This window comes from Leucobacter sp. cx-42 (assembly GCF_014529985.1).
Taxonomy (GTDB): domain Bacteria; phylum Actinomycetota; class Actinomycetes; order Actinomycetales; family Microbacteriaceae; genus Leucobacter.
Genome location: NZ_JACVMU010000008.1, coordinates 1 through 57,671, shown reverse-complemented (window position 1 = coordinate 57,671; position 57,671 = coordinate 1). Strand labels below are relative to the sequence as shown.

Here is a 57,671-nt window from a genome sequence, read left to right as displayed (position 1 = left end):
TCGTTGCAGCGCTCGAGGCGTACGCTGACGCGAACCTCGAAGGCACGGACCCCGATCGCCTCGGCGTCGACTGGGCAACCGGCATCGGTGGCGTGTGGTCGCTGCTCAATGCGTGGGACACCCTCCGCGAAAAAGGCCCCCGCCGCGTCATGCCGCTCTCGGTACCGATGCTCATGCCCAATGCTCCCGCTGCCGCTGTTTCGATGCACCTGAACGCACGTGCGTACGCTCGTACCGTTGCTTCGGCGTGCGCGTCGAGCACCGAGTCGCTGGTCAATGCATATGAGCACCTCCAGGCCGGCCTTGCGGACGTCGTCATTGCTGGCGGATCCGAAGCTGCGATCCACCCCATCACCATCGCGTCTTTCGCATCGATGCAGGCACTCTCGCGCCGCAATGACGATCCTGCGACCGCTTCGCGCCCCTACTCGACCGATCGTGACGGCTTCGTCATGGGCGAGGGTGCTGCTGCACTCGTCCTCGAGACCGAGGAGCGCGCACTCGCTCGCGGTGCGAAGATCTACGCTGAGATCGCCGGCGGCGGCGTCACAAGCGATTCCTACCACATCACCGCTCCCGAGCCCGAGGGCCAGGGTGCGAGCCGTGCGGTGTACCTCGCACTCGAGGCTGCTGGCGCAAAGCCCGAAGACGTCACCCACGTCAACGCTCACGCAACATCGACCCCGACCGGCGACGGCGCAGAGTACAACGCACTCCGCGTAGTGTTTGGTGATCGCACCGACGAAATCCCTGTCTCGGCCACCAAGTCAGCAACCGGCCACCTCCTCGGTGGTACCGGCGCACTCGAGGCGATGTTCACGGTGCTCGCCGTGCAGAACCGCGTCGCTCCCCCGACGATCAACGTCACCGAGCAGGATCCCGAGATCCCGCTCTCGATCTCAGCTGAGCCCGTCGCCCTTGGCGAAGGTCCTCAGCTCGCGATCTCGAACTCGTTCGGCTTCGGTGGCCACAATGCCGTTGTCGCTATCCGCTCGTACGACGCTTAGTCTTACGACAGCAAACGAAGGAGGGGTTCGCACCATTGTGGTGCGAACCCCTCCTTCGTTTGCCCGCTCACGAGTTCGTCAGCGCAATGGAAACCATAGCGAGCACACGTCGAGAGACGCCAGAAACACGTCAGCGCCACTCGTACATTTCACGAGTGGCGCTGACCTGTTTCACTGATCTAGTAGGGCTGGCGGGGCTTGAACCCGCGACCGAACGATTATGAGTCGTGTGCTCTAACCGACTGAGCTACAGCCCCAAGTGACCTGTCTACCCTACCGCAGTACAGAACATATCGGTGATCTCGCCACCGCAGTGTCCTCCAGCATTTCGTACCTGACGAGAACTGTCGTCTTCGTGAGCAAATTTGGCGGAATTGATTTCGGGTTCAAGCACTTCGCAACTTAGGATTTTAATCTCAGTTCCCTGGGAGTCTCAGTGCCTTTCGCGATTTGTGGTTAGCCTGTAAATGGTCACTTCTGTGTGAAGCGGGATCGAACATCAGCTAGCGAAGGAAGCAAAGAGTTTTATGTTCCACCACCAGCATGGCGGTCAGACGCACACACGTGCGCTGCCGTCTGCCCGACTCGTACTAGCGTTCTGCCTGACAATTCTCGTCACATTCACGGCTCTCCAATTTACGGCACCCGCTGCACACGCTGCGGTAGAAGAACACACGATAGATGGCGTCATCTATCAGGTTGACCCCACCAATGTTGCGGCAGGTGCGGTGGTAAAGTCCTGTCTTCCTCGAAACGAGATGCCGAGTACTGAACTACATTTCGCCTATGGTTTTCAAACCCCAGACAGCAATGTATATGCGATTCGCTCAATCGCCCCTTCAGCGTGCTCAGGTCGTGGGCTCACAGCCCTGACCTTACCGTCGGGTCTGCAATCTCTTGGTAGTCGCGCGTTCGAAAACAACTCCATCACAACGGTTGAAATACCGAGGTCGGTCGAGACGATTCCCGAGTATGCCTTTGCCCAAAACACCATCAAGTCGATCGATTTTGGAGAGTTCTCTCGTCTGAAGGCCATCGAAAGAAACGCTTTTTACTTCAATGACCTGACCGGAACGCTAAAGCTTCCAGCGCCACTCAGGAACATTGGTGTCTCGGCCTTCGAGAAAAATGCTTTGCAGGGAGTGGAGTTTCCAGACAACATCGACACCATTGAGCGAAGCGCCTTCGGCAGCAACTGGATTGCCAGCGTTGACCTCCCCCAGAACGTCAAGCGGGTCGAAGCTGGCGCCTTTGACGACAACCGATATCTCACCCGTGTGCAGCTAGAGGGCGCTCCCCCTGCAGCCGTCACCAACACCACGTTCGGGCCACCGGCGAACGTCCTTGTAAATATTCATCGCGAGCGAGGCTACCCCGAGTCTCCCGCCCTGTGGAACGGATATACCACCCGATACCTCGAGAACTACGTGAGTTTCAGTTCCCAGGGTGGCAGTAGCGTTGATCGGCAGACTGTAAACTACGGCGCCCAGGCAAGTGTTCCGCCCAACCCTTCGCGAGACCACTACTCATTCACGGGTTGGTACACCGATGCAGACGCGAAGACAACATACGTCTTCAGTACACCGGTGGTCGATAACCTCACGTTGTACGCGGGCTGGAAAATTGCGGAGTACGCCGTTGACTTCGACAGCCAGGGTGGTTCGGCGGTAACTTCTCAATCCGTCGAGTTTGACAACACAGCCTCGGAGCCGACGCAGCCCACGCGTGCGAACCACACTTTCACCGGCTGGTACACCGACACAGATCTCAAGACAAAGTACAAGTTCGACACCCCAGTCACCGGCGCACTCACGCTCTACGCAGGTTGGAAGGTCGACACCTACAACGTCACCTTTGACAGTCAAGGCGGATCAACTGTCGCAACAGCAACCATCGACCACGGCAAGCCCGTCACCGAACCCGCAGCCCCAACCCGCGAAGGACACACCTTCACCGGCTGGTACACCGACACAGATCTCAAGACGAAGTACAAGTTCGACACCCCCGTCACCAGCGCACTCACGCTCTACGCTGGATGGTCACTGAACGCGTACGCCGTCACCTTTGACAGCCAAGGCGGGTCAGCCGTCGCAGCAGCAACCATCGACCACGGCAAGCCCGTCACCGAACCCGCTGCCCCGACCCTCGAAGGCCACACCTTCACCGGCTGGTACACCGACACAGACACCAAGACGAAGTACAAGTTCGACACCCCAGTCACCAGCGCACTCACGCTCTACGCAGGTTGGAAGGTCGACACCTACAACGTCACTTTTGACAGCCAAGGCGGATCAGGCGTCGCAGCAGCAACCATCGACCACGGCAAGCCCGTCACCGAACCCGCAGCCCCAACCCGCGAAGGCCACACCTTCACCGGCTGGTACACCGACAAAGATCTCAAGACAAAGTACAAGTTCGACACCCCAGTCACCAGCACACTCACGCTCTACGCAGGATGGAAGGTCGATACCTACAACGTCACATTTGACAGCCAAGGCGGATCAGCCGTCGCAGCAGCAACCATCGACCACGGCAAACCCGTCACCGAACCCGCAGCCCCAACCCGCGAAGGCCACACCTTCACCGACTGGTACACCGACAAAGATCTCAAGACAAAGTACAAGTTCGACACCCCAGTCACCAGCGCGCTCACGCTCTATGCTGGTTGGACGGCAGAAACGTACGAGGTGACCTTCTCCACTGACGGCGGCTCAGCGCTGCCTCCGATGACGGTTACTTACGGAGAATTGATTCCGGCGCCAGAGCCACCGATCCGCGAACACTACAGCTTTACGGGTTGGCACACTGATTCGGACGCTACAGCACTCTATGACTTTGACCAGCCTGTTACCGGGCCGATACATCTCTACGCAGGGTGGAAAATCGACGCATTCACGATCACCTTTAACACAGGGCAAGGCTCTTCAGTTGAGCCGGCTTCGGTGGACTACGGTGACCGCCTCCCCATTCCCATGCTGCCGCATCGCAATGGTTACTCATTCGTGGGCTGGTTCACTGATGAGAAGGCAAGCACGAAATATGACTTCACCTCGTCCGTGACCCAAGCGTTTACTTTGTACGCAGGGTGGAAAGCGAACGAACCTTCTGTTGACGTAAACGGCGGCAATGCCGGAGCGACCGGAGGCACGACTGGCGCCCACCCCACAGCACCTGGTGGACTCACGCACACCGGCGGTGCAGGTGTTCCGATTGGCGTCTGGATTGGCGTTGGCGCACTCGTGCTCGTTGGCGGAGGATTGGCATTCGTTGGCCTTCGCAAGCGTAAGAATGCGCAAGAAAAAACGCAGCCAACAGAGGACTAGCACTGACGAATAATGCCCCTTGGGTACTCGGCGTTGAAACCGAGTACCCAAGGGGCATTATTGTCATGTAACAAGCCATACGTTATACAGCACGTGCACGATCGATGGGCCAGTGCTCACATCGGTGGGCTACACGGATTGGCTACTTGCCTGGGGATGGTACTTCGCGAGCCCGAGCACACCCAGCATGCTGACCAAGCCAGTCACGGCAAAACCGACGTAGGCCCAAATGGAAGCTCCGGCAGCCTCATGCAAAATGACGATACCGATCATGACAGCCACCATCGGGTCAATGACGGTGAGTCCGGCAACGACCAAATCAGGTGGTCCTGATGAATACGCGTTCTGTACGAACAGCATGCCTGCGAGACCACCGATGGCGAGTGCCGCGACGCAGATCCAGGTCAACGCCTCGAACTGTTCCTGCTGGAAACGACTAATCAGCACCTTGGCGAACGTCGCAACGAAGCCGTAAAGGATACCTGCGCTCACGATGTGCAGCAGCGCAATTGCGCTGTGCCGTGTCACGGCATACATCACAAGTGACGCCACCAAGATGACACCGAAGGTGATGAGAATGACAATGAGCATCTTGTCAGTCACTACCCGATCAAAGGTCGTGAATGACGCGATGGTGACAAAGGCAGTAATCCCCACGACTGCCAATGCGATAGACGCGCGCACGCGCTTACCCAGGCGCACTTTTGCGATCCGCGAATTCAGCACGGAGGTCACGACCAGGCCAACCACGCCGATCGGTTGCACGATGGTGATTGGTGAGAGCGAAAGAGACCCAATTTGAAAGACAACGGCCAGGCCGAGAAGCAGCGTGCCTACCACCCATGACGGGCGGCGAAGCATGCTCACGAGGTGCTTAAAGGACAGGCCTCCAGCGCTCTTACCGAGCGTATTTTCAATCTTCGTGACGCCACGCGACTGGTACTGCGCACCAAAGGCCAAGAGCACTGCTCCGATGAGCGCCAGCGGGATGCCCAGGAATTTTGATGCGCCATCGTGACCAGCGAGTTCGGCAGCGGAGAAAACCGCGCCGAGTAGTGGCGATACAGTCTCCGCTGCCGCAAACATCATGCGGTGAATTCCTCGCCGCGCATCAGCTCGTAGAGCCGAGCAGCAGCCTTGGGCACTTCATCGTTCACAATGATCTCGTCAAACTCGTCAGCCGCAGCGAGCTCAGTCTTTGCTGTCTCGAGACGACGCGCGCGTTCTTCCTCATCTTCGGTGCCGCGGCCCACCAGACGATTCACGAGTTCGTCCCAGCTCGGCGGAGCCAAGAACACGAGCTTTGCATCAGGCATCGACTTGCGCACCTGACGTGCACCTTGGAGGTCAATTTCCAAGAGCACGAGCTCACCGCGATCACTCGCCTCGGCGATCGGGCCACGAGGCGTGCCGTAACGGTGCTTGTTGTGCACCATAGCCCACTCGAGTAGTTCGTCGCCCGCCAGCATGCGGTCGAAGCCTTCCTGATCGACGAAGAAGTAGTGCTCGCCGTCTACCTCGCCGGGGCGGGGATCACGTGTCGTCGCAGACACCGACAGCTTGATGTTCGGGTAGTGCTCGCGCAAATGCTGCACGACAGTGCCCTTACCAACTGCAGTCGGGCCAGCCAGTACGGTGAGCGGCGGCTTCTCCCCCGTCGGGAGCGCGCCAGAGCGCTCCCGAACGAACGACTCAAGGCGCGCACGCTGCAGATCACCAAGCCCACCGAGACGCTTTCGCTCGGAGATCTTCAGATCGTCGCGGATCCGCTCCGCCTTCACCGCACCAATTCCCGGGAATGAGAGCAGGTAGTCCGTAATGCGAAGCGTGGATGCGGCGTGCCCGGGCACGCGAGCAAACTCAAGCGCTTTGAGCGGTGAAAGCTCGCCGCTCCGAAGTCGCTGCTTGAGGGCTGCACGGGCGCGCCGTGCCGCTACTGCCGCTTCGGTCGCCGCACGACGGTCAACCGCCGGCATTTCTCCCGCTGCGGGCTGGGCATTGCTGTTCATTGATCTCCTTGAATCAGCTATAGGTCTTACGCGAGTGCCTGCGCAATGGCATCCGCTCGATCACGTACACGCGTAGCGAGCGTGGCGCTTCCTCCTACGAGGATACTGCGTGATTCGTTCGCAAGGAGCGCCTTCCCCAGATTGCCGAAGATCTGGCCAGCGTCCTCAATGCGGCCGCCCTGGTGACCGAAGCCAGGCGCGAGCACGGGAAGCGCGGCGCCATCTCGTTCAGCATGAATATCGATACCGAAATCAGCAAGCGTCAGCGTCGCCCCGAGAACCACGCCGACAGAGTTCACAGCGGTGTCAGCAGGCGCACCATGCGCAATCGCTTCATCGATCATGACGTTGGCAAGGGTGCGACCGTCAGCCTGCTTCGCGGTTTGCAGCTCTCGAGCCTCAGGGTTTGAGGTCGCCGCAAGCACAAACAGGCCCTTGCCGTGCGAGTTCACGTAATCAAACGCGCCGGACAATGCTCCGAAGCCAAGGTAGGGGCTCACCGTCAATGCGTCAGACTCGAGGGGTGACCCCTCAGCGAGCCACGTGTCGGCATACGCCGCGAACGTCGAACCGATGTCGCCACGCTTCGCGTCGGTAACGATGAGCACGCCAGCCTCACGAGCATCTGCGTACACGCGCTCAAGCGCAACGAAGCCAGCTGAGCCGAAGCGTTCGAAGAACGCGATCTGCGGCTTGACGCATGCGGCGACGCCAGCGGCGGCCGCGACAACGTCGCGGCCCATCCGCTCGGCGCTTGCAGCGTCATTGGCAAGACCCCAGTCTGCAAGCAGGCCCGCGTGGGGATCAATACCGGCGCACAGGTGCCGGCCCGCTGCGAATTCCGCAGCGAGCCGATCACCGAAGGTCACCTGGCTCAAGCCGATGCCTTGCGTGCAGCAACACGATCGAGTTCGTACTCCTGAAGCGACTTCACGTCGAAGCCGGTCTTCTGAGCCGAGATCGCACCAACCGCTGCCGAGAGCTCCGACACCGTGGTGAAGATGGGCTTGCCCGCAGCGACAGCAGCCGCGCGGATTTCGTACCCGTCAGCACGCGCCGAGCTACCCGAGGGTGTGTTGATGATCATGTCGACAGCGTTGTTGTTGATGAGGTCGACGATGGTCTCGCCCTCAGCCGAAGCCGAGTTCTTACGTACGACCTCCGAGGTGATGCCGTTGCGCGCGAGGACCACCGAGGTGCCCTGGGTTGCGAGGATTCGGTAGCCGAGCTCCTGCAGACGCAGTGCGGGGAGGACGATGGAGCGCTTATCGCGATCCGCCACCGACAGGAAGACCGTACCCGAGGTAGCGAGTTCGCTCCCCGCAGCCGACTGGCTCTTTGCGAACGCGGTCGGGAAGTCACGGTCCATACCCATGACCTCACCGGTCGAACGCATCTCCGGGCCGAGGAGCGAGTCAACGACGAGGCCCTCGTTGGTGCGGAAACGCTTGAAGGGAAGCACTGCTTCCTTCACAGCGATCGGTGCATCGATCGGGGTGCGCGAGCCATCACGCTCAGGCAGCAGGCCCGAGTCGATGAGCGACTGAATCGACTCGCCAGCCATGACGCGTGACGCAGCCTTTGCGAGCGAGATTCCGAGGGCCTTCGACACGAAGGGAACCGTACGCGATGCGCGGGGGTTTGCCTCGAGCACGTACAGCACACCCTGGCCGATTGCGAACTGCACGTTCAGCAGGCCACGGACGCCGATACCCTCAGCGATGCCGCGGGTTGCCTCACGCACGCGAGCGATCTGGTCGTGACCGAGCGTGATGGGAGGCAGGGTGCAGCTCGAGTCGCCCGAGTGAACTCCGGCCTCCTCGATGTGCTCCATGATGCCGCCAACGTACATCTGCTCGCCGTCGAAGATCGCGTCAACGTCGATCTCAATTGCGTCATCCAGGAAGCGGTCGACGAGGAGCGGGTGGCCGGGGCCGACCAGCGCATGGCCTTCGATGCGCTCGAAGTAGCCGTGCAGCGACTCGGTGTCGTACACGATCTCCATGCCGCGGCCGCCAAGCACGAACGACGGGCGAACGAGAACCGGGTAACCGATTTCTTCTGCGACGCGGATCGCGCCTTCCTTGTCAATAGCGGTGCCGTTGCGGGGTGCAAGCAGGCCAGCCTTGTCGAGGATGTTCGAGAATGCGCCACGCTCTTCGGCGAGGTCGATCGCCTCAGGGGTGGTGCCGAGAATCGGGATGCCAGCATCCTTCAGCGGCTGCGCGAGACCGAGAGCGGTCTGGCCACCGAGCTGCACGACGACGCCAACGAGTTCGCCCGATGCCTGCTCCGCGTGGATAACCTCGAGCACGTCCTCAAGGGTGAGCGGCTCGAAGTACAGGCGATCAGAGGTGTCGTAGTCCGTCGAAACGGTCTCAGGGTTGCAGTTGATCATGACGGTCTCGTAGCCGGCCTCAGCCAGCGCGAACGACGCATGTACGCACGAGTAGTCGAATTCGACACCCTGACCGATACGGTTCGGACCCGAGCCGAGGATGATGACCTTCTTGCGGTCCGAGGGCTGCGCCTCGTTCTCGAAGTCGTACGACGAGTACAGGTACGGGACGGTGGTCGAGTACTCAGCCGAGCAGGTGTCGACTGCCTTGTACACGGGGCGCAGGCCAAGGCCGTGGCGGAGGCCGCGAACCTCAGACTCGCTCGATCCGCGCAGCTGCGCGATCTGCACGTCCGAGAAACCGTGATCCTTTGCCTCGCTGAGCACATCAGCGGAGAGCTGCGCTGCAGCTGCGACACGGTCAGCAACCTCGTTGATGAGAACGATCTGGTCGACGAACCAGGGGTCGATGTCGGTCGCAGCGTTGATCTGCTCGATCGTTGCGCCCTTGCGGAGCGCCTGCTGGATGTCGACGATACGGCCGTCAGTCGGACGAGCCATACCCTCGAGGAGCGACTCGAGCGAACGGTTGTCTTCGCCCCAGTGGAACGAAGTACCGCGCTTCTCGAGCGAACGGAGCGCCTTCTGCAGTGCGGTCGAGAAGTTACGGCCGATAGCCATTGCCTCGCCGACCGACTTCATGGTCGTGGTGAGGGTGTCATCAGCAGCGGGGAACTTCTCGAACGCGAAGCGCGGAACCTTCACGACGACGTAGTCAACAGCGGGGTCTACGTTTGCGTTGGTCACACCGGTAATGTCGTTATCGATCTCGGGCAGGTGGTAGCCGAGTGCGAGCTTCGCGGTGATCTTCGCAATCGGGTAACCGGTTGCCTTCGATGCGAGTGCCGACGAACGCGAGACACGGGGGTTCATCTCGATCACGATGATACGGCCGGTCTTCGGGTCCTGCGCGAGCTGGATGTTGCAGCCACCGGTCTCGACGCCAACCTTGCGGATGATCTGCTTCGAGATGTCGACCATCTTCTCGTACTCAGGCGCGGTCAGCGTGAGCGCGGGCGCAAGCGTGATCGCGTCACCGGTGTGCACGCCAACCGGATCGAAGTTCTCGATCGAGCAGACGACGACGATATTGTCGCTGGGGTCACGGACGAGCTCGAACTCGAACTCCTTCCAGCCGAGGATCGACTCTTCGAGGAGCACCTCGCTGGTGGGGCTGTAGTGCAGACCGTCGCCGGCAATACGGACGAGATCTTCTTCGGTGTACGCGAAGCCCGAGCCCAGGCCACCCATGGTGAACGAAGGACGAACGACAAGCGGGTAGCCGAGGTCCTTCGCGAATTCCTTCGCCTCGTCGAGGGTGTGCGCGATGTGCGAACGTGCAACGTCAGCGCCACACTCGAGGACGAGTTCCTTGAAGATCTGGCGATCCTCACCACGCTCGATTGCATCGATGTTCACGCCGATGAGCTCAACGTTGTGCTTCTCGAGGATGCCCTTTGCGTCGAGCTCCATTGCCGCGTTCAGTGCGGTCTGGCCACCGAGCGTTGCGAGGATCGCGTCAGGCTTTTCCTTGATGATGATCGACTCGATGACCTCAGAGGTGATCGGCTCGACGTAGGTCGCATCAGCGAAGTCAGGGTCGGTCATGATCGTCGCGGGGTTCGAGTTCACGAGGATAACGCGAACGCCCTCCTCACGAAGCACGCGGCATGCCTGGGTGCCCGAGTAGTCAAACTCACATGCCTGACCGATAACGATCGGGCCGGAGCCGATGACGAGAACTGAGTTAATGTCTTGGCGCTTGGGCATTAGTTCGCCTCTCCAGTGGTTGCGCCGGTCACGAGTGCCAGCTGTTCGTCATTCGAAAGTTCGAGCGAGGCGCCCGAGAAGATACCGCAGCGGATCTCCTTGCCGCCCTGCACCAGGCGGCTAAGTGCACGGGTGTCAACGCCAGCGATACCGACGGTGCCGTTGTTCACGAGCTCTTCGTCGAGGGTGCGGGTTGCGCGGTAGTTCGAAGCGCGGCGCGAGGGATCGCGAACGATGAGACCCGAGGCGAGAATCGTCTCTGCCTGTGCGTCTTCCGAGTTCGCGCCGGTGATACCTGCGTGGGGTGCTGCGAAGAGCACGATCTTGTCTGCGTTTGCCGCGTCGGTCAGGATCTCCTGGTAGCCGACGATTGCCGAGGTGTAGGCCATTGCGCCGAGCGCCTGACCAGTCGCGCCGTATGCGCGCCCTTCGAAACGGGCGCCATCCTCAAGCACGAGTACCGCCGCACCCTCGGTGCGGGCTGATGCCGGTGGCACCGATACTTCGTTATTTGTCGCGGTCACGCGTCCTCCTGTTTCGTGGGTGTATTAGATGCTGTGGGTGTCTGCAGCGGCGTCGTCAGTGATGTCAACGAGTCGCGTAATCGCTGACTCAAATCGATCACGAATATGTACGCCGGCAAACCGGAAAGTAGTTTCGAGGAGCTGCTCGTCTGCGTGTGGTGAACGCCACACCAGCAGCGACAGGCCGCCAGATTCGACAGCCTTTCCCGCGCGTGCTGCAGCTTCTGCGAAGCCCTGCACACGGTCTCCCGGAATGGTGAAGGTCGGTTCACCAGTGACGGTGATCCGCACACCATCGGTGCGAATCTCCAGGTCGGCCTTGCCGCGATAGGTGAGTCCCTTCAGCGCAATACGCTCGAACGGTGCACCCACTGCGGTGGTGGAGACGTAGCTCACGTCTTCGAGGTGGTCGATGAGTTCGCCCGAGAGCTCCTCAACGTCTGTCACGAGATCACGGTTCTGACGGAAGCGGGCGCGCCAACCAAGCAGCATCGCGCCAACTGCGACCACCGCGATCGCTGCCATTACCAGGACGTACTGCAAAGGACTCATGCGGTCTGTGCCTCCGCGTTGCGTGCCGCAGCGTTGACGGTTTCGATGTCAACGAGCTCGCCGTTTGCGAGAGTTTCGTACCCGCGGCGAATGGTGGTGTGTACGCGGCCGGGAAGCTCCATGCCCAAGAAGGGCGAGTTCACGCTCAAGCCCTCAAGGCGTCCGGTGTCGAAGGTGCTGACACCGGACGGATCGACCAGGGTGATGTCTGCCGGCTGGCCAGCCTCGAGCGACTCAGGGTGGCCCTCGAGTCGGCCGATGCGTGCCGGACGCTGCGAAAGCAGCTCCTGCACTTCAGCCCAGCTTGCGTTGCCGTCGTTGATGAGCGTGTGGAGCACGATCGGGAATGCCGACTCGAGACCGACCATGCCGAACGCGGCCTGGTCCCACTCGCAGTCCTTCATCTCAACCGGGTGCGGAGCATGGTCGGTTGCGACGATGTCGATGAGGCCCTCTGCCACTGCCTTGCGCAGCGCGAGTACGTCGCTGTCGCGGCGAAGCGGCGGGTTGACCTTGTAGCGTGCGTCGAAGGTGCGCGCGGTCTCTTCCGTGAGGATGAGGTGGTGCGGGGTGACCTCTGCGGTAACTGCGATGCCGCGAGCCTTCGCCCAGCGGATCACCTCGACCGAGCCAGCGGTCGAAAGGTGGCAGATGTGCAGACGGGCACCGATGTGCTCAGCGAGCAGCACGTCACGCGCAATGATTGATTCTTCTGCGACAGCGGGCCAGCCCTTGAGGCCGAGCTCGCTCGAGAGCACGCCCTCGTTCATCTGCGAACCCTCGGTCAGGCGCGGATCCTGAGCGTGCTGTGCAATCACACCGTCGAACGTCTTCACGTATTCGAGGGCGCGGCGCATGAGCAGCGGATCGTGGACGCACTTGCCATCGTCCGAGAAGACGCGCACCTCGGCGCGCGACGTTGCCATCGCACCGATCTCGCTCAGACGCTCGCCGGCGAGATCTTCCGTCACGGCACCGATCGGGCGGACGGTTGCGTAGCCAGCCGAGTCGCCGAGTGCCTGCACCTGCTCGACCACGCCTGCGGTGTCCTGTACCGGCATCGTGTTCGCCATCGCAAAGATGCTCGTGAAGCCGCCAGCTGCGGCAGCACGCGAGCCGGTGAGTACCGTCTCCGATTGCTCGAAGCCAGGCTCGCGAAGGTGCGTGTGCAGATCAACGAAACCGGTGAACGCCACGAGGCCGTCAGCCTCAATGACGTGCTCCCCTGCGCGAGCTTCAAGGCCGCCCTCAGCCTGCGCGGCACGCTCGACAATGCGGCCACCCGAGACGCGAAGGTCGACGGGCGCGGCTGCGGTCACGTCTGCGCCGCGCTCGGTGAGCTCGGCCGCAAGGCGCGCACCGCGGATCAGAATGTCAGGGTTCTCGGTCATTAGGCATCTCCTCGTTCGCCTGAAAGCAGCAGGTACAGCGCCGCCATGCGAACCGATACGCCGTTGGCGACCTGTTCGAGCACGGTGGAGCGGGGTGAGTCGGCGGCTGCCGAAGAAATTTCCAGGCCGCGGTTCATGGGGCCAGGGTGCATGATGATTGCCTCATCGGTGAGGAGCTGCAGCCGGCGGTCGTCGAGACCCCAGTTGCGTGCGTATTCACGCTCGTTCGGGAAGAACGCTGCGTGCATACGCTCAGTCTGAATGCGGAGCATCATGACGACGTCGGGGCGCTCCACGCGAAGCGCTTCGTCGAGATCGTGATAGATACTGACGGGCCAGGTGCGTGCGCCGAACGGAATAAGTGTTTCGGGAGCGACGAAGCTCACCTTCGCACCAAGAATGTTCAGCAGCCACAGGTTCGAGCGAGCAACGCGCGAGTGTGAGATATCGCCAACGATGACAACACTGACGCCGTCGAGGTCGCGACCGCGGCTCGCATCACCATGAATACGGCGGCGCATCGTGAACGCGTCCAGCAGCGCCTGCGTGGGATGCGCGTGCGTACCGTCGCCTGCGTTCAGTACGCCTGCGTTGATCCACCCACTGTTCGCGAGCTTGTTCGGAGCGCCAGACGCCGGGTGGCGGATCACCACACCATCAGCACCAATCGCCTGGAGGGTCTGTGCAGTGTCTTTGAGTGACTCACCCTTCGAGACCGAGGAACCCTTGGCACTGAAGTTGATGACGTCGGCACTCAGCCGCTTGGCAGCAGCCTCAAAGCTAATGCGGGTGCGGGTCGAGTCTTCGAAGAAGAGGTTGACCACGGTCTTGCCGCGCAACGTCGGGAGCTTCTTCACCTCACGCTGCTGCGTCGCCGCCATGTCTTCGGCCGTATCGAGGATGAGGAGCACCTCATCACGGGTCAACGTCTTCGTATCGAGGAGGTGTCTCATGCGGTTACTTCCTGAGGTCCTTCAGTCTCGCCAGAAGAGATCGTGACTTCATCAACGCCATCGAGCTCTTCGAGCCGTACGGAAATTCGTTCGTGCTTCGCGCTCGGCAGATTCTTACCGATGTAGTCGGCGCGAATCGGCAGCTCACGGTGACCCCGGTCAATAAGGGCCGCAAGGCGGACCGCCCGCGGACGACCGTGATCGTTCAGCGCATCAAGCGCAGCGCGAACCGTGCGACCTGAATAGAGCACGTCATCAACGAGCACCACGGTCACGCCATCAATGCCTTCTGCGGGCATGGTTGTCGGCTGAGGTGTGCGCGTTGGGTGGTTTGCAAGATCATCGCGGTACATCGTGACGTCAAGGATGCCGACCTCAATCGGCGTGCCTTCGATCTGTTCGATGCGAGCAGCAATGCGGCGGGCGAGGGTTGAACCACGCGTGGGGATACCAACAATGACGAGGTTATCGACGCCACGGTTGGCTTCGATGATCTCGTGCGAGATACGGGTGAGCGCCCGCGAAATCTCAGCACTTTCCAGTACCGTAATCGCTCCCACGCTTCGCCCCCCTTCTCCGCCTCACTGGACGGGTTTAAAGAAGTGCTGTAAACGCCTGCAAGCTTACCGCACTTTTCGTGTTGCATGCACTTTGCCACCAAGAGTGGAGTGTCTCACCAAACCTGTGGAGACACAAGAACCCCGCACCTCTCAGAGAGAAGTACGGGGTTCACTGCTGGCGCCGGCTTATGAGTCGGCGTGATCCGCGATCTTGCCAAGGACGCCGTTCACGAAGCGACTCGAGTCGTCAGTCGAGTAGTTCTTCGCAAGCTCGATTGCCTCATCAATTGCCACTGCGGTCGGAACCTCAGGGTTGTGCAGGATTTCCCACGCAGCAAGACGCAGTACCGCACGGTCCACGTTCGGCATGCGCTCAATCGTCCATCCCTGCGCATACGTCGAGATCAGATCGTCGATCTGGTCACGGTGGTCCGTGACGCCATCGATGATCTCTCGTGCGTATACCCACGATGCCGCACGGTCAGGCTCGCCTGCCGCACGACGGGCTTCGGCAGTGAGCACCTCGGTAAGGGGCACGCCAAGCACATCGGCCTGGAACAACATGTCAAGCGCGCGCTTGCGCGCCTTAGTACGGGCTGACAACGGCGCTTAGTCGTTGACGCGACCGAGGTAGTCACCCGTGCGGGTATCAACCTTGACGCGGGTGCCGGTCTCGAGGAACAGGGGAACCTGAATCTCAGCGCCGGTCTCAACGGTTGCAGGCTTGGTGCCACCGGTCGAGCGGTCGCCCTGGAGGCCTGGCTCGGTGTAGGTGATCTCGAGCACTACCGAAGCGGGGAGCTCAACGTAGAGGGGCTCACCCTCGTGGAGTGCAATCTGCGCATCCTGGTTTTCGAGCATGTACTTCGAAGCGTCGCCGACAACGGTAGCCGGAACGGTGATCTGATCGTAATCGCTCTTGTCCATGAAGACGAAGTCAGCGCCATCCTGGTAGAGGTACTGGAAATCGCGGCGATCAACGCTTGCAGTTTCGATCTTCGCACCAGCGTTGTAGGTCTTGTCGATGATCTTGCCCGACACAACGTTCTTCTGCTTGGTGCGGACGAATGCGCCACCCTTGCCCGGCTTCACGTGCTGGAACTCAACCACGCTCCACAGCTGGCCGTTCTCCTTGATGACGGTGCCGTTCTTGATGTCGTTCGAGGTTGCCATACCAGTTATTCTCCGGATTCTATAAAGTACGAGCGCAAATTTGCGACGATTCAGTCTACACGCGCAACAAGGTTTTTGCCTGAAAACTTCTTTCGGCGAGTGTCACTACCCGATGGGCGGGCGGGCACCAAGGTGCGGGCCCTGATTTCCTACTTCGCGGCTTGTGACCCGCACATTCCGTTCACCGGCGTCGAACACATGCCGCGCGGCGAACCTGCCATCGCTCAACACACCATTCAGCCAGGTGAACGAGCGCGCATCGAGCGGATCCGCGCCACGCGTCATACGCATAAGCTGCAGCATGAGCATTTCCGCGATCGTGGCGTGCGGTCCGTGCAGGTGGCTCAATCCGAGCACGGCCGGCGTCGCGCCCGCAGGGATGAGCCGCAGCGTCCAGCGAACCTCCGCACCGGCGCCCCCTGAGCCTTCACCAGCAACGACAGCGGGAACACCTTCGGGGACGTCGTCGAGCGTCGCAAACGACTGTGCGATCTCCTCCGCGAGAACGAGTGGCTCAGCAAGCGACAGCGGGCTTCCCGGTTGACGCGCTGCACCTCGATACAGGCTTCGCCAGCCACTTGCCCCAATCCCGTGCGGCGCAGGGACGATCGCAAGATCAGCATCGCCGGAAAGCGCAGAGGCGAGCTTTACGGCGTCAACCCCCGCAGCAAGGAAGGCCTCTGGCTCGGGAACTGATCCGCCGATCCACGTCATGATGCGACGAACCTCGTCAAATGCGGTCGCCACCACCGCATCAGTGCCACTATGGTGGCCAGGCACCTCAAACGCATCGAAGCCAGCATGGCCGAGCGAAGAAGATTTCAGTTGTTGTACGGCGTGAGCGAGCGTGGCCTCCGCCTGGGTCGGCCCGTCTGCTCCGTCACCGTTCGTTTCGAACGCGGCCTGCACATCTCGCACGAGATCAGGGAACAGCAGTTGCGCCAGCTTCAGCTCGTCGCCCACACGTGCACCCATTGGCCGCTCCCCCTTTTGTTTCCTTTGACACTACCGCCATACGTCACTATTGCGTGAGTCCTGCAGCTTCGACAAGTGCTTCGAGTGCGGGTGCGAGATCTTCAAGTCTCCGCACGGTGTGCCCGTCTGGAGCGTACCGAAGCGCAAGATCCGCCGATCCAATGCCCACGCCGAGCACCGTGACACCGAGTGAACGGAGGTGACGAACCTCATTGGCCGCAGCTCCGGCATCGTTCGTGCCGCCATCGCCGATCACCATGACGATGCGCTTGCGAGCAATGCCGCCTGCTGACGCCTCACCGAGCCGCAATTCATCTGCCGCAGCACGAAGGGCAGCTGCGTCGTTCGTGGAACCACGCGGGCTGCGAATCTCAGCGAACATTCGCTGCCGCATCCCCTCATCCAACGCACCAGCCAACGGCTTGACCACCACGGGTTCCGCATCGAACAGTAGGAGTGACGTACGAATACTCAACTCAAGATCGATGCCCAGCTGCGCTTCTGTGTGCGCGATGTCTCGTTCAACGCCCGCGAGCGCTTCAAGCACAATGATCGCTGCGTCGGCCGCCGCCTCCGCGGTGGCTCCCTGCATCGACGCCGACCGATCAATCAGCAGCACATAATCGGTGCTTCCCGTCCGAGAGGCTCTGCGCGGTCGTGTCTCTGGCGAGCGAAACGCGCGCGGCCTGCGAACCCCTGACAGCGCCTCAGTCACCGCACTCACGAGTGAGTTCTGATCGAGCAGGTCGCCCTCCGCCTCCGCCCGCCTGGAAAGCGAACGGTGCATGCCAACTCGCTCAGCAATGATCCGCTCCCACACCCGTCGCACTCGCTCCACGGCGTCCCGCTGCGCACTCAGCCGGTCGCGATAGTTTGCGCGCGAAATCTCCAGCCGAGCGGCCGGCCCGGCCCCGCCTGGGGCCTCACTCGCCGACGGTTCCGCGTGCTGGGCACGCTCAATCTCAGGCGTCTCGACGCCGTCAATCCACGCACCATTCGCCGGCAGCGGTGTGGCCAGCACCGTCCGCACAAAGCCAGCCTGCTCAGCTTCAAACAGGTCAGACCCCTCCGCGTCTTCGGGCCGATCCCCGGCGCGCGCTGGTTCACTGTCTCCCGCAGTTCCGGTTGCGCTATCCGTTTCCCGCTCGGCTTCGCCCTGCCCATCGCTCGCGCCAGATTCCAGACCCGACTCTCCCCCGTCTTCGGTGGGTGGCGGCGACGGAGCGTCACCCGCTTGGCCGAGCCCGCGATCCGCGACATCACGCGTGAGCAACCGGTCGTACAGGGGAAGGGTGATCGCAAGCGCCCGCTCAAGCCGCTCAATCTCGCCAGCCATTGGGTCCACGGCAAGGCGCAACAGATCCTGCTGTGCTGCGTTCGTAACCGCGGCAAGGGCGTCAGCCACCTCTGGAGCGAACGGCAGGAAATCAGCCCCAGCGATGTGCTGCACGCACGCGGCAACAAATTGGAGGTGACGTGGCAGTTCGAGTGGTTGCGCCGGCGCGAGGATGGTGACTGCGCGCGCGAGCTGGCTCCGGAACGCTGGGAACGCCGCGGTGAGTTCCGCAATGGCAAGTGCGCGGATCAGCCCAGCCAGCAGCGGCGAAAGCTCGACTCTCCGAGCAGCCAATGACTGTGTTCGGTGCCAGCGCGAACGTGCGCACCGAGCCTCTCGCACTGACTCCCAGATGAGGAGTAGCGCGAGTGGGACTGCCTGCTCCTGTGGGATCCCGCGCTGTGTAAACCAGGCCGTTCCTACGTACACGCGACCATCGACGACCGCCCAGGTTTCGCCGTCGGTCACATCCACAGGAATGCCGGTGAGCGCCGCCGCAGCGGTGAGACGCGCGCGAAACTGCGCTTCTGGTTCCGCTGCAGTCGTCGACATAGCTCCACCCTAGCGAGCCTGGCTACAAGTCGCAGCGGAGTGATAGCGTGACGATATGCTCACCCCTGCTGCCCACCCCGTCCTGCTCGAGGCCTTCGAGATTCGTGACGAGCGCCGAGAGGTGCTTCGAGCACTTCGCGCAGCATCTGACACGCCGGTCGGACTTGCATCATTGTTGCAGACGGCGCTCGCAGCCCTCGATGCCCGGTGGGAAGAACTCTACGCCGACCCAGACAATCGGGATCGCATCGATGCCGAGTTCGATGCCCGCGCACGGGCACTCCGGGTCGCGGTCAACGCCCACGCCGAGGAACACTCGAACGAGCTACAGCGCGCACGAGCTACCGAGATTTCAACGGCAGCTGCCCGTGCGAACCGCGGGCTCATAGGTGCAGAGGAGGCGATCCGCGACGAACTCATCGCCCGGACAACCGGCACCCCCGTCTGGCACGCGGAGGTGCGCGATGCTGCCACGCGAGACCGCGTCGCTGCCGCGCTCACCACACTTCGCGTGCGCAAGGCGAAACGCGAGCTCGACGCGGGGCTCCTCCTCACGGCACAGATGCGCAACATCATTGAGGAGTCAACCCCTGCACTCCTGCGCGGCGAGCCACTGCTCCTCATCGGCGAAACCGGCGGTGCAAAGACGGCGCTCGCAGAGTATCTTTCACGTACCGAGCTTGGGAATGAACCTGAACTCATTTCCGGCTACGGTGACATCACCAGCGCGCAGCTCATTGGCGCGCACGAGCTGCTCGCAGACCAGGGTGCGACGGTCAGCCGATTCGTGCCCGGTCCGTTGCTCCGCGCGATGGAGGCCGGCCATCCACTCATCCTCGATGAGGTCAACGCGATGCCACCCGAGTTCCTCAAACGACTGAACCGCATCCTCCAGCTGCGACCCGGTGACCAGTTTGCAGTGCAGGAAGACGGTGGCCGTCCGGTGACAATCGCGACGGGGTTCGCAATCCTCGCGACGGCAAACGAGCAAACCCCGCACCGCTATCGCGGCATCGATCGGCTCAGCGCCGAGCTCGTGAACCGGTTCGGCGCCAACACCTATCGTGTGCACTATCCAGATACGGGAAACCGGTTCGTCGATCCGCCCACTGAAAATGCGCTGCTTGCCGCCGCGGCAACCGCCGACCGGTTCGGCGCCGTCCCGTTCACTGCCGATGAACTCGACCGGGTCTGCCGCGTCGCATTCATCAGCCAGCAGGTGTTCTCAGGCATCACGGGCGATGGGTTCAGCGATTTCGTCTCCACTGAGCGAGAAATCGACGGACGGCCAGGCCTTGAGGAAGCGGTGCTCGCTCCGCGCACGCTCGTCGCGATCCTGCGCAAGGCCGCTGGCAGCGGCGGGCGAGTGTCGCTCCCCCACGCGCTCTACCGATTCGTTGAGGGTGTAATGCACACCGGCGACCGACACGTACTCACCCTCATACTGCAGAGCCAGGGATTCACGCGACCATAGCCGCCGATCCCTGCCTGCGTAAATACGCGGAAGGCCCGCACCCCCAAGTCGGGGTGCGGGCCTTCCGCGTATTTCGCTCGGGTTAATTCGCGATCTCCTGGTACGCGAACTGCAGCATCGACGCATCGGTGCCTGCGAGCACGCGCGGCTTTCCGATCTCGTCGAGCACAATAAAGCGCAGCATGCCAGCACGCGCCTTCTTATCGCGCTGCATCGCCTCGAGCAGGCCAGGCCAGCGGCCAGCCGGGTACGAGAGCGGCAGCGAGAGCAGCGAAAGCACCCGCTTGTGGCGCTCAACATCAGCGTCCGAGAGCGCACCAGCCATGCGGCCGAGCTCTGCGGCGTACATCATGCCGATTGAGATCGCGACACCGTGCCGCCACTGGTAGCGCTCTGCGTGCTCAATGGCGTGACCGAGGGTGTGTCCGTAATTCAAGATCTCTCGCAGGCCCGATTCCTTGAAGTCCTGTGAGACGACGCTTGCCTTCACACCAATTGCGAGCTCAACAACACGCTGGAACTCAGGCGTCGTCGGAGTCGTCGCCTTCGCGGTGTCTGCCTCAATGATGTCGAGGATCTCAGGCTCAGCGATGAAACCACACTTCGCGATCTCAGCGAAGCCAGCGAGAATTTCGTTCTGCGGCAGGGTATCGAGCAGTGCGAGGTCGCAGATGACGGCCTGCGGCGCGTAGAACGCACCAACAAGGTTCTTGCCCTCTGCGGTATTGATGCCGGTCTTGCCGCCGACAGAAGCGTCAACCATGCCGAGCACGGTCGTGGGGATCTGCACGAGCGGTACACCGCGCAGCCAGGTCGCGGCAACGAAGCCAGCGAGGTCAGTGACCGCGCCGCCCCCGAGACCAATGATGGCGTCGGTGCGGGTAAAGTCCGCCTGGCCAAGGATGCCCCAGATGAACGCAGCAACCTCTACACGCTTTGCCGACTCAGCGTCGGGCACCTCTGCGAGAAGCACCTGTTCGTACTGCTCGGCAAGGTCGTTCCGCAGGTTCTCAGCGAGACGCCCCACAGTTGCGGTGTGCACGATGAGCACCTTCGCCACGCGATCGCCGAGCGCGGCTGGCACACGATCGAGCACTCCACGCCCGACAGTGACCTCGTACGAAGTTTCTCCCGTGACCTGGATGATGGTCGGCTCGGCGGTCATGCTTCACTCCTTGGCTGTGAATTCTTTGCGGCGTTGTTTCGTGCCGCGCGACGTCGTGCTGCTGCTCGCGATCCGCCACTTCGGGCGCTCGCATTCTTGGCTGCCGCACGCTGTGCGTGTGTGAGGGGCGCCTGAGCTTCTGGCGTGCGCACCGGCGAGGTCTCCCCCGTGTCTCCAGCGGCAGCCTGCTGCTTCCGGGCGTATCCGCGCACCCACTGAGTGACACGGCGCGAAAGCTGCTCTTTGGTGGCGCGGTCTGTGCGGAATGTCACCTGAGCGACCTCTAGGTACAGCGGCTTGCGCGCCTCAAGAATACGTCCCCATGCATTGGGATCGTCACGCAGAAGGGGACGGCGTGACAGATTGGCGGTACGGAGTACCGCTTCCTGCGTCGTCATGAGCAAGATCGTGGGATGTTCCGCTAGCAATGCACGCGTCGAATCAGTAAGCACCGCGCCGCCACCGAGCGCCAACACCTTGGTGCCCTGCTCAGCAAGTTCGGCCGCGATAATTTCCGCCTCGATGCGACGGAACTCCGCCTCTCCGTGCTCAGCAAAGAACTCGGTAATGACGCCGTGCTGCCGGACAAAGACGGCATCGCTATCGACGAAGGGGATACCGAGGTCACGCGCAACGCGTTTTCCGAGGCTGGTCTTTCCAGCAGCCATCGGACCAACGAAGACAATGGCACGGTCTGGCAACCGCTTCCCGCCACCACGTCGCCGACGTCGGCGTGGGTTTGGCTTTCCACCCTGCTGCTGAGCGGCCGCACCGTTCGATGCAGCCGCGTCAGGCGTCGCAGTGCCGAGATTTTCAGACGCGGCCGTTGCCGATTGCACTACCTTGCGCGTAGGCACGACGATCGGAGCCGTCATCGCCCGTGGTACGGGCGGTGCCGGCTTCGGCCGTTCTTCGGCAACTGCGCTGGGCGGACCGGCAGGTCGTGCAGCGCGCCGCGACTTACTCACGACTCGATCGCTGTGTTTAGCTGCTCGGGAATCGCAGCGAGGTACGCCTGCAGATTGCGCTTGGTCTCAGCAACACTGTCGCCACCGAACTTCTCAACAACCGCATCTGCGATGACGAGCGCGGTCATTGCTTCAGCAACAACGCCAGCTGCGGGGACCGCGGTCACATCACTGCGCTGGTGATGAGCTTTTGCCTCTTCGCCAGTCGCGGTGTCAATTGTGGGAAGCGCGTGCGGAACCGTTGCGATCGGCTTCATGCCAGCGCGCACACGGAGCACCTGACCGGTGGTCATGCCGCCCTCGATACCGCCTGCGCGGCCCGTGTGGCGAATGATCTGGCCGTCTGCAAGGTGCAGCTCATCGTGCGCGACCGAGCCACGGCGACGCGTGGTTTCGAAGCCGTCGCCAACCTCAACGCCCTTGATCGCCTGGATACCCATGAGCGCACCAGCGAGACGCGAATCGAGACGACGGTCCCAGTGCACGTACGAACCAAGGCCGGCGGGGAGACCGTACACGAGCACCTCAACGATGCCGCCAAGCGTATCGCCCGACTTCTTCGTGTCGTCTACCTCTTCGACCATGCGCGCGCTGGTTTCCGCGTGGAAGCAGCGCAGCGGATCAGCATCAAGTGCGGCAACATCGGTTGGTCGCGGCAACGGCGAACCGGCAGGAACTTCGACGTCACCCATTGAAATGGTATGGCTGACGAGCGTAATTCCGAGTTCACCAAGGAACGAACGAGCAACCGCACCCAGCGCGACACGAGCAGCAGTCTCACGAGCGCTTGCACGCTCGAGCACGGGACGCGACTCGTCAAAGCCGTACTTCTGCATGCCGACGAGGTCAGCATGGCCCGGGCGGGGTCGTGTGAGCGGTGCACCGCGGCCACGCGACTTCTCCGAGAGCTCGGTCTTTTCGGCCGACATTACTTCGGTCCACTTGGGCCATTCAGTATTGCCGACGCGGATCGCGATCGGCCCACCAATGGTGACGCCCTGTACGACGCCGCCCGAGATGTTCAGCTCATCCTGTTCGAACTTCATGCGCGAGCCGCGGCCATAGCCGAGTTTGCGACGCGCGAGATCCTCGCGGATCGCGTCGAGTGAAATGGGGACACCAGCGGGCATCCCTTCGATCATTGCGATGAGTTCAGGGCCGTGAGATTCCCCTGCAGTAAGCCAGCGAAGCATAAGCCCTATCTTTCCACATTCTGTACGTCAGTTGCGCTCAAGCCACCGGCCTGGCGCATTGCCGCGTACACGCGATCCTCCCCATCGACGGGGAAGTTCGGATCACCATTGACGAAAATTCGCACCTGCAACAGTGCCTGCTCTACGAGCATTGCCACACCGGGGTGGGCGATGCCGCCAGCCGCGGTCCAGGCCGTCGCCAGTCCGGACGGCCACGGGTCATACGCGACGTCGAACAGCGGTACCTGCGCGAGATTCGCGGGGACCTCGAGCTCGGCAGCTGCACCCGCCGGAAGCGTTGAAATCACAAGCGACACATCAGCGATGCCGGCATCTGCCTCGGTCGCTGCGGTCAGTGATAGGGCGCCAGAAGCGGACTCCCCAGCAGCGGCTGCGACCACACGAACCGGTGCCGCGGCGCCAGGCTCCACAGTGCCATCAAAGCGACCAACAAGACTCTCCACAGCGCTCGCATTTCGAGCAAGTACGCGCACGGTTTTCGCCCCAAGCTTTCGTGCAGCAAGCACCGCAGAAACCGCCGTCGCGCCGGAACCAAGCACGAGAACGTCTGAGGCATCAAGCCCGGCGTGTTCAACCGCTGCAGCAAGCCCAGGAACGTCAGTGTTAAAGCCAGCCCACGGCTGTTTCTCACTATCGAGACGCAGCAGGGTATTGACCACGCCGCTCTCCTCGGCGACTGGGTCGCGAAGCGAGGCCAGACGGAACGCCTCTTCCTTCAGCGGCATCGTCAATGAAAGCCCACGCCAGTTTGTCAATCGCTCCGAGAGATACCCCGCGAGATCTGGAGCCTGCAGTTCATCACGGCCATATCGCCAGGCGAGGCCGAGCTCAGCGTACGCAGCAGCGTGAATATCAGGCGACTTCGAGTGCGCAATTGGCGAGCCAACAACGCCGAGAAACTCAGTTGCCGCGTCAGCAGCAGTGATCTTATCTGCGTTACTCACTTAGCACCCACTGTCTGGCGTGGTGTTGCACCACTCACGGAACTCATCGACCGACTTCTCATGCGCGTCGAGCGTCGAGTTAAACGACAATGCACCGTCGTTGCCAGGGGCATTCACAAAGTAAATCCAATCACCTGGCGTCGGATTCAGTGCAGCATTGATTGCGTCACGGCCTGCGTTCGCGATCGGACCGACTGGCAGCCCGGTGTGCGCGTACGTGTTCCAGGCGTTTTCATCTGCGCGGGCCTCATCAGAGGTCCACACGTCGCCGTCTTCGTGTGCGCCGAAGCCGTAGTGAGCGGTCGAGTCCATCTCGAGCTTCATGTCTTTTTCCAGACGGTTCGCGATAACGCGAGACACCTTACCGAAATCGTCAACCTGGCCTGCTTCGCGCTGCACGATTGAGGCGATGGTCAGCACTCGCTCACGATCTGCCTCAGCAACACCAAACTCGTCAAGGACATCAAGCTGCGTATCGAAGAGCAGGTGCACTGCTTCCTCACCCGTCGTATCGATCTCGAACTCGTAGGTCGCCGGGAAGAGCCAGCCCTCAAGGCTGTCAACACCGTCGGGCAGTGCGAATGCGCTCAGGTCAGCAACCGCGGCCTGCATGTCTTCCAGCGGCACCGTCGACTGCTCCGAAATAATCCGAATCGTCTGTTCGACCGTCTTCCCCTCTGGAATCGTAACGCGCAGGTCGAGTTCGTTCTCAGGGTCGAGCAATGCATCAAGGGCGGCCTGCGCACTCATCTGCAGGCGGAGCTTAAACGCGCCAGGATGGAACATCGGCTCCTCATCCTGCGCAACAAGCGTTGCAATGAAGGCCTCAGGAGTCTTCACCACGTCGAGTTCTGCAAGCTGGTTTGCGAGGTCAGTACCGTCATCACCGGATCGGATCACGACGGTGGCCTCCCCCGAGCCCTCGCCTTCGTAATCGTTGGTGGTCCAGCCAAGCGCAAGTGAAATGCGATCACCGTACTGGCTCCACGCAATTCCGCCGCCGATGCCAAGCAACACGACAACAGCAGCAACGATCGACCAAACGATCGCTTTTCGCTTCTTGCGTGCTTGAGTCTTTGCTCGTCGATTCACGTCGGGCTCCCTACTCTCAGTCTTCCGCAGTCACAGGAGTGCCAGGCTCACGGCCCTGTGCACGCTCGGAGTCGAGCGCCTGTTGCAAAATAATTACCGCAGCAGCCTGATCAATCACCGAGCGGCTCTTCTTTGTGTTCCGACCGGTCTGATGCAGCTGGGCTTGCGCCGTCACCGTCGAAAGACGCTCGTCAACGAGGCGCACACTACGCTCAGGATGCAACCGCGCAAGCGATTCCGCAAACTCGCGTGCGTCCTCGGTGGAGGGGGTGGCCTTTCCCTGCATATTCAGGGGAAGACCAACCACAAACTCCATGACGTCGTATTCATCGGCGATCGCACCAATACGCGCGAGATCGGCAGTGCCGTCGTGATCACGCGCCACGGTCTCGACCGGGGTCGCGAGCATGCCATGCGGATCGCAGCGCGCAACACCGATGCGCGCCTTGCCGACATCGATGCCGAGTCTCGTTCCAGTTCGCACGCGCTTACGCGCCAATCAGTGCGCGGATCTCGGCGAGAGCCGCCGGAACCTGCGCCACGTCAGTGCCGCCGCCCTGCGCCATATCGGGCTTGCCGCCGCCGCCGCCGCCGAGGACCTGCGAACCGCGCTTCACGAGGTCGCCTGCCTTCACACCGCGTTCACGCGCAGCAGCGTTGGTTGCCGCGACGAGAACGGGCTTGCCACCTGCCTCACCAGCAAGCACCACAACTGCAGCATCGCTGCCAAGGCGCTCGCGGATATCGATTGCGAGGGTACGCAGGTCATCGCCGCCAGCTGCCGAGCCGAGCGACACGAGTACCGCGTGAACACCATTAATGTCTTCAGCGCCCGCGATGAGCTCGGGAACGCGCTGCTGGAGCTGTGCTGCTTCCATCGATGCGATCTTCTTCTCTGCCGTCTTCAGCTGTGCGCCAAGCTCCTGTACGCGTACGATGAGCTCGGTACGCGGAACCTTCAGGCCACTGCTGAGCTGCTGCACAATTGCACGCTCTGCCGCAAAGTTCTGGAATGCCTCGAAGCCGACGAGCGACTCGATACGGCGATTGGTCGAGCCAACCGAGCTCTCACTCACGAGGCTGATCATGCCGACCTCTGCCGAGCTCCCCACGTGGGTGCCTGCGCAGAGCTCGCGCGACCACGCACCTCCGATGTCGACCACGCGCACGCGATCACCATACTTCTCGCCGAAGAGAGCCATTGCGCCAAGCGCTTTAGCTTCGTCGAGCCCCATCTCGCGGGTAACGACCTCGTAGTTCGAACGGATCGCCAGGTTCGAGATCTCCTCGATCTCGCTCTTTGTCTCGTTCGAGAGCGCCTCCGACTGGGTGAAGTCGAGTCGCATGTAGCCGGCCTTGTTGTACGAGCCAGCCTGGTGCGCGTTGGGGCCAAGCACGTCGCGCAGAGCAGCATGCACAATGTGCGTTGCCGAGTGTGCCTGCGTTGCACCGCGGCGGTAATCTGCGTCGACACGGCTTTCAGCGCGTGCGTCGAGACCGAGCACGCCGAGTTTCACGCGAACGGTGTGCACGATGAGACCGGGAACCGGCTTCTGCACGTCGAGTACCTCTGCCTCGAAGCCGTCTCCGACGATGAGGCCCTGATCGGAATCCTGACCACCGGACTCAGCCCAGAGCGCGGTCTCGCCGAGGACAACCTCTGCGATCTCGCCCTCGAGAGCCTCCTGGCGCGATTCGCCGTCAACGACAATGCCGAGGACACGGCTCTCGTGCTGCAGCTCGTCGTAACCGACGAACTTAGTCTCGCCCAGACCGCGCAGCTCCTTGTAAACGGAGAGGTCAGCACGCTGGCCCTTCTTCGCCTTTGCGTCAGCCTTCGCGCGCTCACGCTGCTCAGTCATCAGCGTGGTGAAGACCTCGCGGTCGACAGAGACGCCAGCCTCTTCAGCAAGTTCGAGCGTGAGCTCGATGGGGAAACCCTTGGTGTCGTGCAGCAGGAACGCAGCGTCGCCGGTGACGACGCCGCCGGTCTGCTGTGCCGACGAGATTGCCTCGTCAAGTACCTCGATACCCGATGCGAGGGTACGCAGGAAGGTCTTCTCCTCAGCGAGCGCAGCACGCGAGATGAAGTCATAGTTCTCTGCGATCTCTGGATACGAGCTTGCCATTGCGTTGCGCGACACCTCGAACAGCTCTGCGAAGCAGGTGCCGTTCACGCCGAGCAGACGCATGGAGAGAATCACACGGCGCAGCAGGCGGCGCAGAATGTAGCCACGGCCTTCGTTCGACGGCGTAACACCATCACCGATGAGCATGAGCGACGAACGAACATGGTCGGCGATGATGCGCAGGCGGATGTCATCAGCCTGGTTCTCGCCGTAGGTCTTGCCCGTGAGTTCGGCTGCACGGTCAAGAACGGGACGAACCTCGTCGATCTCGTACATGTTCTCGACACCCTGCTTGATGAACGCGACGCGCTCAAGCCCCATGCCGGTGTCAATGTTTTTCTTGGGGAGTTCACCCTCGATGGTGAAGTCAATCTTCGACTTCACATCGGTGACCTGGTACTCCATGAAGACGAGGTTCCAGATTTCGACGTAGCGGTCGTCGTCGGTCGCGGGGCCGCCGTCGATGCCGTACTCGGGACCCATGTCGAAGAAGATCTCCGAGCAGGGGCCAGCGGGGCCAGGCTGACCGGTCGACCAGTAGTTCGTTTCCTTACCGAGACGCTGGATGCGCTCTGCGGGAAGGGTTGAGTGCTGCGACCAGAGATCGAATGCCTCATCATCTTCTTCGTAGACAGTGACCCACAAGTCATCTGCCGAGAACCCCAGACCGCCATCAGCTTCGGAGGTCGTGAGGAACTCCCAGGCGTAACGAATTGCGCCGCCCTTGAAGTAATCACCGAATGAGAAGTTGCCACACATCTGGAAGAAGGTGCCGTGGCGAGGGGTCTTGCCGACCTCCTCGATGTCGTTCGTACGGATGCACTTCTGCACGCTCGTCGCACGGTCGTAGGGAGCAGGCACCATACCTGAGAGGTACGGCACGAACGGGACCATACCCGCAACCGTGAACATCAGGCTCGGGTCGTCAGTTACCAGTGAGGCCGACGGGACTACCGTGTGCTCGCGCTGTGCGAAAAAGTCAAGCCAACGGCGTCGGATCTCTGCGGTCTGCATGCGGGTGCTGCTCCTCTTAAAATCTAAAAATTAGTGCTGTTCGGTCTGGCCGTCGAGCGCCTGCTCGGAATCAGCCGGACGCCCTGCAGCTTCAGCGTCGTGGTAGCCGGTCGAGAACGCGCGACTAAACTCTTCCATTCCGCGGTTCACACGGCCGAAGAAACGGCGGCCACCCTCGGTGGAGTTCACGAAGTGGGCGGCGACAAAGCCAATCACAACGCCACTTACCAGCCAGTTCAGTTTGCGCATCGATTCGCCTCTCGTCGCGTTTGCATCTTGCACGATGTCGTTTGACACCTGCACATCGTCCCAGTCTATCCGGTTGCGCATACGCACTCGGGTGATGATGCAAAAAGGCGGGTGTCGGAAAACCGACACCCGCCTGAATGTAAGCGGAAGCTTAGCGACCCGAGTAGTACTCGACGACGAGCTGAACTTCACAGGTCACGGGGACCTCAGCGCGCTTCGGGCGGCGAACCAGGCGAGCCTGGAGCTTCTCGAGCTCAACCTCGAGGTAACCCGGAACTGCGGGAAGAACCTCAGCGTGGCCACCTGCAGCAGCGATCTGGAAGGGCTCAGTTGCCTCCGAGCGCTCCTTGACGTGGATGAGCTGACCGGGCTTGACGCGGAACGACGGGCGGTCAACGATCTTGCCGTCAACGAGGATGTGGCGGTGCACAACCATCTGACGAGCCTGAGCGGTGGTGCGTGCGAAGCCTGCGCGGAGCACGAGTGCGTCGAGGCGCATCTCGAGGAGCTCGACCAGGTTCTCACCGGTCAGGCCGTCAAGACGACGAGCTTCCTTGAACGCAATGGTGAGCTGCTTCTCACGGATGCCGTACTGAGCGCGAAGACGCTGCTTCTCGCGAAGGCGAACCGCGTAGTCGCTGTCGCTCTTACGCTTGGTGCGGCCGTGCTGGCCGGGACCGTAGGGGCGCTTCTCGAGGTAACGAGCAGCCTTGGGGGTCAGAGCAATGCCGAGCGAGCGGCTCAGGCGAGTCTGTGAACGGGTACGCGACGTGGTCGACACGTGGATCCTTTCGGTTTCTGATTACATCGCAGCTTCGGTGAAGCCACGCGTTCTCCCGGCTATGCTGCGCCCGCGCCAACAAGTGACGCACGCGACGCAGCGAACCGATTTCTCGGTGAGGGAACGACCATTGCAGAAACCCAACGAGGGGCCCACTGCCACCGTTCAGCCCAAGATAAAATCTCTGGCGCGGTGTTGGCCAGCGTCTATCGTATCACGAGCCCCGCGTAATACGACGAATCTTCTCGAGTCGCTCGGACACGTCACGCTCATTTCCGTGCGTGGTTGGCGAGTAATAGACCCGATCTTTCAGCTCATCTGGAAGATACTGCTGCGTCGACACTCCGCGCGGGTCGTTGTGCGGGTACAGGTACCCCTTGCCATGCCCGAGGCGTTTCGCGCCGGGGTAGTGGGCATCACGCAGGTGCTTCGGAACAAGCCCGAAGCGGCCTGCCTTTACGTCAGCGATTGCCGAGTCAATGGCAGCGATGACCGCGCCAGACTTGGGCGCCGTCGCAATGTAGATCGTTGCTTCTGCAAGCGGGATCCGCGCCTCTGGCAACCCAATCATCTGGGTCGCCTCGGCTGCTGCGACCGCGATAGGAAGCGCCTGGGGATCCGCCATTCCAACGTCTTCTGCCGCGTGCACCATCAGGCGCCTGGCGATGAAGCGCGGATCCTCCCCCGCTTCAAGCATGCGAGCGAGGTAGTGAATGGCGGCATCGGGATCAGAGCCACGCATTGACTTAATGAAGGCACTTACCACGTCGTAGTGCTGATCACCGTTCCGGTCATAGCGCAGGAGTGCGCGGTCAACCGACGCTTCGACAATCTCAAAGGTAATTTTCGGCAGGGACCCTGGCGCGTCGGTATCAGCATCGCCGGCGGGCGACTCCGCGTCATCGTCAGGTTCGCCATCTGCATCGTCATCAATCTCTGGGAGATCAACCGGGGTCATCGCAGATGCTGCGGCAGCCTCCAGCGCAGTGAGCGCGCGGCGCGCATCACCAGATGCGAGCTGCACGAGCGCATCGAGCGCCTCAGGGGAAAGCTCGACCGCACCACGAAGACCACGCGGGTCCGCGACTGCGCGCGTCAGCAGTTCGCGAAGATCGTCATCAGTCAGTGGTTCGAGTGTGAGCAACAGTGAGCGCGAGAGCAGCGGACTGATCACGGAGAACGACGGGTTCTCCGTTGTCGCGGCCACAAGAGTCACCCAGCCGTTTTCTACGCCGGGAAGTAACGCGTCTTGCTGCGCCTTGGTGAAACGGTGAATCTCATCGAGGAACAGTACCGTCGCAATGTCGTACAAGTCCCGATCGTTGAGGGCCCGTTCCATGACCGTACGGACATCCTTGATTCCCGCCGTCACCGCCGAAAGCTCGACGAATCGTCTGCCACTCGAATGCGCAATCGCCTGCGCGATCGTCGTCTTCCCCGTTCCGGGCGGCCCCCAAAGAATCAGTGAAACCGCCGAGCCGGTGCTATCACTCGCAAGCTGTCGCAACGGAGAGCCGGGCCTGAGCAACTTTCGTTGGCCGACCACTTCATCGAGCGAACGCGGCCGCATTCGCACCGCAAGCGGGGCGGTTGCTGAGAAGGGCGCGGATCCAGACACGCTGCCATCGTATCTTCGGATTCACTGAAGCGTCGAACTCCCCCGCTTTTATCGCCACACTATGGCTATAGTGGATACCGTCTATTCCACGGTCGGCGGACAACGTCGATCCCGCACGGCAGGTGAGCAACACGGTGAGCGAAGCTACGAACGAAACCCCTTGGGGACGAGTCGATGAGGACCGCACGGTTTACGTGCGCGAGGGTGACGCCGAGCGCGTCGTAGGCTCTTTCCCTGACGGCACCCCTGAAGAGGCCCTGGCCTACTTCGAGCGCAAGTACAACGACCTCGCAGGGCAGATTACGCTCCTCGAGGCACGCGTCGCGCGCGGCACGACTGACGGTTCAGCCGCAGAGGCAGTAACTAAGCTGCGCGAGCAGCTCGTTGAGCCCGCAGCTGTCGGCGACATTGCTGCACTCCGCGCACGTGTTGAGAAGCTTGACGGCCGCGCCGCAGAGCTCACTGAGAAGCAGCAGCAGGAACGCGAAGAAGCGAAGAAGGCTGCACTCGCTGAGCGCGAGGCGATCGTTATCGAGGCTGAGCGCCTGGCAGCACAGCTAGAGGCATCGATCCGCTGGAAGGACACGAGCCTCGCTTTCGAGAAGCTCTTCACCGACTGGCAGACCGCGCAGCGCACTGGCCTGCACATCGCGAAGCCCGTGGCCGACGGCCTGTGGAAGCGCTTCCGCAACGCACGCCAGTCGTTCGACACGGCTCGTCGCGCGCACTTCTCGCAGCTCGATGCGAACAACAAAGAGGTCAAGCACCGCAAGGAGCGCCTCATCACCCAGGCTGAGGCACTCGCAAACCGCGGCATTGACGGCATCCCCGCATACCGCGACCTCCTCGACGAGTGGAAGGCCTCGGGCCGCGCAAGCCGCAAGCTTGATGATCAGCTCTGGGCACGCTTCAAGGCCGCAGGCGACGTTCTGTACCAGGCAAAGGCCGAGGCCGCTGCACAGACCAACGAGGAGTACACCGCAAACCTTGAGGCTAAGGAAGCAATCCTTGCCGACGGCGTTTCGATCCTCGAGATCACCGATCACGCTGCAGCACGCAAGCAGGTCACCGCGCTTCAGCTTCGCTGGGATGAGGTCGGCCGCGTACCGCGCGAATCGCTCCGCGACATCGAGGGCCGTCTGCGTCGTATCGAAGACCACGTGAAGCAGCTCGAAGAGGACCACTGGTCACGCACCAACCCCGAGACTCAGGCTCGCACCACCGGCCTCCGCGCGCAGCTCGAAGCATCGATCGCTGAGATCGAGACTGAGATCACCGCCGCAAAGGCAGCGGGCAACGCAAAGCAGGTAGCAGAAGCCGAGGCGAAGCTCGCGACCCAGAAGTCGTGGCTCGATGCAATCGGTGACTAAGAGTCACTGACTTATACACAGGGCGGGCGTCACCGGGTGGCGCCCGCCCTTCGTGTTGCCACATGATGGTGCGCATGTATCCCACGCCACCACCTCGAAAACACACGCCCACGCCCCCGCGCATTGCTGATTGGCCGCTCGCCCAGCAGTACGCTGAGCGCTTGCGAGGCACGGTCGTCGCATGCGGGCCAGGTTTTCGCCTCGCATCTTGGCCCGACGTGCCCGTCACACGAGCAACCGCGCTTTCCAGATGGCTGGCATCGCCGCGCTACGTTGCGGTACAGATGACCGCTGCTTGGGTGTGGGGAGCTTGCTACCAGCCGGGAGAGCCAACGGTGCTCACGCGTGGTGGGCGGATCAGTGCCTCCCGAGAACAGTCAGGCGCAACGTATCTCATTGGCCGCATCGCAGATGACGAAGTCACAACGGTCGCCGGGTACTCGGTGAGTTCACCGTTGCGCACAGCATACGACCTACTCCGATCTGAGCGCGTGTTTGATGAGCGCGAACGCGCAGCAGTTCGGCTCCTTGCGTTCGGGCGCCGAGAGGAACTCATCGCACGCGCGAATCGGTGTTCACCCGGAGAAAGCAGGCTGATCCGCACACGGCTCGAAGCCCTGTACGGTACAGCCAGCCGCTCGCCTAGTTCGTGACGCGATAGACGTCGTACACACCCTCAATTCGTCGCACAGCGTTCAATACGTGGTCGAGGTGGTTCGTACCTGCCATCTCAAACACGAAGCGGCTTACGGCCAGTCGAGCACTCGACGTGTTCACCGAGGCTGAAAGGATGTTGACGTGGTGCTCTGAGAGCGCCTTCGTGACGTCCGAGAGCAAACCTGAGCGGTCAAGCGCCTCTACCTGAATCTGCACGAGGAACATACTCTTCGAGTTTGGCGCCCATTCGACGTCAACGAGTCGCTCAACCTGTGTCGAGAGCGAAATGAAGTTTGGACAGTCAATTCGGTGCACCGAGACGCCCTGGCCCTTGGTCACAAAGCCGCGCACCTCATCGCCAGGAACCGGGGTACAGCACTTTGCGAGCTTTGCAAGCACGTCTGTCGCGCCCTTGACGATTACACCACTTGCCGAGGTGGTGTGGCGACGAGGCTTTGGCGCATCGATTCCCTGCACCGCAATGCTCTCCGCATCAACCGTCCCGCGATCTGCCGCAGTGAGCGCAGTTGCGCGATCAATGACGTTGGCGGCCGAAATGCGCCCCTCACCGATCGCAGCGTAGAGCGTCGTCACATCTGCGAAGTTGTTCTGTGCAGCAACCTGCAACAGCACCTCAGAGTTCAGCAGGCGATGCAGCGGGAGACTCTGCTTCCGCAGGGCCTTGGTCAGCTCGAGCTTGCCCGCCTCAGCAGCCTCATCTCGCCGTTCCTTGGAGAACCACTGGCGAATCTTGTTCTGTGCACGCTTGCTCTTCACAAACGTGAGCCAGGAGCGGTTCGGGCCTGCATCTGGATCCTTCGAGGTGAAGACCTCGACAACGTCACCGTTTTGCAGGGTGGTCTCGAGCGGCACCAGCCGGCCGTTCACTCGGGCGCCCATGGTACGGTGGCCAACTTCGGTGTGGACTGCATACGCAAAGTCCACGGTGGTACCGCCTTCTGGCAGGCCGATTACTCGACCCTTCGGCGTGAATACGTAGACCTCTTTCGCGCCGATCTCGAAACGGAGCGCGTCAAGGAATTCGCTTGGGTCTTCGGTCTCTGCCTGCCAATCGGAAATATGCGCAAGCCAAGCCATGTCGTTCGACGTGGTCTCTTCGGGGCGCTGCTGACGCTGCTTGTACTTCCAGTGAGCTGCAACACCATACTCCGCACGCTGATGCATCTCATACGTACGAATTTGAATCTCGACCGCTCGCCCGTCAGGTCCTACGACCGTCGTATGCAACGACTGGTACAGATTGAACTTGGGCGTCGCAATGTAGTCCTTGAAGCGACCGGGAATCGGCGTCCAGCGCGCGTGTACGGCGCCAAGCACCGCATAACAGTCACGGATCGAGTTCACGAGTACACGAACACCAACGAGGTCGTAGATATCGTCAAAGTCGCGCCCGCGCACGATCATCTTCTGATAGATCGAGTACAGCTCTTTCGGCCGTCCCGTAACTTCACCGCGGATCTTCGAATCGCGGAGGTCCGATTCGATCGCGCCAATAACGCTGCCAACCACCTCATCACGCTGCGGGTTGCGCTGCTGCACGAGATTGTCGATCTCGGCATACAGCTTTGGCTTGAGTACCGCGAACGACAGGTCTTCGAGTTCAGTCTTCATCGACTGAATTCCGAGCCGGTGCGCGAGCGGCGCGAAGATTTCGAGTGTTTCCTGGGCTTTCCGCTTTGCCGAGTCGCTCGGCACGAAGCCCCAGGTGCGCGCGTTGTGGAGGCGATCCGCCAGTTTAATGACGAGCACCCGGATGTCCTTCGACATCGCGACCACCATCTTGCGGACGGTCTCAGCCTGCGCCGAGTCACCGTACTTGACCTTGTCAAGCTTGGTCACACCGTCGACGAGCATCGCAATCTCAGACCCGAAGTCTGCCGTGAGCTGCTCGAGCGTATAGTCAGTGTCTTCCACGGTGTCGTGCAGGAGGGCCGCAGCAATAGCGACGGGGGCGACGCCAAGGTCAGCCAAGATCTGTGCGACAGCGATGGGGTGAGTGATGTATGGTTCACCGCTCCGGCGCTTTTGGCCACGGTGAGCTTTTTCAGCCACCGTATAGGCCCGCTCGATCAGGCCAACGTCACCACGTGGATGGTTGGCCTTCACTGTGCGGATCAAATCGTCTACCGCACCGTGTCCGGAGCCGCGGGAAAAAATCCGCGGAACAAGGCGGCGGAGGGCAGTCGATCCCCCGGGTGTAGCGTCAGTCGCGTTCATGGCACTCTCCCTCGAACTGATTGAACGCTACACCACGGGGGATCGATTTAACGAACCCGCGTGTGCGCGAGTTTTAAATAGCCGCTATTCGGTGGCCTCCGCAGCAACGAGATCTTCCTCACGTTCACGCTGACGGAGCACCTTCTTGTCGTGCTCAACGATGACCTTGTCCTTCTCGCGAAGCTGCGAGTAGACCGGCGCCGCGATGAAGATGGTCGAGTACGCACCGACGAGGATACCGATAAACAGCGCGAGCGAAATATCGCGAAGCGTACCTGCACCAAGCACGAATGCGCCGATGAAGAGGATCGAACCAACAGGCAACAGTGCTACGACCGAGGTATTGATCGAACGAACAAGCGTCTGATTCACGGCAAGGTTGACCGACTCAGCGAACGTGCGAGATTCATTGAGCTCGCCCGGGGTGGTGTTCTCACGGATCTTGTCGAAGACCACGACGGTGTCGTAGAGCGAGTAACCGAGAATCGTCAGGAAGCCGATCATCGCAGCCGGAGTGATCTCGAAGCCGGCGAGGCCGTAGATACCCGCGGTAATGATGAGGTCATGCAGCAGCGCAGTCAGTGCCGCGATCGACATCTTCCAGGTTCGGAAGTAAATCGCCATCACGAGCGCTGCGAGCAGGATGAACACGATGAGGGCGATAATCGCCTGCTTCGTGATGTCCTGACCCCATGCCGGACCAACGTACGAGTAGGTCACCTTTTCAGACTTCACGTCGTACGCGGTCGCGAGCGCATTCGTCACTGCAACGTTTTCGGATTCCTGCAGTGCCTCGGTCTGAACGCGAATATCGGTCGGGCCGAGCTTCGTGATCTTCGGGACGGTGTTCGGAAGCACTTCAGCAACCGCCTGCTCAGCGAGCTTTGGATCCTGCTGTGCAGATTCACTCAGGTGCACCTGGAATTGGCTACCACCGGTGAACTCAATGCCGAAACTGAAGCCACCGCGTGCAATCGGACCGATGACCGCGAGAGCGATCAGGACGATCGAGAGGATGTACCAAATCTTGCGCTTGCCGATGAAGTTGATCGACTTCTCACCGGTGTAGAGCGCATTACCAAACTCAGAGAATGAACGAGCCATGGTTAGCCCTCCTTACCAGCAGCTGCAAGATCAGCAGCCTTGCGTTCTGCGATCGTCTGACGACGTTCTGCTTCGTTACGGCTCTTCGCGACCTTCTTGCCCGCGCCCTTCGTTGCGACCACGGGCTCACGGAACTGCGCGCGACCACGGTAGACAGCGCCGAGCTGCTGCGGGTTCAGGCCAGATGCGGGGTGACCCGACTGGTAGAACTTCGTGCGCGACAGCAGGACGAGCATCGGATGGGTGAACAGCGCGATCACGAGCACGTCGACGACCGTGGTCAAGCCAAGCGTGAACGCAAAGCCCTTGACGTTACCAACTGCAAGAATGAACAGAATAACCGCAGCAAGCAGGTTGATGCCGTCAGATGCAAGCACCGTACGGATCGCGCGCTTCCAGCCATTTTCAACTGCGCGTTCAATTGGGTGACCGTCACGCAGCGCATCGCGGATTCGCTCGAAGTACACAATGAACGAGTCAGCGGTGAAGCCGACCGCGACCACGATACCCACGACTCCCGCAAGCGAAAGACGGTAGCCCTGGCGCCACGAGAAGAAGGTGAGCAGCAGATAGGTCAGCACAGCCGCGATTGCAAGCGAAGCAATCGTCACAGTACCGAGCAGTCGGTACTGGAACAGGGAGTACACAACGACGAGGAGTAGACCAATGAGGCCTGCGAGCAGGCCTGCCTGCAGCTGGTTCGATCCGAGCGTTGCCGAAATATCTTCCTGGCTCTGCACGGTGAAGCCAATGGGCAACGCGCCAAACTTCAGCTGATCCGCGAGCGTCGCCGCGTCTTCCTGCGTGAAGTCGCCTGAGATCGACGGACGACCGTCAAGAATCTGCGCCTGCATCGCGGGCGCTGAAAGCACACGGCCATCAAGCACGAACGCAAACTGGTTCATCGGCGCCGTCTGGCCGAACAACCGGGTGCTGATCTCGCCAAAGACCTTCGCACCCTTCTTGTTCATGGTCATCTGCACAACCCACTGGCCGTTTGAAGCACCGGTGTTGGTGGTGCCCATCTGTGCCGTCGCATCGGTAATGACATCACCATTGAGCTCAACAGGACCCAGAATGTACTTCTGAAGACCGTTCGAATCACAGGTAATCAGCGGGCGGTCCTTCGGCATCTCTGCCGCGTTCAGCACCGAGTCGTCCATACAGGTGAACTCGAGGAAATCGGCCTGGAGCTGCTCGGTAAGCCAGGCAGTATCGCCAGCACTTTCCGGAATCTTCTCCGGATCGCGGGCAGCGATCTTCTCTTCGGTAGTCTGCTTCGGCTTGTCAGCTTCAGCGTCTTCACCGTCTACCGCAGCGTTCGCTTCTGCGTCAGCAGGTTCAGTCGTCTGGTCAGTCTGCAACTCTGCAAGCTGATCCTGAGTCAGACCTGCTGCTACTGCGAGAACCGGACGGAACTCGAGGTTTGCTGATGCTTCAATACGTTTGAGCGTTGCTTCATCAGCCTTACCAGGAATAGCAACCGAAATATGGTTACTTCCCTGCGTGGTAATTTCGGCTTCCGAAACACCCGAGGCATCGACGCGCTGGCGGATGATCGAGACAGCCTGGCTCAGCTGCTCACCGCTGACCGCTTGGCCATCGGTCTGGTTTGCAGCGAGCAAAATCTGAGTGCCACCCTGGAGATCGAGGGCAAGCTTCGGGGTCCATGTCGCGTCACTCCGGAAGACTCCGAGCGTGATCAGGCCAGACAGACCAACAATAAGTACGAGAAGGAAGACGAGCGAACGCCTCGCCTTCTTGACGGCAGGGGATGACGCCATGAGTGCGCTTTCGCTTTCAATAGGTGATGCCGGGCCGAAGCCCGGCATCAAGAGTTACTTCGCCTGATCGGCGCTGTCGTCGTTACCTGAGGTCGTATCGTCGTTCTCAGGCTGAGCTGCTTCAGAGTTCTCGATACGTTCACCGAACGCGGGATCATCGTCAGGAGCGAGTTCGCCCTCTGCCGACTCCGCCGGAGCTGCTTCAGTGGGGGTAACGATCTGGCTTACCGCCTGACGGTGAACAACGAGCGTGGTCGTACCACTCGTGACCGTAACCCGGTTGTTCTCTTCATCAATCGAATCGATGGTTGCGTAGATGCCGCTCGAAAGCATTACCTCAGCGCCGGGGCGCATGTCGTTCTGCATCTGCGCTGCTGCTGCCTGACGCTTCTTCCCGTTACGGAACATGAAGAAGATGAGCACGGCAATGAGGCCGAACATCACGATTGAAATGGGATCCACCCTGAAGGTCCTTCCGAGAAAAGAATTCCGCGCAAACGCACGGTCTATTTCAGTCTATCGAGAAAGGGGCTGTGAGAGGCTACAGATTTCACCCCTCACAGCCGACACGAAAATGTGACTATCTCTAGTGCGCTGCCGCGTTCCAGTTGGGGCCGGTTCCGACCTGCACTTCAAGCGGCACCGAGAGGTTTGCCGCGTCAGCCATCGCGGTACGCACGAGCGCTTCGAGCTGCGCTTCCTCCCCCGGCGCAACTTCAAACATCAACTCATCGTGAATCTGCAGGAGCATCCGCGATTGCAGACCGGCCTCAGCGATCGCCTGCTCTACGCGAATCATCGCGATCTTAATAATGTCTGCTGCCGAGCCTTGAATTGGTGCGTTCAGCGCCGCTCGCTCTGCGTTCTCACGCAAAATACGATTCGGGCTCGCCAGGTCAGGGAACGGACGTCGACGACCAAAAATGGTTTCGGTATAGGTGTCGGCCTTTGCCTGCTCCACCACCGAACGAAGATAGTCGCGCACACCACCAAAACGCTCGAAGTAGTCTGTCATCAACTGCTTTGCCTCACCAGCGGTGATCCCAAGCTGCTTGGAGAGACCAAACGCAGAGAGGCCATACGCGAGGCCATACGACATCGCCTTGACCTTCGAACGCATTTCATTCGTAACCTCGGCGGGTTCGACACCAAAAATGCGTGAACCGACGAAGCGGTGCAGGTCTTCACCAGCATTAAAGGCTTCAATGAGGCCTTCATCGCCAGACAGGTGCGCCATGATTCGCATTTCGATCTGCGAATAGTCAGCGGTCATGAGCGTGCTGTACTGCGGCTCATGGATGAATCCCTCGCGAATCCGGCGACCTTCTGCGGTGCGCACCGGGATGTTCTGCAGGTTCGGGTCAGTGGAAGCGAGACGGCCCGTGCTCGCGCCCACCTGCACCAACGTGGTGTGGATACGGGAGTCATCGTCGACAGCCTTCATGAGTGTCTCAACGATTTGACGAAGCTTGTTCGCGTCTCGGTGCTCAAGGAGCGCATCGAGGAACGGGTGCGGCTGTCGCTGCTGCAGATCTTGGAGCGCCGCAGCATCTGTCGTGTAGCCAGTGCGCGTCTTTCGCGTCTTGGGCATGTCCAGTTCTTCAAACAGCACCTGCTGCAACTGCTTGGGGGAAGAAAGATTGACCTCGTGGCCAATTGCGGTGAACGCACGCTGTTCGAGCTCAGCAACTCGCGCACGAAGCTCGGTGTCATGCGCCTCAAAGAGTGGCAGATCAACGGCGACGCCTCGAGTCTCAAGCGACACGAGAATCGGGAGCAGCGGAAGCTCGATGTCGTTGTACACCGTAGCGGTGCCCTCCGAGAATCGGCCGATGATTGCCTGGTGCACGCGAGCGACGTACCACGCACGCGCGTCAACACCGGAATTTTCGTCCTCATCAGGCACCAGCTGGTTCGGATCAGGCGTGGGAATCTCTTCCCCAAGGTAGCGGAACACCGCTTCAGCGAGCGTCTTCTCAGCTGCCGATGGTCGGAACAACCACGCTGCGAGGAGCGCATCGCCGGCGATGCCTGACAGCTGGACACCAACATTGGCGGCAATGCGTACGTGTGCTTTTGCGTCAAAGAAGAGCTTTGGCGCGTCTGATGACAGCCACTCTTCAAACTGGCGGTAGTCGCGCCCGCCAGGCTGCCAGGTGAACTTTACCGTTGCCTCAGACGTGGCAAGACCCACCTCAACCACGCTATCGAGCAGCGCGAATTCAACTGCCGGAGTATCGGCCTTTGCAAGCCAGTCCCCCAGCTCTTCATCGATGAGCAGTTTCGCTTCGGGGAGCTTGGGTGCAAGCTCAATCGTGACTGCTGCAGCTCCAACCGGCACCTCTGTGCCTGCAAGCTTTGCTACTCGCTGGAGCAGGGTTCGGAATTCGAGCTTCGCAAACACAGGCTGCACCTGCGCGATGTCGAGTTCGCCGCGGTCAAGCTCTGGAAGTGTGACCGGCAGCTCAACGTCGCGAACAAGTCGGTTCAGACGGCGGTTGCGCTCAGCCAAGTGCGCATTCTCGCGAAGGCTCTCGCCAACCTTGCCGGTGACTTCATCTTGCCGGCGCAAGATCTCTTCAAGCGAACCAAATTGGTTAATCCACTTCACTGCGGTCTTCTCACCCACACGAGGAATACCGGGCAGGTTATCGCTGGTCTCGCCGACGAGTGCAGCGATCTCAGGGTACTGCTCAGGACGGACTCCGTAACGCTCCATGACCTTTTCTGCGTCATATCGGGTCAACTCAGTGACACCCTGCTTTGACGGGTACAGCAGCGTGACGTTGTCGTCTACGAGCTGAATAGTGTCACGGTCACCACTCACCACGAGCACACGGTACCCGGCGGCGGAGGCCGTCGTTGCGAGCGTCGCGAGGATATCGTCGGCCTCGTAGCCTTCCTTCTCGATGGTCACGATGCCCATCGAATGCAGGGCCTCCTGCAATAGAGGGATCTGACCCTTGAACTCGGGTGGCGTTTCTCCACGCGTGCCCTTGTACTCGGGGTATTCCTCCGTGCGGAAGGAGTGACGTGAGATGTCAAACGCGACCGCAACCGCGTCAGGCTTCTCGTTGGTCAACAGGTTGATAAACATCGCGATGAAGCCGTGCACTGCGTTCGTGTGCTGACCCGTCTGCGTCTGGAAACGATCGACGGGAAGCGCGTAGAACGCACGGAAGGCCAGCGAGTGACCATCTACGACCATGAGGGTAGGCTGAGTTTTCGACACGAATACAGCCTACAAGTCACCGCCGACATTCGAAACGGTGACGCGACGCAACGCCGAGAGGAAGCCTTTGAGCGAGCAGAACAACCTCATTCCAGAACCAGAGGGCGCAGGAGAGAACTTCATCGCCTGGCGCGGCCTCGGTGCCCTCGCGGACAAGATGGGCATCAAGGTCACCGAGTTCACGCGAGACCGCGCAGTCGCAACGATGCCGGTCGAAGGCAATACACAGCCGATCAACCTCATGCACGGTGGCGCCTACGTGGTCATCGGCGAGACGCTCGGATCCATGCACGCAAACTACGTAGCACCAGCAGGCAAGGTTGCAGTTGGCGTTGATATCAACGCAACGCATACCGGGTCGGCGGTCACCGGTCTCGTCACAGCGGTCTGTACGCCGATCCGCCTCGGGCGCACACTCACCGTCCATGAGATTGTGGTGACAGATGAGCGCGGACGTCGCTGTTCAACCGTGCGCATCACCAACGTCTATAAAGAACTGTAGAAACGAAAAAAGCCCCGCAAACGAGCGGGGCTTTTTTCATGTCAGGGATTAGTCCTTCTTGGCACCAAGCTGATCGATGATGGTCTTCGCGACGTCCTGCATCGTCAGGCGGCGATCCATAGATGCCTTCTGGATCCAGCGGAATGCCTCAGGCTCCGAAAGCCCCATCTTGTCGTTCAGGATGCCCTTAGCGCGGTCAACGAGCTTACGGGTCTCAAATCGCTCAGCAAGATCAGCGACCTCGTTTTCGAGGGTGACAATCTGCTGGAAGCGCGAAAGCGCGATCTCGATAGCGGGGATCAAGTCAGCAGGAGTGAAGGGCTTCACAACGTACGCAAGTGCGCCCGCCTCAGTTGCACGCTCTACCAGCTCGCGCTGGCTGAATGCGGTGAGCAGAACAACAGGAGCGATGTTCTCCTTGTTGATCTGCTCTGCAGCCGAGATGCCATCAAGCTGCGGCATCTTCACATCCATAACCACGAGGTCCGGACGAAGCTCCTTGACGAGTTGCACCGCGGTTTCACCGTCACCGGCTTCGCCGACAACGTCATAGCCGTTGTCGCGCAGCGTCTCGACGATATCCAGGCGAATCAGTGATTCATCTTCCGCGACGACAACGCGTCGCGGAGTGCTGCTCAGTTCAGTCATGCCCACAATCTTACTCCCTCAGTCTGCACAAATCCGGTGCGACGATGCGATACAGTATTTTCCATAGGCCGGATTGGTGGAATTGGTAGACACGACGCACTCAAAATGCGTTGCCGAAAGGTGTAAGGGTTCGAGTCCCTTATCCGGTACCACAAACGCAGGGCTCCTGTACTTAACTCAGTGTTAAGCACAGGAGCCCTGCGTCGTATCTGTGCATTTTCTCTCCACTGGGTCCCGGGCAATGCCCGGGAAACCTTCACGAGGTGAGTTTCGTGTCGCCCCCGCAACGGGGGCGACACGCTGAGAGTGCACTAATCACGAAATTCTTTTTTCACCTCGTTCTTCATGCGAACCGCATCCCGGTGCGCCTCAGCTTTCTTCACCGCAGCTTCGGCTTTGAGCTCTTCAAGCTTGTCCTTCGCGCGGTCAGTACCTTCTTCGAGCGCCTTACCAACCTTGTCGGTAGCGTCTTCAACTGCGTCCTTTGCGTCTTCCAGAAACCCCATTGTTGCCTTCCTTCCGTTACACCAGTCACTCAATCTGTCTTACCTGGGGGTCAATCGGCTTTCTTGCGGCCGGCAATAAGCCCCCAGAGCAGCAGGACGATGATGGCACCACCAATGGCCAATGCCCATGTTTGCAGCGACCAAAACTCTTCGAGCGGCGCGTTGAACAGGAACGAGCCAAGCACTCCCCCGAGCATCGCGCCAACCACGCCGAGCAGCAGTGTCGCAAACCAGCCGCCACCTTGATTTCCAGGGAGAATCGCCTTAGCAATTGCACCGGCGATCAATCCCAGTATGAGAAATGCGAAAAATCCCATTTTCAACTCCTTTCGGGTGCCCACCATTACACGCCTCGAATCCGGCTTCGTCAACCCCTCCGTCCAGATTCTTGAGGAAAACGCAAGAAGGGGTCGCACACAGTGTGTGCGACCCCAAGCGAGTCTCTCGCTCAGTTGCTTGCTATTCTCCGCGACCAATCACGTGCTTCCGAGGACGCGCCTCAGGAAGTACACCGGTTGACTCACCCATACGGTGAATACGAAGAGTGTTGGTGCTGCCAATGATTCCGGGAGGGGAACCGGCAACGATGACGACCTTGTCGCCAACGTTCAAGCGTTCAACTTCCAGGAGCACCTCGTCTACCTGCTCGAACATGCGGTCGGTGCTGTCTACGCGGGGCACCTCGTAGCTCCGAGCGCCCCAGGTCAGCTCCATGCGGCGACGGACATCTGCACTCGGCGTGAACCCGAAGATGGGTACCGGGAGACGCAGACGCGAGATTCGACGTACGGTGTCACCGGACTCCGTGAAGACGCAGATTGCACGAGCTTCGATTCCACGAGCGACATCGCCTGCCGCCTTCGCGAGCACGCCACCCTGAGTGTGCGGCTGAGTTCCGAGCGGCTCGATGCGATCAAGCGCATGATCTTCCGTAGCGCTGATGATGCGGTCCATCGTAGCGACTGCCTCGACTGGGTACGCGCCAACGCTCGTCTCGCCAGAAAGCATGACCGCGTCAGCACCATCAAGGACGGCGTTTGCGCAGTCCGAAGCTTCCGCACGGGTCGGGCGCGGGTTCTCGATCATCGACTCGAATACCTGAGTTGCCACAATAACAGGCTTCGCGCTGCGACGTGCCATTGCGATGGCCTCGGTCTGCACGAGCGGAACCTGTTCAAGAGGAAGCTCAACACCGAGATCGCCACGAGCGACCATGACGCCGTCAAACGCGTCAACGATCTCCTGCAGGTTTTCAACCGCCTGCGGCTTCTCGATCTTTGCGATCACGGGAAGTCGGTAGCCTTCTTCGTCCATGATCTCGTGTACGCGGGTGATGTCAGCTGCGTCACGAACGAACGAGAGCGCGATGTAGTCAGCGCCGAGCTTCATAGCCCAACGTAGGTCTTCCTCGTCCTTATCGGAGAGTGCGGGTACGTTCACAGCAACACCGGGAAGGTTGATTCCCTTGTTGTTGGAGACAGCGCCAGGAATCTCAACGACCGTGTACACGGTGTCTTCAGTGACCTTGGTCGCACGCAACAGTACCTTGCCATCGTCGACAAGTAGCGGATCGCCGACACTCACATCGCCAGGCAGCGCCTTGTGCGTGGTGCCACAGATTGTGCGATCGCCAACGATGTCGCGAGTCGTGATCGCGAACTCATCGCCAACCTCAAGCTCGTACGGGCCGCCTTCAAACTTGCCAAGGCGAATCTTCGGACCTTGCAGATCTGCGAGAACCGCGATCGGGCGACCGACCTCGATCTCAGCTCGGCGAATATTTCGGTACACGCCCTCATGCACGTTGTACGTGCCGTGGGACATGTTCAGTCGGGCAACATTCACACCAGCTCGAATGAGCTCGAGGGTGTTGTCGTAGTTGGAGACAGCGGGTCCCCAGGTTGCAACAATCTTGGCGTGGCGCATGAGAGGGCCTCCCTTAGTTCTGCGAACTTGCGGCCACGGCTTCGTTGGAGCCATGGTCAAGAATGTGATGGTACGCCTCTGCATCGTTGGTCGAGGCAAGCACCGCGTCGGTCGGATTCATGCGACCCGGCAGGTATACCGAGGTTTCCAGACCGACGTGACGGCGACGAAGAACGAAGAAGAGCACGACGCCAGCGAGTACCGCTACCCAGGCAGCAAGCACGTTGGTGCGCATACCCAGGAACTGCATGCTCGGGTCCACTCGCAAGCTCTCGACCATGACGCGGCCAAGGCCGTACCAGACGAGGTACAGCGCGAAGAAGCTGCCCCAGCGGAGCTGAGCGCGCTTCTCGATCGCAAGGAGCACGATGATACCGAGAATGTTCCACAGCGCCTCGTACAGGAACGTCGGGTGGAACAGGGTACCCTCGGGCAAACCGATGGGGAACGCCGGGTTGAGCGGGCTGATCTCGAGACCCCAAGGCAGGGTCGTGGGGCCACCGAAGAGCTCGTGGTTAAACCAGTTCCCCAGACGGCCAATTGCCTGCGCAAGCAGGAGGCCGGGAACAAGTGCGTCCGCGAACGACAGGAAGCGAATGCCCGTGAGGCGCGATGCGATAAGCACACCGAACGCCCCGCCGATCAACGCGCCGAAGATGGCAATGCCGCCCTTCCAGAACGCGAGCGCATCAAGCGGGTTGCTGCCCGGGCCGAAGTAATCACCGAAGTGAGTCAGCACGTGATAAACGCGAGCACCGATGATGCCAAACACGAGCGCCCAGACGACAAAGTCAAGCACTGCGCCGCCCTCGCCACCGCGAGCCTTAAGTCGACGGCCGGTCCAGATAGCCGCAAGAATGATGCCAATCAGAATACACAGTGCGTACATCCGAATCTGGAATACACCGAGTTCGATGAACTGAAAATCGGGGCTGGGAATGCTCAGCGGGAGAATCATTGACTCCTCTTTCACCGACGAACGGTTCGCCGGGATCTTACGTCGGGCTGCAAGGAGCTTTCCCGCAGCGGAACAATTTCAGCTTATCGCAGCGTGCCCTGCGAAATCTCGCGAGCTACCTCAGAAAGTCCTTCAACTCCCCCGTCGCGCAGCGCACGAACCAGGGCGGTGCCCACGATCGCGCCACTCGCGTACTCAAGCGCGGCAGACACCTGGTCAGCGTTCGAGATGCCGATTCCAACACACGGGAGTTCGACACCAGCGTCACGAAGCCGAGCAGTCAGCACGCGGGCGGCCGCATCGAGCGATGCACGCTCACCGGTAATGCCCATCGTGGAGACGGTGTACACAAACCCGGTCGAGCTATCACGAATGAGTTCGATGCGCGCGTCAGTGGAGGTCGGTGCTGCAAGGAACACGCGGTCGAGTCCGACTCGCTCACTCACAGCGATCCACTCTGCTGCAGCATCAGGGGTGATATCAGGCGTAATGAGCCCAGCTCCACCAGCAGCCTTCAAATCTTCAGCGAAACGCTCGACGCCATACTGCATCACGGGGTTCCAGTACGTCATCACGAGTACTGGCGTATCGACAGCCTCGGTGATTCGGCGAATGACCGTGAAGAGGTCACGAAGCTTGAAACCGTTCGCGAGCGACTGTCGAGTCGCTGCCTGAATGATCTCACCGTCCATGACGGGATCGGAGTACGGGACGCCAATCTCAAGCACGTCTGCGCCGTTACGAGCGAGTGCAATTGCAGCCTCTACGCTCGTATCCAGATCAGGGAAACCTGCGGGCAAGTATCCAATAAGTGCGCCACGTCGCTCAACGTTCGCGCGACGAATCGCCTCAGAAACCCGAGATGCACCATTCAGATCAGTCGAAGTGCTCAACCGATGACCTCCGAATCAGAAGCGTCGAGCAGGTCAAAGTAACGACCCGCCGTGACCATGTCTTTGTCTCCGCGGCCCGAAAGACTCACGAGCACAATCTCATCTGCGGGCAGCTCAGCAGCAAGGCGAAGCGCACCCGCGAGAGCATGCGAAGATTCGATCGCAGGAATGATGCCTTCTGTCTGGCTCAACGCGCGAAGCGCGTGCATCGCCTCTGCATCGGTAGCGGGAATGTATTCCGCACGACCAATGTCAGCAAGCCACGCGTGCGCAGGGCCCACTCCGGGGTAGTCAAGACCCGCGGAAATCGAGTGCGACTCGATGGTCTGTCCGTCTTCGTCCTGGAGCACGTACGTGCGTGCCCCATGCAAAACTCCGGGCGTCCCACGCTCGATCGAGGCGGCGTGCTGTTCAGTATCAACGCCGTCACCGGCAGCCTCAACGCCGTAGAGCTTGACATCAGCATCGTCAAGGAAGGCATCGAACATGCCGATCGCGTTCGATCCGCCGCCTACGCAAGCCACAACAGCAGCGGGAAGCTTGCCAGTCTTCTCCTGGAGCTGTTCGCGAGCTTCCTCCGAGATGATCTTCTGGAAATCACGAACCATTCCAGGGAACGGGTGCGGGCCGGCCGCAGTACCGAAGATATAGTTCGTACGTTCAACCGTGGCAACCCAATCTCGGTACGCCTCATTAATGGCGTCCTTGAGGGTGCGTGAGCCCGCGGTAACCGCGACAACCTCTGCGCCAAGGAGACGCATACGTGCCACGTTGAGCGCCTGGCGTTCGGTATCGACCTCGCCCATGTAGACGGTGCAATCAAGGCCGAAGAGTGCCGCGGCGGTCGCCGTCGCCACTCCGTGCTGGCCAGCGCCGGTCTCAGCAATCACACGAGTCTTCCCCAACCGCTTGGTCAGCAGCGCCTGGCCAAGCACGTTGTTGATCTTGTGTGAGCCGGTGTGGTTCAGATCTTCACGCTTGAGGAAGATCCGTGCGCCACCCGCGAGCGCCGCAAAACGGGGAACCTCGGTGATTGGCGAGGGGCGGCCAGCGTACGAGAGAAGAAGCTCAAGGAGCTCTTCCTGGAAGGCTGGATCAGCCTTCGCTTCCTCGTACGCTGCGCTCAGCTCGTCAATAGCGGCGATGAGCGACTCAGGCATGAACCGCCCGCCGTACTCGCCGAAGAATGGTCCGTGTTCATCACGAAGGCTACGCGAATCGCGAGCCTCACCAGGTGCCTGGTCTGTCATCTAGAGTTGCCCCATTGGTCTAGCTTTAAACGTTCAAATATGACTGCAGCGTAGCGATTGGGTCATTCGTCACGAGGGCCTCGCCGACAAGGATTGCGTCAGCTCCGGCCTGCCGGTAGTGCTCGACGTCAGCAACGCTGAGCACTGCAGATTCTGCGAGGCGCACTGCCCCAGCGGGAATCTGATCCGCAACACGACCGAAAAGATCGCGGTCCAGCTCGAAGGTGCGCAGATCACGGGCGTTTACGCCAATGAGCTGGGCACCCAGGTCTACCGCACGAGCCACTTCGTCGGCCGAATGGGCCTCAACAAGCGGCGTCATGCCAAGCTGAAGGGTGAACGCATACAGTCGTTCAAGAAGCGGCTGCGGAAGTGCAGCCACAATCAGAAGTACCAGATCGGCACCCGCAGCGCGGGCTTCAAGGATCTGGTACTCCTCACCGATGAACTCCTTACGGAGTACCGGGATACTTACTGCCTTACGCACAGCTTCAAGGTCGGCAAGCGAACCCTTGAACTTGCGCTCCTCAGTGAGGACGCTCACCACGCTCGCGCCACCAGTTTCATACTGGGCAGCAAGGGCGTGCGGCTCGGGAATATCAGCAAGAGGCCCGCGCGACGGGCTCGCGCGCTTCACCTCTGCGATCACCTTAATGTGATCGGCAGGGGCGAGCGCTGCGAGCGCGTCAAGCGCGGGCACGCGTGCGAGTGCTTCGGCTTCAACAACCGAGAGCGGTCGAGTGAGACGGCGCGTAGCCGCGTCCTCGAGGGAACCCGCAAGAAGCTGCTCGAGCACTGTTAGTCGTGCGACTTCGGAACGTACTTCGGGCCGTTCACGCCGTAGCCCGCCTTCGAGATGATCCAACCAAGGATCAGGCCGAAGGCAACAACGCCTGCGCTTACCCACACCATGGTGGGCATGTGCAGGAAGAAGAACACGGTTCCGGCAGCGATGCCAAGCAGCATCACAATTACCGCAGTCCATGCTGCGGGCGAATCTCCGTGACCAGGGTCACCGTTCTGGGTGCTCATGAATCTCCTTGTAGACAAGCTCGTACCCGGGCGGATACGTACTGGGTCAGTCTATCGGTACTCCCAGCTTTCTCCCAAAGTTGTGGCGGCGCGTCATTTTCGCCTCACACCTCTGGCACCTATGGGGTGGAAAGCGTAGGATCTTCGCCGTCACTCAACGCATCCCAATCAGAGATACGATCAGGGCCAGCTGACTTCTTTCCTGCTGTCTTGCGCGTCTTCTCGGCTGCGCTCGCGTACTTCCGGTCTCCCGCACCCCAGCTGCCCGAGACTAAAAGCGCCACAATACCCAGGATTGCGATGAGCACACCGGCGACGATGACCACGATGGGCCAGACCGTGGTCGAGGCGAGGATCACCGTGTCAACAGCATCCCCCGACAGGCCGGTGAGTTCGGTTGCGGTGCCACGCACCGCGGCAATTGGGTCATTCATCACGCTGAATCCACCGTAGGCAATGCCCGCGCCGAGGAGCGCGATGAGGACCGCAAGCACGCGTCTGAAGACCGAGCCTGCAATCGCCAAGACCAGTGCCGCCACAAGCGCGGCAATGCCAACGGGCGAAAGCGCCGGGTTGGCATTGTGCCCTGAAACAGCACCGATTCCGATCTCACTGTCGACACCAAGCTGAGTGATGTCGTACTGGACCCATCCTTGCGAGCCGACGATGAGCGATCCGCCACCAAGTACGGCAATCGCCAGGATGAGTGTCCACTTATTCCGCATGATGCGCCTTCTCTTCCACTGCCGCACGCAGCGAGTTCGCGATGGCAACTGCGCGCAGAGGCGCGGCTGCCTTGTTCCGGCATTCTTCATCCTCGCTTGCGGGAACGGAGTCTGCCACGATGCCTGCGCCGGCCTGGATCATTGCGACCCCGTCCTTGATGGTGGCAGTGCGGATCGCGATAGCGAGATCCGCCGCCCCACCGAAGCCGAAGTAGCCAACGACACCGCCGTACACTCCGCGCCGCACCGGTTCGAGTTCATCGATGATCTCGAGCGCGCGCGGCTTGGGTGCACCAGAAAGGGTTCCCGCAGGGAATGTGGATCGGAAGACATCAATCGGGCTGTTGCCCTCGGCGATCTTGCCTTCGACGCTCGACACAATGTGCATGATGTGGCTGAAGCGTTCGACGCGCATGAATTCGGTCACCTCGACCGATGCCGGATCGCACACGCGAGCCAGGTCGTTGCGCGCCAGGTCGACGAGCATGAGGTGTTCTGCTCGCTCTTTTTCATCGGCGAGCAGATCGCGCTCGAAGAACTGGTCCTCATCAACCGTCGCACCGCGCGGCCGCGAGCCAGCAATCGGGTGCGTCATGACGTCGCCAGATGCCTGAATAGTCACGAGCGCCTCGGGGCTTGAGCCAACGACGGCGAAGGGCTCTCCATCGGAATCTTCAAGCTGCAACAGGTACAGGTAGGGGCTCGGGTTCAGGTGGCGCAGTACACGGTAGACATCGAGCGGATCAGCAGTGCACTCCTGATCAAAACGCTGCGACGGCACGACCTGGAAAATATCGCCATCAACGATGTATTGCTTCGCGCGCAGCACGGCGGCCTCGAACTCGGGGCTTGTGGTGAGGCGTGCCGGATCCGCCAATGCGTCGCGATCGATCGTATTGAGCGGCGAGGCGAGCGGCTCAGCGAGCGCAGCCTGCAACGCGTCGAGTCGTGCCTGCGCGTCAGCCCACTGCGCATCAGCGTCAGCGTCAGTATCAGCACCAGCGCCCGACTCCCCCAGTACTGAATCATTCAGCACGTTGGCGAGCAGTACGACCGAACCTTCGCGGTGATCAATCACCACGAGTTCAGATACAAAGCTCAGCCCCTGCGAGGGCAGGTTCGAACCTGGCTTCGTGTTCTCGGGCAGGTTCTCGAACTGGCGAACGGTTTCCCAGCCGAGGTACCCAACGAAGCCACTCGCGAGCGGCGGCAGATCGGGATCGTGCGGTGCACGCCAGCGATCATAGACCGCGCTCAAAGCAACCACGGGAGCGAGCGAGGACACGCCACCGGGAAGCAGGCGCTCCTCGGTCAGCTCCGATCCGCTCGGACGCCAGGCAGCTTTCCCGTCTCGCTCGCTCAGTACGCCGAAGGAGCCTGCCCCTACGAAACTGAAGCGAGTCCATACGCCGCCCTGTTCGGCAGATTCCAGAAGGAACGTGCCGGGGCGCGATGCCGCAACCTTACGGTAGATGCTGACGGGAGTGTCTGCGTCTGCGAAGATCTCACGGCGAACGGGGATTACGGACTGGGTAGCTCGCGCTGCCTCAAACGCTGCGCGGGTGGTCGTCGAGTTCACGGCTCCAGCCTAGCGCGGACCATGCTCCTAAAACGCAGAGTTACGCAACAGAAGAGTCACCAACGACCACTTCGACGTCACGGCCGTCAAAACAGGTGCGACTTCCGGTGTGGCACGCAGCACCAATCTGCGCAACACGAATGAGCAGGGTGTCATTGTCGCAGTCTGCCGCGACGCTCTTCACGTACTGACGATGCCCGGAGGTATCGCCCTTTCGCCAGTATTCCTGGCGCGACCGTGACCAGAACGTCACACGACCTGACTCGCAGGTGCGGCGGATCGCCTCAGCGTCCATCCATGCGAGCATGAGCACGGCGCCCGACTCGTCGTCCTGAATGATCGCCGGGAGCAGGCCGTCGGTGTTGAACACCGCTGCCTCGAGCAGTTCAGCCGCGGTCATCTGTGTGCTCACAGTCGCACCAGGTGTCCTGCATCAGCAAGCGCCTGCTTGACCTCAGCGATCGTGAACGTGCCGTAGTGGAAGACCGACGCAGCAAGCACCGCGTCTGCACCAGCGTCGACCGCGGGTGCGAAGTGCTCAAGTTTCCCCGCGCCGCCCGAGGCGATGAGCGGAACGCTCGCGACCTCACGCACGGCGCGAATGAGCTCGAGATCGAACCCGTCACCCGTACCGTCGGCGTCCATCGAGTTGACGAGCAGCTCGCCAGCGCCACGCTCTACGGCGTTGCGGCACCACTCGATTGCGTCGAGGTCGGTCTCTCGCTTGCCACCGTGTGTCGTGACCACAAAGCCAGAGGGCATCCGCTCGCTGCGGCGCACGTCGAGCGACAGCACGATGACCTGTGAGCCGAAGCGGTCGGCGATCTCGCCGATGACATCGGGGCGGGCGATAGCGCCGCTGTTGATGCCAACCTTGTCGGCGCCGACGTCCTGCAGTCGAGCAACGTCTTCAGCTGAACGCACACCGCCACCTACGGTGAGGGGAACGAACACCTGTTCTGCGGTCTGCCGCACGACGTCGTAGGTGGTCGAACGGTCATCGACCGTTGCGGTCACGTCGAGGAACGTGAGTTCATCTGCGCCTTCAAGCGCGTACTTTGCAGCCAGTTCAACGGGGTCGCCAGCATCGCGCAGGTTCAGGAAGTTGACGCCCTTCACCACGCGGCCAGCGGCAACGTCGAGACACGGGATGACCCGAACGGTCGTAGCCATACGAGATGCCCTTCTTACAGACGTGCTGCGTGGATAGCGGTCACGAGAATGGCGCGTGCGCCAAGGTCGTACAGCTTGTCCATGATTTCGTTTGCGTCAGCAGACGGAACCATCACGCGCACGGCAACCCAGCCCTCGTTACGCAGGGGCGAGACGGTCGGCGACTCGATGCCGCCGGCGATCTCAACTGCAGCCTCAAGCTTTGCGACCGGGAGGTCGTAGTCCATGATGACGTACTTGCGAGCGACGAGCACACCACGGAGGCGGCGCAGCAGACGCTCGATGCCGGGGTGCTCGGTCGGGCCGCCAATGATCAGCGCGGTCGAGTCGAGAATGACCGGGCCGAAGATCGACAGGCCTGCAGCGCGCAGCGTTGCACCGGTTGAAACGACGTCTGCAACAGCGTCGGCAACGCCGAGCTGCACAGCCGACTCAACGGCACCGTCAAGCTTCACAGTGGTGGCGTTGATGCCACGCTCTGCGAGGAAGTTACCTACGAGTACCGGGTAGCTCGTCGCAACGCGCTTGCCCTCGAGGTGCTCGATCTCCGAGATCTCGCTCCCAACGGGCGATGCGAAGCGGAAGGTGGAGTCAGCAAAGTTGAGCTCTGCAATCTCGGTTGCGGCCGATGCCGAGTCGAGAAGCAGGTCGCGGCCGGTGATACCGACGTCGAGTGCACCGGAACCAACATAGGTCGCGATGTCGCGGGGACGCAGGTAGAAGAACTCAACGTCGTTCTTCGGGTCAGCCTGCACAAGCGTGCGGCTGTCACGGCGGCCGTTGTAGCCGGCTTCTGCAAGCATTGCAGAAGCGGTTTCAGACAACGAACCCTTATTGGGAATAGCAATGCGAAGCATGAATTACAGCGCTTCTTTCGTGTGTTTAGAGGTGACGGTAGACGTCTTCAAGACTGATGTTCTTCGCGAGCATGAGTACCTGCAGATGGTAGAGCAGCTGGCTAATTTCTTCCGCGCACTCGTCATCCGACTCATACTCGGCAGCCATCCAGACCTCTGCCGCTTCTTCAACGATCTTCTTACCGATCGAATGGACGCCCGCATCAATGCGTGCGACGGTGTCACTGCCTTCTGGGCGGGCAGCAACCTTTTCTGAGAGCTCGGTAAAGAGTGTTTCGAAGGTTTTCACAGTCACCAGCGTATCGCAGTCGGATTCAGATATTTAACAGTGGGCGCCGCGAGCTTAGTGGCGATGTGCCGCAGCCGCGACGCGGAGGTCTGCGATCCGCGCCTCCGGAACGCCACCGTACACCGCCGAGCCAGCCACGAAGGTGTCTGCTCCGGCCTCTGCCGCAATGCCGATTGTGTCGACCGAAATGCCACCGTCAACCTGCAACCAGACGTCAAGGCCAAGCTTCTGCTTCGCTTCGGCGAAGCGACGCAGCTTGGGCATCATGTCGGGCATGAACGACTGGCCACCGAACCCGGGTTCAACGGTCATGACGAGCACCTGATCGAACTCAGGAAGAAGTTCAAGGTAGGGCTCGGGGTCAGTACCCGGCTTCAGCGCGATGCCAGCACGGGCACCGATGTCGCGAATCCGGCGCGCGAGCGCAACGGGGTCCGTCGCAGCTTCTGCGTGGAACGTCACGGAGTATGCGCCGAGCTCTGCGTACGCGGGAGCGTGCTTGTCAGCGTCGGAGATCATGAGATGCACATCGAGCGGAATCGGCGAAACTGCCTGAATACGTTCAACAATGGGCGGGCCCATCGTGAGGTTCGGCACGAAATGGTTGTCCATGACGTCAACGTGCACGAGGTCCGCTGAACGGATTGCCTCGAGCTCGGACTGCAGGTTGACGAAGTCGGCCGAAAGGATGCTGGGATTGATGCGCTGCTCAGTCACGGGAACAATCTTACCGTGGAATAGCAAAGTGCGGACGCGGGTGAATCCGCGTCCGCACTTCCAGCGCGTCAGGCCGGTCTGTCTTACGCGGTGCGCTCGAACAGCGCGATGAACATTGCATCGGTGCCGTGACGGTGCGGCCACAGCTGCACGCTCTTCGTTGCACCTGCGAGATCGATCTCACCGCGCGACGCTCGGCGGATCACGTCCTTCGCGTCAAGCTCCGCGATGTTGTCGTGGCGGCCGGTCCAGCGCTTGATCGCGACGCGGGTCTCCGCCAGGTGCGGCGAGCACGTCACGTACGCAAGCACGCCACCGACAGCGAGGTGCTCAAATGCAGCGTCGAGCAGTTCACCCTGCAGGTTTGCGAGCTCGGGAATATCTGAGGGCGCCTTGCGCCAGCGCGCCTCCGGGCGGCGGCGAAGCGCACCCAGGCCAGAGCACGGCGCGTCGACGAGGATACGGTCGAAACGAGCTTCGGATCCGCCATACGCCGAATGGTCGCGACCATCGTGCGACACAACCTCGACAACGTCAGCAACGCCCGCAACAGAGCGGCGCACAAGATCGGCACGGTGAGGCGAAACCTCGTTCGCGCGCACGGTGACGTTCTCAGCGGTGAGTGCCTCGGCACCGAGAAGTGCGGTCTTGCCACCGGGGCCGGCACAAAGGTCAAGCCAGCGCTCCCCCGCTTCGATGGGACGCACGCGCGTGAGAGCGAGTGCTGCGAGCTGTGAGCCCTGATCCTGGACGCGAAGGTAGCCCTCGCGCACGCCGGCCTTCGAGATCACGCGGCCGGGATCGCCACCGGCAAGCTCAAGTCCGGTCGGCGCGAAGCCAGTGGTCTCGAGATCTTCACGCTCTGCGGCGAGCGCGTCGGGCGTGACGTCTGCGCCTGGCAGGAGGGCGAGGCTGACGCGGGGTGAGGCGTTATCTGCTTCGAGGAGGGTGTGGAGTTCGTCGGCGCGACCTTCGAGAGTGAGGGCGTCGCGGAGTGCGCGGACGATCCATACCGGGTGTGAGGTGCGTGCGGCGAGTGCTTCGTCTGCGGTCGGGGCGTCTGCGGTAATGCGTTCGTCCCACTCTGCGTTGTCTGCGCGGCCGATCTGGCGGAGGACGCCGTTCACAAAGCCGTCTGCGCCGCGGTTTGCGACGTGGCGCTGGAGTTCGACACTTTCGTTGACGGCTGCGTGTGCTGCCGTGCGCATGCCGAGCATCTGGTGTGCGCCGAGGCGGAGGACGTTGCGGGTGCGCGGGTCGATGTCTTCGATCTTGCGCTTTGCGGCGAGCGCGATGATTGCGTCGTAGCGGCCGCGCCAACGGAGCGTGCCCGAGACGAGCTCGGTTGCGAGTGCGGCGTCACGGCCGTCGAGTTCTGCTTCGCGGATACGTGCTGGCAGCGCAAGGTTGGCGTATGCCTCGCGGTCTTCGACGTCACGGAGTACGTCATATGCGACGAGTCGTGCTGGCGAGATGCGGGGCTTGCGGGCCGGGCGGTCGTCGCGCTGGTTTCGGTCGTCACGTCGCTGACGATCGTTGCGTGCGGGGCGGTCGTTGCGTGCGTTGTTGCGCTGGTTCATGCGAGGATCGTTGCTTCCTGTCGGCCACGGAGCCAAGCATCTGCTGCCATTGCGGGCTTACCCGCCGGCTGTACGGTGTCGAGTTGGAGTGCGCCATCGGTGAGCGCGAGGAGTGCGGTGCCGTGTACGAGGGTGACGGTGCCTGGCGCTCCCGGTGCGGTGAGGGTAGTTGGGCGGATCGCCTTCAGCTTGATGGCCTGCTCCCCGAGGAGGGCATACGCACCCGGTTCTGGGGTGACGCCCGCCCACGTTGCGAGTACCACGTCTGTGGGCTTGCTGAGGTCGAGCTTGCCGTCTTCACGGGTGAGCTTATGCGCGTAGCTCGTCTCCCCCGCCTGCGGCGTACCCGCTTCTGGGGTATCTGTCAGCACCTGTACGGCGCGGATCAATGCAGCGGTGCCAAACTCAGCGAGATCAGTCAGCGCTTCTCCCGCGGAGGTGCCCTGCGGGAAAGTCTTTGCGTCACGGGTGAGGACATCACCCGCGTCGAGTGCTGGGACGAGGCGGAACACGGTCACTCCGAGCTCCTGCTCCCCTGCCATGAGCGCACGCTGTACGGGTGCAGCTCCACGCCAGCGCGGGAGGTCGGAGAAGTGCAAGTTGATCCACCCATTGGTGGGCGTATCGAGGAGCGCCTGGCGAACGAGGCCACCATACGCGACGATGACACCGAGGTCTGCACCCAGAGTCTTCGCCCATTCGGTCTCCGCATCACCCAGCTGGTTGGCCTTGAGTACCGGGAGTCCGAGCTCTTCAGCTACTGCTGCGACAGGTGATGGTGTGAGCACACGCTTTCGTCCAAGCGGTGCGTCTGCACGCGTGATGACGCCGGCAACGTCGTGGCCTGCCGCCACGAGTGCTCTGAGGCTCGGGACTGCGAACTCTGGGGTTCCAGCAAAGATGATGCGCATTGTTCCATTCTCTCAGGTCTTCCCTGTTCACCTCTGCCCACCTGCCCAAACCCCGCTAAACGGGGCCGCTCCCACGGGCAAACCCCTCGAAACGGGCACTTGCCACATGCCAACCTGCCGAAAGGGGCACTTTCTGTCGAGATGGGCCGTTTCATACGCCAGAATCACCTCATCTCGAAAGAATCGCCCCTTTTCGGCGGTGTTCGAGGGTACTCGAGGGATTCCGACGTATGAAAGAGTCAGTCTCGGCAGAACGGAGCCATCTCGCGGGGTTGGCGGGGTGTGTGAGTTGACACCCCGCGATGCAGAGTCCGGACATACGCGTGGGGCGCGGGTCCGAGTTTCCGGATCCGCGCCCCACATACGTGCGCATTACTGCTTGAACGAACTACGCTCCGCGAGCCACACCCGCGAAACAGGGCCGTTCTCCCGAAACAGGGTGGGCGGTTTCAGAGGGTGAGTGCAACACCTGTCCATAACCAGGACAGGAAGCACTCACCCTCTCATGCGCCACTACCCACTCACCATTCGCGCCCACGCACTCACCCTTCTCATCAACGGGAAACCGA

At 61.1% G+C, this 57,671-nt stretch carries 52 protein-coding genes and 2 tRNA genes (1 of these 54 running past the window's edge); 7 read left to right on the top strand and 47 right to left on the bottom strand.

All coding sequences use genetic code 11. The features are described from left to right. Positions 1–1,007, top strand: partial view of a beta-ketoacyl synthase gene (locus ICM05_RS09330; RefSeq protein ID WP_188024315.1) — the 3' portion only. 235 nt of this gene lie to the left of the window's left edge; only the last 1,007 of its 1,242 coding nucleotides appear in the window; its start codon lies off the left edge, out of view; the stop codon is at positions 1,005–1,007. 183 nt (positions 1,008–1,190) lie between these two features. On the opposite strand, the gene ICM05_RS09325 is transcribed toward ICM05_RS09330, so the two are convergent. Next, positions 1,191–1,264 (bottom strand) — tRNA-Ile (locus tag ICM05_RS09325). A 270-nt stretch (positions 1,265–1,534) separates the two neighbouring features. On the opposite strand from ICM05_RS09325, the gene ICM05_RS09320 reads away from it, so the two are divergent. Then, positions 1,535–4,330 carry an InlB B-repeat-containing protein gene (locus ICM05_RS09320; RefSeq protein ID WP_188024314.1) on the top strand — a complete coding sequence of 932 codons (2,796 nt, stop codon included), beginning with the start codon at positions 1,535–1,537 and terminating at the stop codon, positions 4,328–4,330. A 129-nt stretch (positions 4,331–4,459) separates the two neighbouring features. Here ICM05_RS09320 and ICM05_RS09315 read toward each other — a convergent pair whose 3' ends face one another. The 13 genes from ICM05_RS09315 to ICM05_RS09255 form a co-directional block, all read right to left on the bottom strand. Next, positions 4,460–5,419: a multidrug DMT transporter permease gene (locus tag ICM05_RS09315; RefSeq protein WP_251364616.1), complete on the bottom strand. Its 960-nt coding sequence runs from the start codon at positions 5,417–5,419 to the stop codon at positions 4,460–4,462. Next, on the bottom strand, positions 5,416–6,339 hold the full coding sequence (gmk, locus tag ICM05_RS09310) for a guanylate kinase (protein ID WP_188024313.1): 924 nt from the start codon (positions 6,337–6,339) through the stop codon (positions 5,416–5,418). The genes ICM05_RS09315 and gmk overlap by 4 nt, the downstream gene beginning before the upstream one ends. A 26-nt stretch (positions 6,340–6,365) precedes the next feature. Next, positions 6,366–7,217 (bottom strand): orotidine-5'-phosphate decarboxylase, encoded by an 852-nt coding sequence (gene pyrF / locus ICM05_RS09305; RefSeq protein WP_188024312.1) that lies wholly within the window; start codon positions 7,215–7,217, stop codon positions 6,366–6,368. Further along, a complete protein-coding gene (carB, locus tag ICM05_RS09300) occupies positions 7,214–10,507 on the bottom strand; it encodes a carbamoyl-phosphate synthase large subunit (protein WP_188024311.1) in 3,294 nt (1,097 codons plus the stop codon). The genes pyrF and carB overlap by 4 nt, the downstream gene beginning before the upstream one ends. Next, positions 10,507–11,031, bottom strand: coding sequence for a carbamoyl-phosphate synthase domain-containing protein (locus ICM05_RS09295; RefSeq protein ID WP_188024310.1), 525 nt, complete (start codon positions 11,029–11,031; stop codon positions 10,507–10,509). Before ICM05_RS09295 ends, carB begins: the two co-directional genes overlap by 1 nt. Before the next feature lie 24 nt (positions 11,032–11,055). Next, positions 11,056–11,583: a hypothetical protein gene (locus tag ICM05_RS09290; RefSeq protein WP_188024309.1), complete on the bottom strand. Its 528-nt coding sequence runs from the start codon at positions 11,581–11,583 to the stop codon at positions 11,056–11,058. Continuing rightward, a complete protein-coding gene (locus ICM05_RS09285; RefSeq protein ID WP_188024308.1) occupies positions 11,580–12,974 on the bottom strand; it encodes a dihydroorotase in 1,395 nt (464 codons plus the stop codon). The genes ICM05_RS09290 and ICM05_RS09285 overlap by 4 nt, the downstream gene beginning before the upstream one ends. Further along, on the bottom strand, positions 12,974–13,927 hold the full coding sequence (locus ICM05_RS09280) for an aspartate carbamoyltransferase catalytic subunit (RefSeq protein ID WP_188024307.1): 954 nt from the start codon (positions 13,925–13,927) through the stop codon (positions 12,974–12,976). The genes ICM05_RS09285 and ICM05_RS09280 overlap by 1 nt, the downstream gene beginning before the upstream one ends. Further along, entirely contained in the window at positions 13,924–14,487 is a 564-nt protein-coding gene (pyrR, locus tag ICM05_RS09275) for a bifunctional pyr operon transcriptional regulator/uracil phosphoribosyltransferase PyrR (RefSeq protein WP_188024306.1), read from the bottom strand. Before pyrR ends, ICM05_RS09280 begins: the two co-directional genes overlap by 4 nt. A 186-nt stretch (positions 14,488–14,673) precedes the next feature. Continuing rightward, complete coding sequence (gene nusB, locus ICM05_RS09270; protein ID WP_188024305.1) at positions 14,674–15,090, bottom strand: transcription antitermination factor NusB; 417 nt, start codon at positions 15,088–15,090, stop codon at positions 14,674–14,676. 6 nt (positions 15,091–15,096) lie between these two features. Then, entirely contained in the window at positions 15,097–15,660 is a 564-nt protein-coding gene (gene efp / locus ICM05_RS09265; RefSeq protein ID WP_188024304.1) for an elongation factor P, read from the bottom strand. A 105-nt stretch (positions 15,661–15,765) separates the two neighbouring features. Beyond that, a complete protein-coding gene (locus ICM05_RS09260; RefSeq protein ID WP_188024303.1) occupies positions 15,766–16,635 on the bottom strand; it encodes a hypothetical protein in 870 nt (289 codons plus the stop codon). Between the two features lie 46 nt (positions 16,636–16,681). After that, complete coding sequence (locus ICM05_RS09255) at positions 16,682–18,523, bottom strand: vWA domain-containing protein (protein WP_188024302.1); 1,842 nt, start codon at positions 18,521–18,523, stop codon at positions 16,682–16,684. Between the two features lie 55 nt (positions 18,524–18,578). On the opposite strand from ICM05_RS09255, the gene ICM05_RS09250 reads away from it, so the two are divergent. Next, positions 18,579–19,997 carry an AAA family ATPase gene (locus ICM05_RS09250; protein ID WP_188024301.1) on the top strand — a complete coding sequence of 473 codons (1,419 nt, stop codon included), beginning with the start codon at positions 18,579–18,581 and terminating at the stop codon, positions 19,995–19,997. Positions 19,998–20,079: 82 nt separating this feature from the next. Here the strand turns inward: ICM05_RS09250 and aroB are convergent, their stop codons facing one another. The 10 genes from aroB to ICM05_RS09200 form a co-directional block, all read right to left on the bottom strand. Further along, a complete protein-coding gene (gene aroB / locus ICM05_RS09245; protein WP_188024300.1) occupies positions 20,080–21,162 on the bottom strand; it encodes a 3-dehydroquinate synthase in 1,083 nt (360 codons plus the stop codon). After that, complete coding sequence (locus tag ICM05_RS09240) at positions 21,159–22,001, bottom strand: shikimate kinase (RefSeq protein WP_353055872.1); 843 nt, start codon at positions 21,999–22,001, stop codon at positions 21,159–21,161. The genes aroB and ICM05_RS09240 overlap by 4 nt, the downstream gene beginning before the upstream one ends. 125 nt (positions 22,002–22,126) lie before the next feature. Next, positions 22,127–23,323, bottom strand: coding sequence for a chorismate synthase (gene aroC / locus ICM05_RS09235; RefSeq protein ID WP_188024299.1), 1,197 nt, complete (start codon positions 23,321–23,323; stop codon positions 22,127–22,129). Positions 23,324–23,328: 5 nt separating this feature from the next. After that, positions 23,329–24,288: a shikimate dehydrogenase gene (locus tag ICM05_RS09230; protein ID WP_353055871.1), complete on the bottom strand. Its 960-nt coding sequence runs from the start codon at positions 24,286–24,288 to the stop codon at positions 23,329–23,331. Further along, complete coding sequence (gene mltG, locus ICM05_RS09225; protein ID WP_188024298.1) at positions 24,289–25,380, bottom strand: endolytic transglycosylase MltG; 1,092 nt, start codon at positions 25,378–25,380, stop codon at positions 24,289–24,291. Between the two features lie 16 nt (positions 25,381–25,396). Further along, positions 25,397–25,864 carry a Holliday junction resolvase RuvX gene (ruvX, locus tag ICM05_RS09220; RefSeq protein ID WP_188024297.1) on the bottom strand — a complete coding sequence of 156 codons (468 nt, stop codon included), beginning with the start codon at positions 25,862–25,864 and terminating at the stop codon, positions 25,397–25,399. A 4-nt stretch (positions 25,865–25,868) separates the two neighbouring features. Then, positions 25,869–28,523 carry an alanine--tRNA ligase gene (gene alaS, locus ICM05_RS09215; RefSeq protein WP_188024296.1) on the bottom strand — a complete coding sequence of 885 codons (2,655 nt, stop codon included), beginning with the start codon at positions 28,521–28,523 and terminating at the stop codon, positions 25,869–25,871. Positions 28,524–28,553: 30 nt separating this feature from the next. Further along, the gene (locus tag ICM05_RS09210) at positions 28,554–28,820 is read right to left on the bottom strand and encodes a hypothetical protein (protein ID WP_353055870.1); all 267 of its coding nucleotides are present in this window, start codon (positions 28,818–28,820) and stop codon (positions 28,554–28,556) included. A 103-nt stretch (positions 28,821–28,923) separates the two neighbouring features. Then, positions 28,924–29,553, bottom strand: a complete 630-nt coding sequence (gene rpsD, locus ICM05_RS09205) for a 30S ribosomal protein S4 (protein ID WP_188024295.1) — start codon at positions 29,551–29,553, stop codon at positions 28,924–28,926. Positions 29,554–29,767: 214 nt separating this feature from the next. After that, a complete protein-coding gene (locus tag ICM05_RS09200) occupies positions 29,768–31,123 on the bottom strand; it encodes a replication-associated recombination protein A (RefSeq protein WP_188024451.1) in 1,356 nt (451 codons plus the stop codon). Between the two features lie 182 nt (positions 31,124–31,305). Between ICM05_RS09200 and ICM05_RS09195 the strand changes: the two genes are divergently transcribed. Then, the gene (locus ICM05_RS09195; RefSeq protein WP_188024294.1) at positions 31,306–32,541 is read left to right on the top strand and encodes a DUF349 domain-containing protein; all 1,236 of its coding nucleotides are present in this window, start codon (positions 31,306–31,308) and stop codon (positions 32,539–32,541) included. Between the two features lie 74 nt (positions 32,542–32,615). Then, on the top strand, positions 32,616–33,194 hold the full coding sequence (locus ICM05_RS09190) for a hypothetical protein (protein ID WP_188024293.1): 579 nt from the start codon (positions 32,616–32,618) through the stop codon (positions 33,192–33,194). Here the strand turns inward: ICM05_RS09190 and ICM05_RS09185 are convergent. The 5 genes from ICM05_RS09185 to polA form a co-directional block, all read right to left on the bottom strand. Next, positions 33,184–35,436: a bifunctional (p)ppGpp synthetase/guanosine-3',5'-bis(diphosphate) 3'-pyrophosphohydrolase gene (locus ICM05_RS09185; protein ID WP_188024292.1), complete on the bottom strand. Its 2,253-nt coding sequence runs from the start codon at positions 35,434–35,436 to the stop codon at positions 33,184–33,186. The genes ICM05_RS09190 and ICM05_RS09185 overlap by 11 nt on opposite strands. A gap of 84 nt (positions 35,437–35,520) precedes the next feature. Further along, positions 35,521–36,540, bottom strand: coding sequence for a protein translocase subunit SecF (secF, locus tag ICM05_RS09180; protein ID WP_188024291.1), 1,020 nt, complete (start codon positions 36,538–36,540; stop codon positions 35,521–35,523). 2 nt (positions 36,541–36,542) lie between these two features. Continuing rightward, positions 36,543–38,324 carry a protein translocase subunit SecD gene (gene secD, locus ICM05_RS09175; RefSeq protein WP_188024290.1) on the bottom strand — a complete coding sequence of 594 codons (1,782 nt, stop codon included), beginning with the start codon at positions 38,322–38,324 and terminating at the stop codon, positions 36,543–36,545. A 54-nt stretch (positions 38,325–38,378) separates the two neighbouring features. Next, positions 38,379–38,786, bottom strand: coding sequence for a preprotein translocase subunit YajC (gene yajC, locus ICM05_RS09170; protein ID WP_353055869.1), 408 nt, complete (start codon positions 38,784–38,786; stop codon positions 38,379–38,381). A gap of 124 nt (positions 38,787–38,910) precedes the next feature. After that, the gene (polA, locus tag ICM05_RS09165; protein ID WP_188024449.1) at positions 38,911–41,532 is read right to left on the bottom strand and encodes a DNA polymerase I; all 2,622 of its coding nucleotides are present in this window, start codon (positions 41,530–41,532) and stop codon (positions 38,911–38,913) included. Positions 41,533–41,644: 112 nt separating this feature from the next. On the opposite strand from polA, the gene ICM05_RS09160 reads away from it, so the two are divergent. Next, on the top strand, positions 41,645–42,058 hold the full coding sequence (locus ICM05_RS09160) for a hotdog fold thioesterase (protein ID WP_353055879.1): 414 nt from the start codon (positions 41,645–41,647) through the stop codon (positions 42,056–42,058). A 48-nt stretch (positions 42,059–42,106) separates the two neighbouring features. Here ICM05_RS09160 and ICM05_RS09155 read toward each other — a convergent pair whose 3' ends face one another. Then, positions 42,107–42,706, bottom strand: a complete 600-nt coding sequence (locus tag ICM05_RS09155) for an ANTAR domain-containing response regulator (RefSeq protein WP_188024289.1) — start codon at positions 42,704–42,706, stop codon at positions 42,107–42,109. 67 nt (positions 42,707–42,773) lie between these two features. Between ICM05_RS09155 and ICM05_RS09150 the strand changes: the two genes are divergently transcribed. Beyond that, a tRNA-Leu gene (locus ICM05_RS09150) sits at positions 42,774–42,858 on the top strand. A gap of 159 nt (positions 42,859–43,017) precedes the next feature. Here the strand turns inward: ICM05_RS09150 and ICM05_RS09145 are convergent. The 17 genes from ICM05_RS09145 to ICM05_RS09065 all read right to left on the bottom strand — a co-directional run bounded on the left by ICM05_RS09145 (position 43,018) and on the right by ICM05_RS09065 (position 57,102). After that, positions 43,018–43,212: a hypothetical protein gene (locus ICM05_RS09145; protein WP_188024288.1), complete on the bottom strand. Its 195-nt coding sequence runs from the start codon at positions 43,210–43,212 to the stop codon at positions 43,018–43,020. A 50-nt stretch (positions 43,213–43,262) separates the two neighbouring features. Further along, positions 43,263–43,529, bottom strand: a complete 267-nt coding sequence (locus tag ICM05_RS09140) for a GlsB/YeaQ/YmgE family stress response membrane protein (protein WP_188024287.1) — start codon at positions 43,527–43,529, stop codon at positions 43,263–43,265. A 142-nt stretch (positions 43,530–43,671) separates the two neighbouring features. Continuing rightward, positions 43,672–45,138 (bottom strand): pyruvate kinase, encoded by a 1,467-nt coding sequence (pyk, locus tag ICM05_RS09135; protein ID WP_188024286.1) that lies wholly within the window; start codon positions 45,136–45,138, stop codon positions 43,672–43,674. Positions 45,139–45,151: 13 nt separating this feature from the next. Continuing rightward, positions 45,152–46,096, bottom strand: a complete 945-nt coding sequence (gene lgt / locus ICM05_RS09130; protein WP_188024285.1) for a prolipoprotein diacylglyceryl transferase — start codon at positions 46,094–46,096, stop codon at positions 45,152–45,154. A gap of 83 nt (positions 46,097–46,179) precedes the next feature. Beyond that, on the bottom strand, positions 46,180–46,989 hold the full coding sequence (gene trpA / locus ICM05_RS09125; RefSeq protein WP_251364614.1) for a tryptophan synthase subunit alpha: 810 nt from the start codon (positions 46,987–46,989) through the stop codon (positions 46,180–46,182). Next, positions 46,986–48,239 (bottom strand): tryptophan synthase subunit beta, encoded by a 1,254-nt coding sequence (gene trpB / locus ICM05_RS09120; protein ID WP_188024284.1) that lies wholly within the window; start codon positions 48,237–48,239, stop codon positions 46,986–46,988. Before trpB ends, trpA begins: the two co-directional genes overlap by 4 nt. Positions 48,240–48,264: 25 nt before the next feature. Then, positions 48,265–49,035 (bottom strand): indole-3-glycerol phosphate synthase TrpC, encoded by a 771-nt coding sequence (gene trpC / locus ICM05_RS09115; protein ID WP_188024283.1) that lies wholly within the window; start codon positions 49,033–49,035, stop codon positions 48,265–48,267. Positions 49,036–49,037: 2 nt separating this feature from the next. After that, a complete protein-coding gene (locus ICM05_RS09110) occupies positions 49,038–49,271 on the bottom strand; it encodes a DUF6704 family protein (protein WP_188024282.1) in 234 nt (77 codons plus the stop codon). A 119-nt stretch (positions 49,272–49,390) separates the two neighbouring features. Continuing rightward, the gene (locus tag ICM05_RS09105) at positions 49,391–49,996 is read right to left on the bottom strand and encodes a Trp biosynthesis-associated membrane protein (protein ID WP_188024281.1); all 606 of its coding nucleotides are present in this window, start codon (positions 49,994–49,996) and stop codon (positions 49,391–49,393) included. Beyond that, positions 49,986–51,575, bottom strand: a complete 1,590-nt coding sequence (locus ICM05_RS09100; RefSeq protein WP_188024280.1) for an anthranilate synthase component I — start codon at positions 51,573–51,575, stop codon at positions 49,986–49,988. Before ICM05_RS09100 ends, ICM05_RS09105 begins: the two co-directional genes overlap by 11 nt. A gap of 40 nt (positions 51,576–51,615) precedes the next feature. After that, positions 51,616–51,975, bottom strand: a complete 360-nt coding sequence (hisI, locus tag ICM05_RS09095) for a phosphoribosyl-AMP cyclohydrolase (RefSeq protein ID WP_188024446.1) — start codon at positions 51,973–51,975, stop codon at positions 51,616–51,618. Between the two features lie 8 nt (positions 51,976–51,983). Continuing rightward, complete coding sequence (gene hisF, locus ICM05_RS09090) at positions 51,984–52,748, bottom strand: imidazole glycerol phosphate synthase subunit HisF (RefSeq protein ID WP_188024279.1); 765 nt, start codon at positions 52,746–52,748, stop codon at positions 51,984–51,986. 14 nt (positions 52,749–52,762) lie between these two features. Then, the gene (gene hisG, locus ICM05_RS09085) at positions 52,763–53,605 is read right to left on the bottom strand and encodes an ATP phosphoribosyltransferase (RefSeq protein WP_188024278.1); all 843 of its coding nucleotides are present in this window, start codon (positions 53,603–53,605) and stop codon (positions 52,763–52,765) included. Positions 53,606–53,630: 25 nt separating this feature from the next. Next, the gene (locus ICM05_RS09080; protein ID WP_188024277.1) at positions 53,631–53,894 is read right to left on the bottom strand and encodes a phosphoribosyl-ATP diphosphatase; all 264 of its coding nucleotides are present in this window, start codon (positions 53,892–53,894) and stop codon (positions 53,631–53,633) included. A 54-nt stretch (positions 53,895–53,948) separates the two neighbouring features. After that, positions 53,949–54,611, bottom strand: coding sequence for a ribulose-phosphate 3-epimerase (rpe, locus tag ICM05_RS09075; RefSeq protein WP_188024276.1), 663 nt, complete (start codon positions 54,609–54,611; stop codon positions 53,949–53,951). 83 nt (positions 54,612–54,694) lie between these two features. Next, entirely contained in the window at positions 54,695–56,191 is a 1,497-nt protein-coding gene (locus tag ICM05_RS09070; protein WP_188024275.1) for a transcription antitermination factor NusB, read from the bottom strand. Beyond that, positions 56,188–57,102, bottom strand: coding sequence for a methionyl-tRNA formyltransferase (locus tag ICM05_RS09065; RefSeq protein WP_188024274.1), 915 nt, complete (start codon positions 57,100–57,102; stop codon positions 56,188–56,190). Before ICM05_RS09065 ends, ICM05_RS09070 begins: the two co-directional genes overlap by 4 nt. Positions 57,103–57,671 lie beyond the last annotated feature (569 nt).

Excerpts from the sequence above, each read along its gene's own strand:
- ICM05_RS09320 (WP_188024314.1), top strand. The coding sequence starts at position 1,535 with ATGTTCCACCACCAGCATGGCGGTCAGACGCACACACGTGCGCTGCCG.
- ICM05_RS09315 (WP_251364616.1), bottom strand. The coding sequence starts at position 5,419 with ATGATGTTTGCGGCAGCGGAGACTGTATCGCCACTACTCGGCGCGGTT.
- gmk (WP_188024313.1), bottom strand. The coding sequence starts at position 6,339 with ATGAACAGCAATGCCCAGCCCGCAGCGGGAGAAATGCCGGCGGTTGAC.
- carB (WP_188024311.1), bottom strand. The coding sequence starts at position 10,507 with ATGCCCAAGCGCCAAGACATTAACTCAGTTCTCGTCATCGGCTCCGGC.
- ICM05_RS09290 (WP_188024309.1), bottom strand. The coding sequence starts at position 11,583 with ATGAGTCCTTTGCAGTACGTCCTGGTAATGGCAGCGATCGCGGTGGTC.
- ICM05_RS09285 (WP_188024308.1), bottom strand. The coding sequence starts at position 12,974 with ATGACCGAGAACCCTGACATTCTGATCCGCGGTGCGCGCCTTGCGGCC.
- ICM05_RS09280 (WP_188024307.1), bottom strand. The coding sequence starts at position 13,927 with ATGAGACACCTCCTCGATACGAAGACGTTGACCCGTGATGAGGTGCTC.
- efp (WP_188024304.1), bottom strand. The coding sequence starts at position 15,660 with ATGGCAACCTCGAACGACATCAAGAACGGCACCGTCATCAAGGAGAAC.
- ICM05_RS09260 (WP_188024303.1), bottom strand. The coding sequence starts at position 16,635 with ATGGGTGCACGTGTGGGCGACGAGCTGAAGCTGGCGCAACTGCTGTTC.
- ICM05_RS09255 (WP_188024302.1), bottom strand. The coding sequence starts at position 18,523 with ATGTCGACGACTGCAGCGGAACCAGAAGCGCAGTTTCGCGCGCGTCTC.
- ICM05_RS09250 (WP_188024301.1), top strand. The coding sequence starts at position 18,579 with ATGCTCACCCCTGCTGCCCACCCCGTCCTGCTCGAGGCCTTCGAGATT.
- aroB (WP_188024300.1), bottom strand. The coding sequence starts at position 21,162 with ATGACCGCCGAGCCGACCATCATCCAGGTCACGGGAGAAACTTCGTAC.
- aroC (WP_188024299.1), bottom strand. The coding sequence starts at position 23,323 with ATGCTTCGCTGGCTTACTGCAGGGGAATCTCACGGCCCTGAACTCATC.
- alaS (WP_188024296.1), bottom strand. The coding sequence starts at position 28,523 with ATGCAGACCGCAGAGATCCGACGCCGTTGGCTTGACTTTTTCGCACAG.
- ICM05_RS09200 (WP_188024451.1), bottom strand. The coding sequence starts at position 31,123 with ATGCGGCCGCGTTCGCTCGATGAAGTGGTCGGCCAACGAAAGTTGCTC.
- ICM05_RS09190 (WP_188024293.1), top strand. The coding sequence starts at position 32,616 with ATGTATCCCACGCCACCACCTCGAAAACACACGCCCACGCCCCCGCGC.
- ICM05_RS09185 (WP_188024292.1), bottom strand. The coding sequence starts at position 35,436 with ATGAACGCGACTGACGCTACACCCGGGGGATCGACTGCCCTCCGCCGC.
- secF (WP_188024291.1), bottom strand. The coding sequence starts at position 36,540 with ATGGCTCGTTCATTCTCTGAGTTTGGTAATGCGCTCTACACCGGTGAG.
- secD (WP_188024290.1), bottom strand. The coding sequence starts at position 38,324 with ATGGCGTCATCCCCTGCCGTCAAGAAGGCGAGGCGTTCGCTCGTCTTC.
- polA (WP_188024449.1), bottom strand. The coding sequence starts at position 41,532 with ATGGTCGTAGATGGTCACTCGCTGGCCTTCCGTGCGTTCTACGCGCTT.
- ICM05_RS09155 (WP_188024289.1), bottom strand. The coding sequence starts at position 42,706 with ATGACTGAACTGAGCAGCACTCCGCGACGCGTTGTCGTCGCGGAAGAT.
- ICM05_RS09145 (WP_188024288.1), bottom strand. The coding sequence starts at position 43,212 with ATGGGGTTTCTGGAAGACGCAAAGGACGCAGTTGAAGACGCTACCGAC.
- ICM05_RS09140 (WP_188024287.1), bottom strand. The coding sequence starts at position 43,529 with ATGGGATTTTTCGCATTTCTCATACTGGGATTGATCGCCGGTGCAATT.
- pyk (WP_188024286.1), bottom strand. The coding sequence starts at position 45,138 with ATGCGCCACGCCAAGATTGTTGCAACCTGGGGACCCGCTGTCTCCAAC.
- lgt (WP_188024285.1), bottom strand. The coding sequence starts at position 46,096 with ATGATTCTCCCGCTGAGCATTCCCAGCCCCGATTTTCAGTTCATCGAA.
- trpB (WP_188024284.1), bottom strand. The coding sequence starts at position 48,239 with ATGACAGACCAGGCACCTGGTGAGGCTCGCGATTCGCGTAGCCTTCGT.
- ICM05_RS09110 (WP_188024282.1), bottom strand. The coding sequence starts at position 49,271 with ATGAGCACCCAGAACGGTGACCCTGGTCACGGAGATTCGCCCGCAGCA.
- ICM05_RS09105 (WP_188024281.1), bottom strand. The coding sequence starts at position 49,996 with ATGCGGAATAAGTGGACACTCATCCTGGCGATTGCCGTACTTGGTGGC.
- hisI (WP_188024446.1), bottom strand. The coding sequence starts at position 51,975 with ATGACCGCGGCTGAACTGCTCGAGGCAGCGGTGTTCAACACCGACGGC.
- hisF (WP_188024279.1), bottom strand. The coding sequence starts at position 52,748 with ATGGCTACGACCGTTCGGGTCATCCCGTGTCTCGACGTTGCCGCTGGC.
- hisG (WP_188024278.1), bottom strand. The coding sequence starts at position 53,605 with ATGCTTCGCATTGCTATTCCCAATAAGGGTTCGTTGTCTGAAACCGCT.
- ICM05_RS09070 (WP_188024275.1), bottom strand. The coding sequence starts at position 56,191 with ATGAACCAGCGCAACAACGCACGCAACGACCGCCCCGCACGCAACGAT.
- ICM05_RS09065 (WP_188024274.1), bottom strand. The coding sequence starts at position 57,102 with ATGCGCATCATCTTTGCTGGAACCCCAGAGTTCGCAGTCCCGAGCCTC.